This window comes from Salinibacterium sp. NG253 (assembly GCF_015864945.1).
Taxonomy (GTDB): Bacteria; Actinomycetota; Actinomycetes; order Actinomycetales; family Microbacteriaceae; genus Rhodoglobus.
Window position 1 is genome coordinate 629908 of the sequence record NZ_JADYWF010000001.1, and the last position, 54369, is coordinate 684276.

The following is a 54369-nucleotide window of genomic DNA, read 5'->3' on the forward strand; positions in this document are numbered from 1 at the left end:
GGTGATACACCCAGTGGCGGTCATCCCGGCTGGCGAGCGCCGCCGTGTAGTCGTCGCCGGTGAGCCCATCCATCGTCATCATTTGACCGGTGCGCACCCCGATCTCGAGCAGGTGCGCCCAGTCGCGCCAGAGTTCGCGCACCAGTTCTTCGGGAATGAGCTTGCCCGGCGTGTGCGGATCAAGGCGAGCGCGGAACAAAATCTCGGCCCGATAGACGTTACCGATGCCACTGACGACCGACTGATCCATCAGCAGCACGCCTATCGGTGTCTGCTTCTTGCGAACGGTCGCCACGAAACGTTCTTCGCCTTCGCCGTTGTCGTCAACGAGCGGATCGGGACCGAGCTTGTTGAGGGCGACCTGCACTTCGTCGGGGTTCAGCACTTCGCACGCGGTTGGCCCGCGCAAGTCGGCACACGTCGTGTCCGTCAGGAGGCGAACGCGCACGGCGCCGATGGGCTCGGGTGGAAACTCTGAGACGGTGTCGGTCGCTTTTTCTTGCTCCGACATTCGCAACCGGGTGCGGCGCGGGGCACCGATGCTCGCGAGCGAGTCTTCGTGCTCCCCCACCACCGAGTTGCCCGCACCAGCCGCAGCGCTGCTCATCTCGACAACGCCAGCGGCATCCGCGCCGTCAACAGCAGTGCCATCCACAACAGTGCCGTGCTGGTTGGTCTGCCCCATGCGCCCGGCAGCGGATGCCGTAGTCGCATCGGCAGTGAAGTTGCCCGCGAAATCCCAGGCTCCGTAGAGCCCGAGGTGCACGCGCAGCCAGCGGTCGTGCTCGAATTCGAGGAACATCTGCTTGCCCACGGCTTTGGCGCTGAGCATCCGCAGTCCATCGAGGCGTTCGGCTCCCGCAGCAAAGCGACCTTGCGGTGAGGACACTGCGACGGTTTTGCCGACGAAGTGCAGCGCGAACTGGCGCGCAATGCGATGTACGGAATGCCCCTCAGGCATTACTGCTCGAAGGGGTGCGCGGCGATGGCGCCTGTCGTCTCGTACTCGGCAAGCTGAGCGATGCGGCGAGCGTGGCGTTCGTCGCCCGAGAAAGGTTCCGTGATGAAGAGGTCGATGAAACGGGTGGCTTCGTCAACGGTGTGCTGGCGGGCGCCAATAGAGATGACGTTGGCGTCGTTGTGCTGGCGGGCGAGAACGGCGGTCGAGTCGTTCCATACGAGGGCGGCGCGGATGCCCTTGACCTTGTTAGCGGCGATCTGCTCACCGTTGCCCGAGCCACCAAAGACAACACCGAGTGCTTCGACACCGGCCGTCTGGTCGGCGGCAACACCGAGCGCTGCGGCAATGCAGAATCCGGGGTAATCGTCGAGAGCGTCGTACTTAACGGGGCCGTGATCAATCACGTCGTGGCCTGCATCGGTGAGGTGCTGCTGCAGAGTGGCACTGAACTCGAGGCCAGCGTGATCGGTGGCGATATGGATGCGCATTCATCCAGTCTACGGTCGCATTCGAGCGGTAGTGCTGACATTGAGGAGGTGCGGCATAAGCTAGTTGGGTGCGGTCACAAACCGCCCCAACACGAAGGAGTTGTACGTGCCCGGAGAGAACCTCACCCGAGTTGAAGCGCAAGAACGCAAAGCGATTGTCAACGTAGACAGCTATGAGATTGCGCTTGACCTCACTACGGGTCCTGAGACGTTTAAGAGCAGCACGACTGTTCGCTTTACTGCCACTGCTGGCGCATCCACTTTCATTGATTCGATCACCCGCACGGTTGACTCGGTCACGCTCAACGGCACCGCACTTGATGTTGCTGCCGTGAACGATGGTGTGCGCATCCAGCTCGACAACCTTGCTGAGAACAACGTTCTTGAGGTTGTGGCGGATGCCGAATACACCAACACCGGTGAGGGCCTGCACCGCTTCGTTGACCCGGTTGACGAAGAGGTGTACCTCTACTCGCAGTTCGAGGTGCCCGATTCGCGTCGTGTGTTCGCTGTGTTCGAGCAGCCTGACCTCAAGGCCACATTCCAGTTCACGGTGACGGCGCCGGCACGCTGGGCCATGATCAGCAACTCCCCCACGCCTGAGCCTGACGTGAACGGCGAGAACGCCACGTGGGAGTTCCCACCCACTCAGATCATGGCGAGCTACATCACCGCGATCGTGGCTGGCCCGTATGTCGAGGTTCGCGACGAGCTCACCTCGAGCGATGGCCGCGTCATCCCCCTCGGCATCTTCACGCGTGCCTCGCTGAGCGAGTACCTCGATGCTGACTACATTTTCGAGAAGACCAAGCAGGGCTTCGAGTACTTCGAGAAGCACTTCCAGTACCCGTACCCATTCGAAAAGTACGACCAGCTGTTCGTGCCCGAGTTCAACGCGGGTGCCATGGAGAACGCTGGCGCTGTCACCTTCACCGAGACCTACGTTTTCCGCTCGAAGGTGACCGACGCCATCAAGGAACGTCGCGTTGTCACGATCTTGCACGAGTTGGCTCACATGTGGTTCGGCGACCTCGTGACCATGAAGTGGTGGAACGACCTGTGGCTGAACGAATCGTTCGCTGAGTGGGCTTCCACCATCGCGACCGCTGAAGCTACCGAGTGGACCGAAGCGTGGACCACCTTCGCGGCCATGGAGAAGAGCTGGGCCTACAAGCAGGATCAGCTGCCGTCGACTCACCCCGTCTACGCGTCGATCAATGACCTCGATGACGTTCTCGTCAACTTCGACGGCATCACCTACGCGAAGGGTGGCTCGATTCTCAAGCAGCTCGTTGCTTGGGTTGGCCTCGAAGCATTTATGGCCGGCGTTGCGGCGTACTTCAAGAAGCACGCCTACGGCAACTCCGAGCTCAAGGATCTGCTGGTTGAACTGGAGAAGACCAGTGGCCGCGAGCTCATGGAGTGGAGCAAGCTGTGGCTTGAGACCGCTGGTGTGAACACGCTGCGTCCGGATGTGGTGACCGCTGAAGACGGAACCGTCGAAAGCTTCGCGATCGTTCAGACCGCGGCCGATGATTACCCCACGATTCGCCCGCACCGTCTCGCTATCGGTTACTACTCGTTGGAGGACGGCAAGCTTGTTCGCCACCACCGCATCGAGATCGATGTTGAGGGTGAGCGCACCGAGGTTCCCGAGCTCGTCGGCACGAAGCGCCCCGACCTCATCCTGATCAACGACGACGACCTCGCCTACGCGAAGATCCGTCTCGATGACGCGTCGCTTGCTGTGGCTATGAAGCACCTCTCGGACATCACTAACCCGCTGGCTCGCGCCATCGTGTGGGGTGCCGCGTGGGATGCTGCTCGTGATTCTGAGACTCCGGCCAGCGATTATGTCGCCCTGGTTCTCGGCAACATTGCGTCGGAGACCGAGTCGACCACCATCCGCACCACGCTCGCGCAGCTGGTGTTGGTTGCTAAGCAGTACGTTGCTCCTGAGCGTCGTGCGGCCACGGTTGAGAAGATCGGCGACACGCTCTGGGCTCTCGCCCAGAGTGCTGAAGCGGGTTCGGATGCTCAGTTCCAGTTCGTGAAGTACTTCGCGAATGTGGCATCCACCGAACAGCACGTCACGGTGCTTCGCGCCCTGTTGAGCGGTTCGACCACGCTTGAGGGTCTCGAGATTGACACTGACTTGAGCTGGGAGCTTCTGGAGGGCCTCGTGCTCAACAGTGCTGCCGGTGATGCTGACGTGGATGAGGCTCTCGCCAAGGACAAGACAGCAAACGGCCAGCAGGCTGCGGCTCGGGTTCGCGCAACGATTCCGACCGAGGCAGGCAAGCAGGCTGCCTTTGATTCGCTCGTGAAGAGTGACAAGGCTCCGAACGCTATCGTGCGCAACGTGACGATGGGCTACACCCACGTGAACGATCCCGCTGTGCTGGAAGCTTTTGTGGCTCCGTACTTCGAGGCGATCAACGATGTGTGGAACAACCGCAGCTATGCGATTGCCGAGACGGTTCTTCGTGGCCTCTACCCAGCACCGCTGGCAAATCAGGGACTCGTGGATGCCACGAACGCCTGGCTCGAGGCAAACCCCGATGTTCCGGCCCTGCGCCGCATCATCGTGGAGAACCTTGCCGGGGTTGAGCGTGCACTGGTAGTTCAGGCTCGCGACAATTCCTAACCCTTTTCAGCCGCCTCACGGCGGGCATGCTGGGGCCTAGCGGTGACTACACAGAAGTCACTCGCTAGGCTCCGAGCATGGAAGATTTCACTCTGGGCGGCTTGCGCAACAGCATTGTCGCCTTTTTGGCCGCATGGCCGCTCGTTGAGGCTGTCGTCATCATCGTGGTGGCGTGGTTTGTGCGCCTCGTTCTCCTCTTCATCATCAAGCGTGTCGTCGACCGCGTAGTGAACGGTGTGAAGCACAAAGAGAACATTCACGACACTCAAGTGTTGATGACCTCTCCCCTCGCCGCCGTGCGCGTCGTGCAGCGCACCCGCACTCTCGGCGGGGTGCTCTCGAGCATTGTCACGGTGGTCATCGTGATCATCGTGCTGCTGCTGTTGTTCAACATTCTTGCTCCGGATGCCACGGGCGCCTTCGCACTCATCACGGCTGCAACCGGTGCCGGGCTCGGTTTCGGCGCCCAAAACGTGGTCAAGGACGTGCTGAACGGTCTCTTTATGGTGGCCGAGGATCAGTTGGGCGTTGGCGACATTGTTGACCTCGGGCCGGCGGTGGGTGTCGTGGAGTCGGTCGACATCCGCACCACCCAGGTGCGCGATGTGAACGGAACCCTGTGGTTTGTGCGCAACGGCGAGATCACCCGCGTGGGCAACATGTCGCAGGGGTGGGCGCGCGTGATTATCGATCTTGCTGTGCCGTATGACTCTGATGTGGATGCCGTGCAGGAGCGCATCCTGAAGACCGCGGTTGATCTTTACAAGACTCCCAAGTGGACGACTCGCATCTTGGAGGTGCCCGAGATTTGGGGCATCGAATCTATTTCGTCTGAGGCGGTGGTGGTTCGTCTGGTGGTGAAGACGGCATCCGCAACAAAGGATGATGTTGCGCGCGAGTTGCGGGCGCGTCTGAAGAAGGATTTGGATGAGGCGGGTGTCAAACTTCCCGCATTGAATTCGATCGTGTTGAGTGGCTTTGATGGTGCTGCGAGTGTGCGCGGTGCACGACCGCCCCGCACTCGTCCGGTACCGGTGAATTTTCCCGAGGAGAAGCCCAAGAAATGACCGAAGCTGAGAACGTGACCGAGCCCGCTGATGGCGTCGAGCCGAAAAGTGACGCTGCGCCGGCGAAATTGCCGAAAATCCGGTTGATTGCGAAGCCAGCGGTGACCCCGGATGCTCCGGCCGATTCGATGTGGGAACTCATCGGCGGTCGCGACACCTTCGAGAAGCTCGTGCGCGAGTTTTACGTTGGCGTTGCAACGGATGAGGTGCTGCTGCCGATGTATCCAGAGCAGCCCGATCTTGAGGGTGCCATCCAGCGCCTGACGGGTTTCTTGGAACAGTACTGGGGCGGCCCGAACACCTACAGCCAGGAACGCGGACACCCCCGCCTGCGCATGCGCCACATGCCCTTCAAGGTGAACCCGGATGCTCGTGACCGCTGGTTACACCACATGCGGGCAGCTCTCGACACCCTAGAATTGCCGCCGCTCTACGACGCCGAAATCTGGGCGTACCTCGACCGTGCCGCGCACGCCATGGTCAATACGTTTGAGGAGTAGGCATTCCGTTTTACCCCACACAGCGCTTATCACCGTGCTCCTCGCCCCTAGGATATTCGGGTGAAGAAATTTTCGGTATCGGTGTTGGCCAGCGTTCTTTTGCTAGCGGGGTGTTCGTCCGTTGTATCGCCCACACCGGTCTCGGACGCGGAAAAACTTGAGGATCTCCGCACAACGATTGCGGAAGGTGCTGAGTGCTCCGAACTCACACCGCTCTTTGCGCTCATTGCCGAAAACTCAGACGAATTTCCTTCCGCGCAGGGCGAGATGATCAATATCGGGTGCACTTACGTTGGCGCTGAGCGCACAGATAGCGAACTCTCTAGTGTCGCTCCCGGCAGCCCTTGGCTTGGGGTTCCTGGCGAGAGAGTAACCCCCTCCACCACGTGCACCGACTCAGCGAAGGTTGCTGCCGCCGAGACTGACGTCACGAAAGCCGACCCTCTGATTATCGCGACTCTCGATCATTGCGAGACAGTCAGCGAGTGGATGTCGGCCCTTGAACTCCACCCTGAAGTTATGGGGATGATGCAGGGGTACATTCCGCAACTCATCGATCTTGAATCCGTCTGCTACGCCAACGTGGAGTCAGCGGTCTGCACCGACGCTCTCGAAATGGGTCTTGCTGTAGGCCCATAGCACCCTCGGGCTGCCTGCAGCGGCGCGCTGGCAGGGGTTCGCCGTTGGGGCATTTGCGGCCGGCGCCTGTTCGGGTCCGGCGGCGCAACCAGCAAAAACGAGCTCTGCTGGTCGTCGCAGGCCTCTTGTGCCGACTGCTCCTGCCCCAACGGCGGTGAGCGTGATGCTCTATTTAATGTGTCGTTTTGTGCGATGACACGCGACGACGTTCGGTAATACAAGCATAGGTGAGAGAATCTCTAACTCAAAGTCGGTGAGGCTTTACGCCCCTTTGGTTAGTTGCCCATACATAAACATGTCGCGCGGCTTTCCTTCTATCCGTTCCCAACCACGAAGGAGACCCTCACGTTCATAGCCAGCGCTCTCTGCTGCTCGCCATGACCCTTCGTTCCACGGCTCGACGTATAGCTCGAGCCGGTCGAGATCAGCGTGGTGCACCGCCCACGCCGTGAGCACACGGAGCGCCTCTGCGGCGTAGCCTTTGCGTCGCTCGGAGGGCACGACCCAGTACCCGATGCTGGCGCGCGCACCTGCTCCCGCTACGAAAAACATCCCGATGTGACCGACGGCACGATCGGTGCCATCGGCTATCGCGAAGGCATAGCCAGCACCGGTTCTCAAACGATCATGTTGCCGGGCGACGAAAGCCAACGCCTCGGCTTCGCCGTCGGTTGACGGGACGGTTGTGATGAGCGGAATCTGCGAATCGCCGGATGCTTCTTGAACCGTTGCGATATCGGAGTTGCGCCATTCGCGCAGCGCCAACCGCTCGCTCCGCAGCGTCGGGAGTTCGAGTGGGCGTCCTGTCATAGAGCGATTAGATCACGACGCTCGATATTCGATGCGGAAACTCGTCGGCGGTCGCGACACGTTCGAGAAGCTGGTGCGGAACGACGACTACGCGAAACCCGATGTCAGATCAGCTCACCGAGATCTACGAATTCTGATCGACCGAGCCCGTCGCGTTCGACTGCCCTAGGTACTTCTGCAGCGCCTTGATCGACAGGATGAGAGCCCAGATAGCCAACACAACGAGGGCGATTACGGCGGCAAAGAAAACGACGTTGAAGACGATTCCCACGATTCCGAGTTGACCAATCATTCGCCCACCCTACGGGGAAAGTAAGAGAAACTCCACTAGCGCTGGGTGGCCGGGATGATCGTGCAGATCTCAGCCTCGTTGCAGTTGGCCGGGTCGAGAGCTTGTGCCTCGTGAATGAGTTGCTTCAGCTCCGCTTCGAGCGCCGCCAGGTCTTTCAGGCGCTCCTGCACGCCTTCTAGTTTGTGTTCGAGCAAGCTCGAGACGTGGGTGCAGGGCGCTTCGCCGGCATCCCGCAGCGACAGAATGCTCATGATTTCCGACAGCGTGAGCCCCGCGGCTTGGCTGTTGCGGATGAACGTGACTCGGTCGACAACGGCGGGATCGTAGTCACGATACCCGTTGCCTTGCCGCTGAGGCTCGGGCAGAAGCCCTTGCTTTTCGTAAAAACGGATCGTGTGACGCGGAACATCCAGGCGATCGGCGACTTCTCCAATAAGCATTGGGCAAGACTAACGCTTGACCTTCAAGTGCACTTCAAGGTTTACGGTGAAGGTATGGAAATCACGCTGCAATACTTCGAGGGCTGCCCCAACTGGAAGGTTGCCGATCAACACATCAACGAACTCGTCCAAGAGTTCCCGCAGATCACCGTGTCGCGACACCTGGTCGACACGGTCGAAGAAGCTGAGCGTGTGGGGTTCCGCGGGTCACCGAGCATCCTCTTCGATGGGGTGGATCCCTTTGCCCAGCCGGATGCCCCGGTCGGGCTTGCATGCCGCCGCTACATCACCCAGGCTGGCTTTGCCGGCGCACCCACCGTTGACCAGCTGAGAGAGAAGCTGAACAGCAATGACTGACAACAACTATGACCTGCTCGTCATCGGCGCCGGAATGGCCGGCATTGCCGCCGCAAAGAAGACGGCGTCACGCGGGTGGCGCGTCGGAATCGTGGATGCACTCCCCTATGGCGGCACGTGCGCGCTTCGTGGATGCGACCCCAAGAAGATCCTTCGGCGCGCTGCAGAGATCGTCGATTCTGCCCGCCTCTTCGCTGGCAAAGGAATCAATGCGGATGACCTCAGCGTCAACTGGGCTGACCTCATGCAGCACAAGCACGGGTTCACCGATCCGGTTCCCGAGAGCATGGAGAAGGGGCTCAAGGCGGCCGGCGTTGACACCCTGCACGGGATCGCGACGTTCATCGACACCAACCACATCGAGATCGACGGCACGAAGTTTCAGGCGAACAAGTTCTTGATCGCCACCGGTGCGGTGCCCCGCGAGCTGGACTTTCCCGGCCACGAACACCTCATCGACAGCACCGGCTTTCTCAACCTCCCCGAGCTTCCGCGACGGATTGCGTTCATTGGCGGCGGCTTCGTGTCCTTCGAGTTTGCGCACATCGCTGCCCGCGCGGGAAGCACCCCGGTAGTGATCGACCGCGGCCGCATTCCGCTGAAGGGTTTCGACCCCGACCTCGTCGAACTCTTGCTCAAGCGAGGCGAAAGCGCTGGCGTTGCGGTGCAGCGCGAAACGACCATTGCGAGCGTCGAGAAGCTCGCCCAAGGATTCCGGGTCACGACCCAACAGGGCGGCACAGAATCCACGATGGATGTTGACCTCGTCGTGCACGGTGCGGGCCGCACCGCAGACCTCGGTCGCCTGAATCTCGAAGCGGCCAATGTCGCGTTCGGCCTTCGCGGCATCCAAGTTTCGGAGCACCTGCAGAGCACCACGAATCCTGACGTGTATGCGGCTGGCGATGCTGCAGACACCCCAGGGATGCCGCTGACACCGGTGGCGGTGTTCGAAGCGAAGATCGCGGCATCCAACATGCTGAAGCCGAATTCGGCGACGCCGGATTACAGCGCTATTCCCACTGCGGTGTTCACCATTCCGGAGCTCGTCAGAGTCGGCATGCTCGAGCACGAGGCCAAGGAGAGCGGACTCGACGTTGACGTGCGCTTCGCCGACACGAGCGGATGGTTCTCCAACTACCGTATTGGTGAAACGACCGGTGCGACAAAGATTCTGGTCGACAAGAGCACCGACCGCATTATCGGCGCCCACCTCCTCGGCCACGACTACGCCGAACTCGCCAACACGATCGCTCTCGCCATGAAGAACGGCCTCACCACGCGCCAAATCAAGTCGACGACTGCCGCGTACCCGTCGACTGGGTCAGACCTGGGGTCGATGGTCTGACGTGGGGAGGTTGCCTCGATGTAACCCGACCTTGAGGGTGTCATCTAGCGTCTGACGGGCTTCCTGGAGCGGCCGACCGAGCCCTGAATACCTAAATCGGGCTAACGCTGTGAAAATCAGCCCAAATGGACAGCGCGCTTATCCCTATTCGTTCACGCCCGAGAACGAGAGCTCGCCTCGTTGAATAATCGGCATCAGCAACGGTGCGCCAAATACCCGCATTGAAATGTCAGAAATTGATTGACGCGTGTAGGGCAGGATGTGCATGAGAGCTACATTATTTACGAACTCGACAAGAATTACTCGAGAGACAGAACGAATGCTCAGCGCGTCAACAGCATATTCTGCACCCACTTGGGAAACGATGGCGCCCTGAGGGGCTTCCACTCGTGTAGTCAGACGAATACGGAACCCGTCGTCCGCGTCTCGCAAATCTATGTCCAGCCCATAGGCCGGATCTACCGGATCGGCGTCGGACGAGGCCTTCGCATCAAGTGAACGTGTGCCGCTCAGTTCCAGTTGTGAGATCGATGTCAGCGAGCAGCGTCCGACGAAATCTTCAAGTGACAGCTCAGCCATTGCCGTGGACAGAAACGCGACGAACGGTTCCCTCGGTAACCCAAGAAGTACGCGGCGCCGACACATCATCACGCTGCAGAGGCCAAGGACCCGATAGCGAGGTTACGATCGCTTCAAATGACTCGTCGATTGAACAACACGCATCTACAACAGAGTGTTCGATGTTCGCGCCAACTGCGAGAGCGTAGCGTCGCACGGTAGCCAAAGTTGGATTCGCGTCATAGTGCTCGAAGGCCGCGATGGTTGGTTGACTAACCCCCATACGTTCGGCGATTTCCGCTTGGGTGAGGTTGTGCTTTTTACGCTGTTCGATAAGCGACGAAAGAAGGTTGTCATGCTCATCGATCAGCTGGCCAGCGAGCGTTTCGAGGCGTGCCGCATCCGTTGTCATAGATCAAACTCTATATTGCTTTCGACCTAAGTAGCAATCCCCCACGAACTGGGGGCTCCAGCATCAAAGTATCGCTTAGACATTCTGATTTCTTCGTCCTGTGCGCGATAAATGTGATCCACCGCTAAGTCTTTTTCATGAATATGGTGCCCTATGAAGTGGGCAGGGTGCGAAATGGGCTCTGAATGATAGAGACGTACGATAGTGCTGCGATGGCTTAGAAGACCGCCCGTACGAGTGGTCACCGGGATGCTCTGCCATCGAATCTCGTACAGTGGAGGCGGATTTTCCACGTCGACAGGTTTTACGTCAGCTACTGGCCTGAGTTTGCCAAGCTCCGCCTTCTGTATACGGCGCTGGAACTCCATCTTTGCCATCGCCTTGCTGTGAGGACTCCAAACTCGATCCGGCGCGTCGAGCGCGGTAAAAAAAGCCTCTGTAGCAGCTTCTAGGTCGCCGCCAACCGTGCACGTTGGATATCCGTACCAGCGAAAACTGACGTGACTGCCAGCGCTGCATCGGGAGGATTCGTCAAATCTGGGCACACTAGGACTCTATCGTCTACGACTGACACCACGAGGGCTCTATATTGAACGAAAATGCAACGCCACACGCGGAATGTTGCGCTGCGAAATCTCGGCGTCACTCAATGGTTCGGATTCAGGCCACGGCGAGAACGGCACCTAACCCTCGCGCAACCCCGCCCGCGCTACCACGCACTCCGCGTGCCGCAGGATGGGCCCATCCACCATGCGGCCCTCGAAGCTGAAGACGCCGGGCTGCGATTCCGCTGCGGCGAGAAGTGCCCGTGCTGACGCGATTTGCTCGACCGTGGGCGCATAACTTTCGCGCACGATGGCCACTTGAGAGGGATGAATGCAGGCCGTAGCCGTGAACCCGAGCGCAGCGGCATCCCGAGCCTCAGCACCGAGACCATCCAGGTCTGCGATGTCGAGATGCACCGCATCAATCACAGCCTTCGAATAGGCACCGGCCGCGAGCAACACCGACGACCGCGCATGCAACGCGACACCACGGTACGGGCCGGAATCTTCGCGCGACGACGAACCACCGAGCGACGCCACCAAGTCTTCGGCACCCCACATGAGGGCAACCACGCAATCCAGCGCCGCCAAACTGGTGGCCGCCAGCACACCCCGCGCCGTCTCGCACAGCGCGATCACGTCGAGGTCAGTGAGCGCATCGAAATCAGCAACCGACTCCGACTTCGAGAGCATTACCGTGCGGTATTCCGTCTGTTCCAACGCCTCGAGGTCACTGTCGTGATCCTCGGTGCCGGCCGGATTCAGGCGCACAATCGTGCGGGCCGGATCCATCGGGTTTGCGATCAGTGCAGCGCGCGCCGCAGCCTTATCGACGCTGGCTACGGCATCCTCAAGGTCAATGATGATGGCATCCGCGCGCTCCAGCGCCTTCGCATAACGGTCGGGGCGATCCCCCGGAACGAACAAAATTGACGGCCCGAGAGTGAAAATCACGGTGCGCCCTCCTCAGTCCAGACCATCACCGAACGGGTCGCGACAGCCACCACAACACCATCCTGATTCTTGGCCGTGTGACGCAACGAAATGATTCCCTGGCCGGGGCGCGACTTCGACAGCCGCTTCTCCAGCACCTCAGACTCGGAATACATCGTGTCGCCGTGATACAGCGGATGTGGAAAGTTGACCTCCGTGAAGCCCAGATTCGCCACAATCGTGCCCTGAGTCAGTTGAGCTACGGATGCCCCCACCATCGTCGAGAGTGTGAACATCGAGTTCACCAAGCGCTGCCCGAACGGCTGCTGCTCAGACCACGCGGCATCCAAATGCAGCGACTGCGTGTTCATCGTCATCGTCGTGAAGAGCACATTGTCAGCCTCGGTGACGGTGCGGCCGGGCGCGTGCAAATAGACCGCGCCCTCCTCGAACTCGTCGAACCAGAGACCGCGCTGCTGAATACGTTTGCCGGTCATAGGGTTGCGAACCCCAGCTCACGAGCAATGACCATCATCTGCACCTCAGTGGTGCCCTCACCGAGCTCCAGCACCTTCGAGTCACGGTAGTGGCGGGCGACAGGGTTCTCGTTCATGAAGCCATAGCCACCAAAGATTTGGGTGGCATCCCGAGCGTTATCCATGGCCGCCTCGCTGCTGATCATTTTCGCCAAGCTCGCCTCCATCTTGAAAGGAACTCCGGCAACCAGTTTGCGGGCTGCGTCGTAGGTTGCCAAGCGTGCCGAGTGAACTCGGGCCTGCATCCGCGCAATCTTGAACGCAATGTGCTGGTTCGAACCAATCGAACGACCGAAGACGTGACGCTCGTTGGCGTAACGGATCGACTCCTCCAGGCAGCCCTGCGCCGCGCCGGTGCAGAGTGCCGAGAACGCGACGCGGCCCTCATCCAGAGCCTCGATGAAGTTAGCGAAGCCACGACCGCGCTCCCCCATCAGGTTCTCCTCGGGAACCCGCACGTTGTCGAACGACAGCGGGTGCGTGTCAGAGGTGTGCCAGCCGACCTTGTCGTAGGGCGGGTGCACCGTGAAGCCCGGCGTGCCGTTCGGAACGAGGATGGCGCTCAACTCTGGGCGACCATTCTCTCGACGACCCGTGACCGCCGTGACCGTCACAACCTTCGTGATCTCACTGCCCGAGTTAGTGATGAACTGCTTCGTGCCATTGATGACCCATTCGCCATCGATGAGCTCGGCAGTGGTCTTGGTTCCCGCAGCATCGGAGCCGGCATCCGCTTCAGTCAGACCGAAACCAGCGAGAGCTTCACCGCGCGCGAGCATCGGAACCCACTGCTGCTTCTGCTCTTCGCTACCGTGCTTGAAGATCGGCATCGCGCCAAGACCGATGCCGGCCTCGAGCGTCACCGCGATCGACTGGTCGACGCGAGCAAGTTGCTCAATCGCGAGACACAGCGAAACGTAGTCTTTGCCCTGCCCGCCGTACTCCTTGGGGAACGGCAAACCGAAGAGACCCATTTCACCCATTTGCGCGATGATGCCGTAGGGCAGTTCACGCTTCGTGTCGTACTCATACGCTGCCGGAGCAACAACCTTGTCGGCGAAATCGCGCACGTCAGCGCTCAACTTCAGCTGCTCATCGGTGAGGCCGAGGTGGGTGATTTCGCCGCGGGTAGCGTCGTGACTCATGAGGTTTCTCCTTCAGTGCTCGCTTGTGGCGATTCGATTCGGGCAACGATCTGATCGCGTGTGACCAGATCGCCAGGCTTCAAACTGATGTCGACAACCCCATCGAGGGTTGCGACAACGGGGTGTTCCATCTTCATGGCTTCGATCGTGAGCACCGTCTGACCGGCAGTCACGGAGTCTCCGTTCGCCATCGCAACTGCGACAACGGTGCCGGGCATGGGCGAACGCAACTCGGGATCGACCACACCGGCGACTCTCGCGAGCGTCGCGCGGTGAGCCGCGAGTGACTCGGCGCGAGACTGCGCAGTGAGAGCCCAGGAAGTGCCCTCCTGCCCAATCCACACCGTGGCGTCGACCGTTTCTAGGGCGAGACGGATGCTCTGCGCACCCCACTCGACACCGGTGCTCGTCAAGCGCGCCGGGGTGGTCGTGCCGTCGATCGTGACCTCCGCTGCGCTGGGCGGGCCGGCAACCAAAACCTCGTGCACCTGTCCCGCACCCGCGAGACGGTAGCGGGCCGGGCGATGCTGGCCCACACGCCAACCGCTGGGCTGCTGCCAGGGTGAGCCCGGCATCCAGCGTTCGGAATGGATGCTCAGAGCCGCCGCTGCGAGCACCGCCGGGGTGGGGGCGGTGAACTCGATCTCGGCAAGAGCTCGTTCGATGAGGCCGGTGTCTAGTTCGCCGGCGCGGACGTCGTCGCGGGCGAGCAGTGCTCGGAGGAATTCGATGTTGGTCGTGACGCCCAGGATTACCGTGTCGGCGAGGGCGCGGTCGAGGGCGTGGAGGGCTTCGGCGCGGGTGGCGCCGTGAGCGATGACCTTCGCGAGCATCGGGTCGTAGTTGGCCGAGACTGTGCCGCCCTGGATGAGGGAGCTGTCGACGCGCACGCTGGTGGCGGCTGTGCCGGTCGTGCTGGCGCTGCTTGTGCCGGCGCTGGCCGCACTGCCGTCGGCGGCCTCGTGCAGGTGCACGATCTGACCGGCGGAGGGCAAAAAGTCGTTGGCGGGATCTTCGGAGTAAATGCGCGCCTCGACCGAGTGACCGGTGAGCGTGGGCGTCTCCACCGTGAGCTTCTCGCCGGCAGCAATGCGCACTTGCCACTCCACGAGGTCGATGCCGGTAACCATTTCGGTGACGGGGTGCTCCACTTGCAGTCGCGTGTTCATCTCCATGAAGAAGAACTCGTCGGGCGCGTTGTCGGAGACGAGAAACTCGACTGTTCCGGCCCCGACGTAGCTCACGCTGCGCGCGACCTCGCAGGCGGCTTCACCGATACGCTGCCGTGTTGCCTCATCGAGCAACGGCGATGGCGCTTCTTCGATGATCTTCTGGTGGCGACGCTGCAGCGAACATTCGCGCTCCCCCAAGTGGATGATCGTGCCGTGGCTATCGGCCAGAACCTGCACCTCAATGTGGCGGGGCTTCTCGACGAGGCGCTCGAGGAAGAGCGTGTCATCGCCGAACGCGGCACTGGCCACACGACGAGCAGAGTCGAGCGCACCCGCGACAGCATCGGGCTCACGCACGATCGTCATGCCCTTGCCACCGCCACCAGCCGACGGCTTGATCAGCAGCGGGAACCCGACCTCGGCGGCAGCAGCCACCAGATCGTCGTTCGTCATGCCCGGCTCAGCGATTCCGGGGATCACGGCAACACCGCGTTCGGTCACGTGCTTCTTCGACGCGATCTTGTCGCCCATGATCTCGAGCGCTTCGACGCCCGGGCCGATAAAGGTGATTCCGGCAGCGGCGCAGGCCTCCGCCAAGGACGCGTTTTCGGAGAGGAAGCCGTAGCCCGGGTGCACCGCATCAGCATGCATGCCGTCTACGGCATGGGCGGCGGCAACGATCGATTCGACCGAGAGGTAGCTGTCAATCAGCACCGCGGCATCCGCGACTTGCACGTGCTTCGCGTCACGATCGTGCTCGGTGTAGACCGCGATCGAACGGATGCCCATCGAGTGCAGGGTGCGCGTGATGCGACAGGAAATTTCGCCACGATTGGCGACCAGAACGGCAGAGAACATGGCAATCACATCCGGAAGAGGCCGAAGCCCGGCTCAGGCAGCGGGGTGGCCGCGGCGATATCGAGGGCCATGCCGAGCACGTCTCTGGTGTCTTTGGGGTCAATGATTCCGTCATCCCAGAGGCGGGCTGTCGAATAGTAGGGGCTGCCCTGGCGTTCGTATTGTTCGCGGATGGGCTTCTCGAACGCGACCTTGTCGTCGTCGGTGAAGGCGTCTTCGCCGAGCTGATCGCGGCGCACCGTGGAGAGCACGGCAGCAGCCTGCGGGCCGCCCATGACTGAGATACGGGCGTTGGGCCACATCCACAAGAAGCGTGGCGAATACGAGCGACCACACATCGAGTAGTTGCCGGCACCGAACGAGCCGCCGATCACGACCGTGAACTTGGGAACGCGCGTTGTCGCGACCGCGGTCACCATCTTGGCGCCGTTTTTGGCGATGCCACCGGCTTCATATTCCTTGCCGACCATGAAGCCAGAGATGTTCTGCAGGAACAGCAGCGGGATGCCGCGCTGATCGCACAGTTCGATGAAGTGAGCGCCCTTGAGCGCCGATTCGCTGAACAGCACCCCGGCGTTAGCAACGATGCCGATCGGATGCCCGTGCAGCGTCGCGAACCCCGTGATGAGCGTCGTGCCGTATTCCTTCTTGAACTCGTGGAACTCGCTGCCGTCGACGAGCCGCGCGATCACTTCGCGCACTTCGTAGGGGCTTTGCACGTCGGTGGGCACGACCCCGTAGAGCTCGTCGGGGTTCACGGCGGGAGGCCGCGAGGCAACGACATCCCACGCAGGAGCGGCAGGCTTGGGAATGGTCTTGATGATGTTCCGCACAATTTCGAGCGCGTGGCGGTCGTCGTCGGCAAGGTGGTCGGTGACGCCAGAGGTGCGCGCGTGCACGTCTCCCCCGCCGAGCTCTTCGGCCGTGACGATCTCGCCGATGGCGGCCTTCACGAGCGGCGGACCGCCCAAGAAGATCGTTCCCTGATTACGCACGATGATCGTCTCGTCGCTCATCGCCGGAACGTAAGCGCCACCCGCGGTGCACGAGCCCATGACCGAAGCGATCTGTGGGATGCCGGCCGCCGAGAGGCGAGCCTGGTTGTAGAAGATGCGCCCAAAGTGGTCGCGGTCGGGAAAGACTTCGTCCTGCATCGGGAGAAAGGCACCGCCCGAGTCGACGAGGTAGACGCAGGGCAACTTGTTCTCGAGAGCAATCTCTTGCGCCCGCAAATGCTTCTTCACTGTGAGGGGAAAGTAGGTGCCGCCCTTCACCGTCGCGTCGTTCGAGATCACGAGCACAGGACGGGAGTGGATGAGGCCGATACCGGCAATCACGCCAGCGCCGGGAGCCTGGTCGTCGTAGATTCCATTCGCGGCGAGCGGGGCGATCTCGATGAAAGGGCTGCCCTCATCGAGCAGTTCATCGACGCGGTCGCGAGGCAGAAGCTTGCCGCGGGAGACATGGCGTTCGCGAGACTTCTCCGAGCCACCGAGAGCCGTCATCGCGAGTCGTTCGCGCAATTGCTCGACAAGGCCGCGCATTGACTCTTCGTTAGCCGCAAACGTCGGGTGAGACGGTTGAGCGGCCGAGGAAATCTTCTCCATCGAACACCTTCGTTCATCGCAGCTTGTGGCCACTTGGGTTAGTCATTACTAACTGAATTTAGGTTAGCGAGCATTAACCGAACTGTCTAGACTCAGAATATGAACGAGACGCCAACTCCGCGCAGCCAAGCGAAGGCCGACCGACGCGAGGCCCTCCTCGACGCCGCCGCCAGCCTTTTCGCCGAGCGCGGCTTCACCCGGGTCTCGCTCGAAGAACTCGGCGCGGCCGCCGGCATCAGCGGCCCCGCTGTGTACCGCCACTTCGATGGCAAACAAGACGTGCTCGCCGCGATACTGGTCGATGCCAGCTCCAACCTGTGCCGCGGAGCACAGACCGTGATCGAGCACGCGAGCACACCGCGAGCCGCGCTCGAAAGCCTCGTTCAGTTTCATGTGGAGTTTGCGCTCGGCAATGCCGACGTCATCCGCGTTCAAGATCGCGACCTCGACAGCCTGACCGCCAGCGACCAACACGAGGTGCGCGCCCTGCAGCGCAGCTACGTCGAGTTGTGGGTTGGCGTGCTCTCTCAGTTGCATCCGGATGCCGCGACCACCGAGCTACGCACCCGTGCCCACGCCACCTTCGGGCTCATCAACTCCACTCCCCACAGCGGGCGTGCCGGTGCCACCAGTGCCGTGCTCGAGCGGATGGCGTTGGCCGCGCTCGACGCGTAACCGCGCGCTCGGCGCCTAACCGCTCGCTCGCCGCCAGCCGCCGGCATCCCGCGCCCACCCTCAGCGCCGCACATAGCCGCCTCATTGGGTTACATCAGCACTTCCCCACGGGGCGTGCAGTGCCAGCACAGTGCCTTGATAGACCCGGCCCGCAGTGTTGGTTTCGTACACCGGAGATTCCGGAAATGACGAAAAGGATCAACCATGAAGAAGACACTGATTGCAGGAGCGGCCGGAGTAGTTTTGGCCTCGTGCGTCGGACTCGCAGTGGCCCTGCCCGCTCAGGCCGAGACTCTCACGACCGCCACCTCCAGCTCAAGCGCCTCTGAATCGGGCACTTCCGCCACCGGCGACCGTGCTGCTCGCGGTCACGGCCAGGGCGGTGCCCACATTGATGCTGCAACTCTCGCGACCGCACTCGGACTCACCGAAACTGAAGTCTCTGATGCCGTGACTGCTGTGCGGGACGCAACCGAACCATCCGAAACAACGCTCGATAAAGACGCGACCGCCGATGAAAAGATGGCCGCCAAGGATGCGCGCCAGGCCGCGTTCGTGACGGCTCTCGCTGCCGAACTCAACGTTGACGAAGACGCGGTAACCACCGCGCTGGCCGACATTCGAGCCGACCGCGAAGCTGCCAGGGAAGCTGCGGGCGACGAACGCGTCGGCGGCGGTGACGGCGACGGCGAAGGCACCCCGGGCGCCCGCGCAGGCCACGGCGATCGCGGCGACGTCGCAGACCGACCCAACCGTGATGAGGACACCGAGGCCGTCGAAGAAGCACCTACCGACGACTAACCACCACCCAGCACCTCCCCCGAGGACGAAGGGCCTGCGACTGATCGGTCGCAGGCCCTTCTTTGTCTTCAAAGCAGACTCTCTGGCGGCTCCTTGCAAGCTCTCAGCTATTTCATGAGGCCGGGATAGCATCTCCCCGTATTCCTTAGACCATGCATAAGAAACCTCTGCGAAAACGGCACATCGTCATCGGCTCCGTGCTGGTGCTCGTGCTCGGTCTGGGCAGCACCGCTGCGTGGGCTCTCGATCGATTTGTCATCGAACACGTCGAGATTTCTGACGTCGCGCAGTACGAAGCCGACAACAGCACCACCACGACGAGTGCCGAGCCGACGGCCGCAGCGACGACCGAGCCCGTTCTTACCGACACCAGCTATACCTCCGACGACGCCAACGTCACAATCTCCACGGTCGTCTCTGGCAGCGGTGCCGACACCGTCACCTACTACGTCGCGGATGTCGAACTGACGGATGCCACTGCCCTGCGGTCGGCATTTGCTCAGAATAGCTTCGGCGAGAACATCATCGATCTCACCTCGTCCATCGCGGCTGAGCACGATGCGATCTTCGCCATCAACGGCGACTACTACGGCTTTCGAGACACTGGCATCGTCATCCGCAACGGTGTCACCTACCGCGACGAACCGGCCCGCGATGGACTCGCGTTCTACCTCGACGGCAGCGTCGAGGTCTATGACGAAACCACAACCTCTGCCGACGAGCTGATCGCCGACGGCGTCTGGAACACGCTCTCCTTCGGGCCCGCAATCGTCGAAGACGGCGACGTCGTTGCCGGTATTGAAAACGTCGAGATCGACACCAACTTCGGCAATCACTCCATCCAAGGCGAACAGCCCCGCACTGCGGTCGGCGTGATCGACGACAACCATCTCGTCTTCGTTGTCGTCGACGGTCGCGACCCCGGCTACAGCGCCGGCGTGACCCTGCCCGACCTCGCCGTCATCATGCAAGACCTCGGCGCTACCACCGCCTACAACCTCGACGGTGGCGGCTCCTCGACCATGTACTTCAACGGCACCGTCATCAACCAACCGTCCAATGGCGGAGAACGCGAAACCTCAGACATCCTCTACGTGGGAGCCGCATCATGATCATCCTCATCCCCTCTTTCGAACCGGATGACCGCCTCGTGCAGCTCGTGTGCGATCTGCGCGCGACTGCCCCGCTGCTCCGCGTCGTCATCGTGGATGACGGCAGCGGCCCGGCCTACGCCGACCTGTTCGCTGCCGCGCAGCGCGTTGGCGCCGACGTGATCGGCTACAACGACAACCACGGCAAAGGGCACGCCCTCAAATTCGGCTTCCGCTCCATCCGCAAAAATCACCCCGGTGAGGCCGTTGTTTGCGCAGACAGCGACGGACAGCACAAAGTGGGAGACATCCTGCGCGTGGTGGCCCAACTGCAGGCGTCCGAGGGCGCCATGGTTCTCGGCGGTCGCGCCTTTGCGGGAGATGTTCCGACCCGCAGCCGCTTCGGCAACGCCGTCTCGCGCGCCGCCTTCAAATTCGCGACCGGTGTTGCCGTGCGCGATACTCAAACCGGGCTGCGCGGCTATCCCGCCACAATGCTCGACTGGTTGCTCGGAGTGAAGGGCGAACGGTTTGAGTACGAACTGAACGCGTTGCTGGCAACGCGTTCGGCCGGCATCCGCATCGAAGAAATCGAGATTGAGACGGTCTACTTGCAGCACAATGCCTCCTCGCACTTTCGCCCGATCGTTGATTCGGTGAAAGTGTTTGCGCCACTGCTGCGCTATATCTCCTCATCGCTGGCGGCCTTCCTGATCGACGCGATCGGCCTCTTCATCCTCTTTGCCCTCACGCAGTCGCTGCTCGTGTCTGTCGTCGGCGCCCGGCTCGTGAGCGCCTCCGTGAACTTCCTCATCAACCGCCACTTGGTGTTCAACTCCAGCAATCGTGACCATGTGGCCCGGGATGCCCTGCGCTACGTCATTCTCGCGCTCGCGCTCGTCGCCTCCAGCTACGTGTGGCTCTCGGTGCTCGTCGACTGGGGTGTTCCGCTCGTCATCGCCAAGGTCTTCTCCGACGTCACGCTCTACATCATCAGTTTCCAGGTGCAGCGACGCTTCGTTTTCAAGTCCGGGGCGGCACCAGAAATGCCGGTGCAGTCGGAGACTGACGCAGCGCTCGGTGCAGATCGACCAGCCCTGCGTACCGCGGCTAGGAGCCACGGTACTAGCGTGTAACTATGAGTGACGCCCCTAAGAAAACAGCACAAGTGCGCACGGTCGTGGTCGCTTTCGTTGCCAACCTACTCGTAGCAATTGCAAAATCGATCGCAGCGTTGATTACAGGCTCGGCCTCGATGCTCGCCGAATCCGCACACTCGTGGGCCGACGCCGGCAATGAGATCTTTCTCCTCATTGCCGAACGGCGAGCGGTGAAGCCAGCCGACGCGAGCCATCCGCTGGGATTCGGGCGTGAGACCTACGTCTGGTCACTCTTCGCGGCCGTTGGTTTGTTCACCGCGGGCGCTGTGGTCTCGGTGCAGCACGGAATCTCCGAGCTCATCGACCCAGAACCCGCCAGTGACTTCGCAATCGCCTACCTCGTGCTCGCGATCGCTGCCGTGCTCGAAGGCGTGTCCTTCGTGCAGTCAATGGTCCAAGCCAAAAAGGGAGCCGCGCGCTTCGGCCGCCGCACCCTCGAATATGCGCTCAACAGTTCCAACACCACCCTTCGTGCGGTGCTGGCCGAAGATGCTGCCGCCCTGATCGGCCTCACCATCGCCTTCTTCGGCATCCTGCTGCACCAGCTCACGGGCAATTCAGTGTGGGATGCCGTTGGTTCGCTAGCAATCGGCCTCCTTCTCGGTGTGGTTGCGATCGTTCTCATCAACCGCAATCGCCGGTTCCTCGTCGGTCAAACGCCGGGTGATGCTGCTCGCGCAGTAGCGGGGCGGGCTCTTGCCGAGCATCCCGAAATCAGTCGCGTCACCTACCTGCACCTCGAATTCGTAGGCCCGTCACAACTGTTCGTCGTGGCCGCCATCGACCTTGAGGGCAACCACCGCGAAGAAGAGGTCGCACGTCAGCTGCGTGAGCTCGAACGCTCAATCGAAGGTAATGATCTGATCAAGAAGGCCGTGCTGACGTTGTCTGTCAGCGACGAGCCGTCGATCAGCTTCGACTAGCAAAGAAGCGCTACGACGAGGCGCGGTCTGAAGACAGGCCGCCCAAGCGCCGCAAGACTGCGTTCAAGAGCGTGCCCGCGGCATCCGGAATCACATGGTGGTTGAGGTAAATGCCCTCAAGCCACGGCAAGACCTCTTCGGCAGCGAGCCCGATGACGTTCCAGTCAATACCAGGCACGGCTTTAGAGCGCGGCTCGCCCGTGCGCGGATCAGTCCACGCTTGAGCAATCGGTTGGTCGGGCTCTGACTCCCCTGCGCCCCAGAGCAGCGCAATCGGATGATTCTCGCCCTCGATGTGGTCGTGAGTCACGGTGCCGGCACCGAGCCACGGGAGGGTCAAGAGCTCTCCCTCGACCTCGATCTCGAGCAGATCGAGCTGCACTGGCTCTTCGACCTCGCAAATGTAGAGATCGAGCCCGGCATCGTGCCACGCCGTAGCCTGGGTGATGTCGTCGAGCAGCTTCGGCAGCAGAGCGTGAAAGGCGCTGGCCAGCTGCGTTGCCCACTGCAGGAGCACGCGGGTGTCGTTAGCCGACCACGGGCTCGAGCCGCGATGCTCACCAGCCGGAGTGTGGAAATGGTGATTGCTGCCCGCGCTCGTTGTCTCAAAATGCAGTTGCCCATCGGCATACTCGACGTAGAGATCGCTCACCTGAGCTTCGTCATCCCAATCGCCGAAGAGCTCGGGAGCTTTCAGCGCAGGCGGGAGGTCGAGCGCCGGTGAGCGCTGCGTTCCGAGGTTGAGCACTGCCCGCAGACGCGTGTTGGGCATGCGCAGGCTGAGATCGGTCATTCGGTGGTCGTTGCTTCCGCCGGAGCATCCGCGTCGCTGCTCGCGACGGGTTCGGGCTTAGCGGCGATTCCCATGAGGGAGATGATGACGATCATGATCGCGCCGCCCACAAGGGCAATGTCGGCGATGTTGCCAATGAAGTAGCCGTTGTAGTTGATGAAGTCGACGACGTGACCGCGCGCAAAACCGGGGTCACGGAACAGGCGGTCACCGAGGTGGGTGATGGCACCGCCGAGGAGCATGCCGAGCGCGATGGCCCAGGCGCGGGACTGAACTGTCCACGCATACCAAGTGATGGCAACCACGGCGAGCGCCGCAATAATCGTGAGCACCCAGGTGTATTCCTCGGCAAGCGAGAAAGCAGCGCCGGGGTTGTAGACGAGCTGGAACGACAACAGATCACCAATGATGGGGATGTTGATGCCGCCACCGAGATTGGTTTCAGCCCACCACTTGCTGAGCTGGTCTGCCGCGATCACAAAAGCGGCGAGCGCGAAAACACCAACCAACAAACGACGCGGAGCGCGTGAAGAAGTGGTGGCCGCAGCAGGGTCGAGATTCTCGGTCATAAGACCATTCTTACCTGTTGCGGCCACCGCTGCTTTCACACCATCGTCAAAACGGTGCCGGGGTCGTTCAGAATCGAACCAACATCGGTCAAGAAACGGGCGCCTTGCTCGCCGTCAACAAGGCGATGATCGAACGACAAACTCAACGTCATGACGTCGCGGAGGGCGATGTCGCCGTGGTGCTCCCACGGCATTCTGCGAACAGCACCCATCGCCAGAATCGCGGCTTCTCCCGGGTTCAGGATGGGGGTGCCCGCGTCGATGCCGAAGACGCCCACGTTGGTGATCGAAATAGTTCCACCATTGAGCGATGCCGGAGTTGCTTTGCTCGCTCGCGCATTGCGCGCCAAGTCGCCAATCGCGTCAGTGAGCTCGGCGAGGCTCATGGCATCGGCATCTTTGAGGTTCGGAACCATCAGGCCCCGGGGCGTCGCGACCGCGATACCCAAGTTGATGTACCCGAACTCAACAATCTCGTTCGCCTCGACATCCCACCGCGAATTGAGCGACGGATGACGCGCCACACCGATGCACAGCGCCTTCGCAACGACGGAGAGAACGGATGCTGCGGTGCCCTTCGCCTTCAGCTTCGCTACCAGCTCCACCGTGCGCGTCACATCGATCGTCAAGAACTCGGTTACATGGGGCGCCGTGAACGCACTCGCCACCATCGCGGCCGCGGTTGCCTTGCGCACCGACTTGATCGGGGTGCGGGTCTCGCGCGGACGTGGGCCCGCGAAGGCTCTCCCCGCCTGCGGTGCGGATGCTCCTGCCGCACTCTCCTCGCTGGTCGCCGCTGGGGCGGACGATTGCTCTGCCGCACTCAGCACGTCATCACGCGTGATGATGCCGTCAGGCCCCGTGCCGGTTAGTTGCGCCAGGTCGACGCCGCGATCGGCCGCGAGCTTGCGCACCGGTGGAGTCGTCTTGGTGCGGGCGTTTGTGGGCGTCACTGCAGGCTCAGGGGCGGTCTCTGGGGCGGCTTCGGCGACAGCTTCTGCGTCCGCCGCTGAAGTCGCTGCCAGATTCGCTGCCCGAGCAGCAGAGGGAGTCGTTGCTGCTGCTGAACGAGGCTTGCGCGTGGGGCGCTTGCCGCTCTCCACTGCAGGACCGTAGCCGACGAGCACCGCATTACGTTCCGGGGCAGCCTCAGCAGCGGGCGTAGCGCCACCGTCGCCAGCTTTCGCTCCCCCAGCATTGGCGTTTGCGTCCCCGGCGTCAGTACCAGCATCCGCTGACGCACGATCAGCTACCGGAGCACCATCGGCGCCAGGGCCACCATCCAATTCGAACGTGACAATGCGGGTGCCGACCTGCACGGTGGAGCCGGGCTCAGCGTGCAGCGCCGAGATAATCCCCGCGACGGGCGACGGCAACGACACGATGGCTTTCGCCGTTTCGACCTCTGCGATGGGCTGGTTGAGCGTCACGAGGTCGCCGACAGCAACATGCCATTCAACAATCTCAGACTCGGTCAAGCCCTCACCCAAATCGGGCAGAGCGAACTCTTTGACAGCCATTACGCGCTCCAACCGGTGAGTGAATTCACGCGACCCAGCGCACGGTCAACACCGTCAAGGATGCGGTCAAGGTCAGGCAAGAAGTGGTCCTCCAACTTTGCGGCCGGGTACGGCACATCGAAGCCTGTGATGCGCACCGGCGCTGCCTCCAAGTAGTAGAAACAGCGATCCGTGAGCGTCGCGGCGATCTCGGCACCGAGCCCGCCAGACTCCGAGGCTTCGTGGGTAATCACGAGCCGCCCGGTCTTGCGCACGCTCGCCTCAACAGTGTCAAAGTCGACCGGGGAGAGCGAGCGAAGATCAACCACCTCGATAGAAACGCCGTCATCGGCGGCGGCGACTGCGGCATCCAGAGCCGTAGCGACGAGGGGGCCGTAGGTCACGAGCGTGACGTCGGTTCCTTCGGTCACGACGCGCGCTTTGCCCATGGGCAGAGCGGTGGCGTCTTCGTCGACCTCGCCCTTGGTCCAGTAACGACGCTTCGGCTCAAAGAAGAGCACCGGGTCATCGCTCGCGATTGCTTCGCGCAACATGCTGTGGGCGTCCTGCGGCGTCGAACAGGTGACGACGCGCAGTCCAGCGGTGTGGGCGAAGTACGCCTCCGGTGACTCAGAGTGGTGCTCGACAGCGCCGATACCTCCGCCATACGGAACACGGATCGTCAGCGGCATCCGCACCTTGCCCGCTGTGCGGTAATGCAGCTTGGCCACCTGGGCAACGATCTGGTCGAAGCCCGGATAGATGAAGCCGTCGAACTGGATCTCGCAGACCGGCCGGTAGCCACGGAACGCGAGGCCCACCGCCATACCGATGATGCCGGCTTCAGCGAGCGGGGTGTCGATCACGCGGTCTTTGCCGAAGTCGCGCTGCAGCCCGTCGGTCACGCGAAAAACGCCACCGAGGGTGCCGATGTCTTCACCAAGCAAGACAACTTTGTCGTCGTCACTGAGGGCACGCCGCAACCCAGAGCCGAGAGCTTTCGCAAGAGTTAGTTCCGTCATTTTTCAAACCCCTCAAGGTAAGCCTTGTACTGGCTCTTTTGACGCGCCAGCCCCGAGTGCTCGGTCGCATAGACGTTGTCGAACACGCTGAGCGGTTCGGGGTTCTCGAGCGCCAAGCATCCGGCGCGGAATTCGGCCGCCACTGCATCTGCTCGGCCCTGAATGGATGCCGCCAATTCGTCGGTCAGCACCCCTTCGCTGCGCAAAAAGGCTTCCACGCGCGCGATCGGATCCCGTGCTTCCCATTCCTTGGCAACAACCGGGTCGACGTAGCGACTCGGATCATCGGAGGTCGTGTGCGGCCCGCGACGATACGTCACGGCTTCAATAAACGTGGGTCCGCCGCCATTGCGCGCCCGGTCAAGGGCACTGCGGGTTGCCGCCATCACGGCCAACACGTCGTTGCCATCGACGCGGATGCTCGGAATCCCGAACCCCGGAGCCCGGTCGGCAATCGGCCGCTGGGCTTGAAGCCCCACGGGCTCAGAGATAGCCCACTGGTTGTTTTGGCAGAAGAAAATCACGGGAGCATTGAAGGAGGCAGCGAACACCATCGCTTCGCTGACATCCCCCTCGCTCGTAGCGCCGTCGCCAAAGTAAGCGACCGAGACGCTGTCAACGCCGTCGAACTTACAGCCAACGGCATACCCGGTGGCATGCAGCGTCTGAGCGCCGATGATGACAGCGGGCGTAGCCATGCCGACCTCAAAGGGATCCCAGCCGGAGGATGCCGTGCCGCGCCAGACGCGAAGAAGGTCGGACAGCTTCACCCCGCGGCAGTACGCGACAGCGTTCTCGCGGTAGCTGGAGAAGACAAAGTCGTCGGGGCGCAGAGTGCGGGCAGAGCCGACTTGAGCAGCTTCTTGCCCGAGGAGTGGTGGCCAGAGGCCAAGTTCGCCCTGACGTTGCAGAGCGGTTGCTTCCGTATCGATACGGCGCACGACGATGAGGTCTTCATAGAGACTCGCGAGCTGATCACCGGTGACGTCTGACACCCAGGGGTCGTAGAGTTCGTCGCTTAACCGTTTTCCGTCTGGGTCAAGAAGTTGCACAAACTCAGGAGTTTGCTTCTTCGCTCCAGACATCGGGGCTTTCACGGGCACGGTGGTACTCATCGTTTCTCCGATCCGCCAGCGCGCCTGCTGATGTGCTGCGCCCTAGCGATCCTCACAACCGCGATTGGTAAATCACAGGTTGACCCGAGCCTCGTCGCTCGGAGTTAATCTGACGGTACCTACCCCGTGGTCGGGGCACAAGGTTCCACGCCAAAGTTGCGTCAGATTGTGAGGATGACCGGCATACTGTCAGCGCAGGGGTCGCCAATGTCGGCGGCACCGAGTGTCGAAGGAGTCACGGATGCCGCAGTCGCGCGAGTTGGATGCCATCGTTGTTGGAGCTGGCCTGTCTGGCCTCGTCGCTGCCGCCGAGCTGATTGACGCCGGCAAGCGCGTCGCGATTGTTGAGCAGGAGCCCGAAGCGAGTCTCGGTGGCCAAGCGTGGTGGTCTTTCGGCGGCCTTTTTCTCATTGACTCCCCCGAACAGCGCCGCATGGGCATCAAAGATTCGCTTGAGCTGGCCCGCCAAGATTGGTTCGGCACCGCTGGTTTCGACCGCGCCGAAGATGAATGGCCGCGTCGGTGGGCGGAGGCCTACCTCCAGTTCGCAGCCGGCGAGAAGAGGGAATGGCTGCGCGAACGAGGTGTTGGTTTCTTCCCCGTGGTCGGCTGGGCCGAACGCGGGGGCTATACGGCGCTTGGGCACGGCAACTCGGTTCCCCGTTTTCACGTGACCTGGGGCACGGGGCCTGCTGTCGTGGAGCCGTTCGTTGCCGCGGTGCGCCAGGGCGTTGCCGATGGGCTCGCGAGCTTCCATTTTCGTCGCCGCGTCGATGACCTCATCGTTGAGAACGGTGCCGTGGTCGGGGTTCGCGGGGCAACGTTGGCAGCGGATAACGCGCAGCGCGGCGCCGAAAGCAATCGAAACATCATCGGCGACTTCGAACTCCGTGCTCCCGCCACGATCGTGACCTCGGGCGGAATCGGCGGCAACCACGAGCTCGTGCGCGCCCAGTGGCCGAAGCGCATGGGCGCTGCGCCCAAGAACCTGCTCAGCGGTGTACCTGCTCACGTCGACGGCAGGATGCTCGGCATCACCGAACAAGCCGGTGCTCGCCTCATCAACGGCGACCGCATGTGGCACTACGTCGAGGGCATCCAGAACTGGGATCCGGTGTGGCCGAAGCACGGCATCCGCATCTTGCCCGGCCCGTCGAGCGTGTGGCTCGATGCCACCGGCCACCGCCTGCCGACACCCCTGTTCCCCGGCTTCGACACTCTCGGCACCCTCGAACACATTCTTTCGACCGGCTACGAGCACTCCTGGTTTGTGCTCACACAGGCCATCATCGAAAAAGAATTTGCCCTCTCCGGCAGCGAGCAAAACCCTGACCTCACCGGCAAAAGTGTGCGCGAACTGCTCAAGCAACGACTCGGCACAGGCGCTGCCGCCCCGGTCGAAGCCTTCAAGAAGCACGGTGCGGATTTCATCGTCGCCGACACCCTCGACGAACTCCTCACGGGCATGCAGAACCTGACCCCGGAGGTCGCCATCGACCTGCCTCACGTGCGCCGCGAGATCGAGGCGCGCGACCGCGAACTCACCAACCAGTTCTCCAAAGATTCCCAAATCAATGCGATTCGCCAAGCTCGCCACTACCGCGGAGACAAGTTGATTCGGGTGGCCAAGCCCCACCGCATCCTCGATCCGAAAGCGGGACCGCTCATTGCGGTCAAGCTGAATATTCTTACCCGCAAAAGTTTGGGCGGCATCCAGACTGATCTCTCGGCCCGCGCGCTTGGAGCCGATGGAACACCGATCAGCGGGCTTTGGGCGGCCGGAGAAGCTAGTGGTTTCGGAGGCGGAGGGATGCACGGCTATCGCGCGCTCGAGGGCACGTTTCTCGGCGGCTGCCTCTTCAGCGGACGCGCCGCCGGGCGAAGCGTTGCAGGACGGAGTGTCGCCAACGAGTAAGTGTCAGATTTGCCCCTCTGCGCCGTTAGAATCACAGGGTGAACGACGCATCGACTCCACTTCCTCCCGCCGGCTGGTATCGCGATCCCGCCGGCGGAGCCGCACCCCGTTGGTGGAGCGGAACCGCCTGGGCTGCCGCCAACGCGGTTCCTGCCGATGCGACCCCGTTGCCGACTCCTGCTCCCGCCGCCGCAGCGGCTACAGCCGCTGCGCAATCTGGCACTGCCCCTACCGCTGCCCCTGCCGCGACGCCATCAGCAGCAACGCCACCAGCAGCGACTAATTCAGCGCCTCCGATTACGCCCGTTTCTCCTGCCGCAACGACGCCGGCAGCGACAACGACGCCAGCAGCAACGGTTGGGGCCCCAGCAGTCATGAACCCGGCTGCCAACTACACCTATGCTGCGCCAAGCGACGTCAGCGATACCGCGACGAACACCTGGCAAATTTGGGTATTCGTGCTCTTGCCGCTGATTTCACTGCCCGGCCTTTTCGCCATAGACCTCGACGCCCTTGTCCCGCGCCCGACAGACACTCCGACCGACGCCCAGCTGCGCTTGCTCGTTGACCCCGGCTATCTCTGGATGATGATCTCCGGTTGGCTGTTGTTCTTGGTCAACATTCCCTTGGCGATTTTTGACCGACGCGAACTCGATAATCGAGGCATTGACCGCCCCTTCCACTGGGCGTTCATCTTCCTCGGTTGGCTGATCTACGTCATCGGCCGTTGTGTTGTGGTCAAGAAGCGCACCGGTCAAGGACTCGCGCCGATGTGGGCAGCGTTCGGCGTCATGGCCATCATGTTTGCGACAACGGTCGTGTTCATGGGCATGTTGTTTAGCCGAGCAGTAGAAACCCTCTAGCGCGCCACCGACCAGGCGCGGCGCTTCACAAGAATGTGACCGCGCTTGGTCGATAGTCGCGTCCACGCTCCAGATTCAAAGACGGATGCCGCCTCATCGTCGGCGAGAAAACCCAAGCTAACGGCGGCGAACCCTGCACCGGCGGGCACGTAGTCGGGTTCGTCCAGCGGACGCCCCCATACTTCGGTGCGCACTTTGTGCACGATCGCTTCGCCGGTTCCGGTGGGAATAGCGGCGGCGACTTCTTCGATCCCTGCCCGCGCTGCTTCTTCAAGCACAGCACTCGGAACAGAATCAATCGCGACCCATCCCCCGCGCGGTGGCGAAATTGCGGCCCACGTGACGGTGTTGACGCTCATGGGCAAGTTGACGGCAACCGGCTCAGAAAAGCTAGCGGCTGAAGCCTCGACGGCGCTCTCAATGCGGCCAAGCAGGGAGCGAACCGGAACGACGGCATCGAAATCATCCGTCGATGACAAAGCAAAGGTGCGCAGTCCAAGCACGGTGGGGCTCTGGTCGAGGAGCCCGGCGGGGTGAAGAACAGAAACATAGACGGCGAGAACGCCGGCGCCACCGATGAGTCGCACAGAGCCCTCATCGACTCGGGCAGCTCGGCCCAAGAAAACCTGTAGATCTCCCAGCGCGAGGGAATCCACCAAAGTAAACGATCCAGTCATAGGCCTCTAAACTACAGGCATGAGCGACCCTATGTCTGGGCTTCTAACTGCCCTCGATCTGACCGACACCGGCGCACGAACAAGCGAAGACATTTTTACTGGTCCCAGCCAGTGGATGCCGCAGGGCCGCGTCTTCGGCGGGCAAGTGTTAGCGCAGGCTCTCGTTGCCGCGCAGCGCACTCTCGCTGAGGACCGCGTCGTGCATTCCATGCACGGATACTTCCTCCGCCCGGGCGACGTGAACCTTCCGATCACGTTCTCGGTTGACCGCATTCACGATGGTCGTTCGTTCTCGACCCGGCGCACTCAGGCCTATCAAGATGGCGTACCCATCTTGTCGGCAATCGCCTCATTCCAGGATGACGATGAAGGACTCGACCACCAGATCGATATGCCCGCCGACCTTCCCGACCCGGAGTCGCTGCCGACGACGGCCGAGTCTCTGGCTAGCGTCGATCATCCGGTAGCCCGTTATTGGTCATCGCAACGCCCGTTCGATATGAGGTACGTAACCTCGCCCATCTTTATGAGCGTCGATGGCGGCAATGTGCCCCATCAAGCAGTGTGGCTCAAGTCGGTCGGCCCGATGCCCGACGATATGAACCTGCACCGGGCCGCGCTGGCCTACGCTAGCGACTACTCGATTCTGGAGTCGATCATGCGACGCCACGATCTCGCGTGGGTCACTCCCGGAATCAAGGTGGCGAGTCTTGACCACGCGATGTGGTGGCATCGCGAAGCCCGGGTCGATGAGTGGCTCCTCTATGTGCAGGAATCTCCGAATGCCATTGGTGGCCGTGGACTTTCGCTCGGTAGGATCTACGACCGCTCTGGCCGCTTGATCGCGAGCGTTGCGCAAGAGGGAATGGTGCGCCCTCCCCGCTAAAAGGTCCCGATTCGTCAAATTGGACGGCTCTTTTAGTTCCGATAGGTAACAAACAAGTAACAAAGATGACCCCACTCGATCCCTACTGTGCCGCGGATCGCGCCCGGTCGCCGTCGCTGGATGTCCCCAATCTGGTGGACCTGAAACTGCGGAAAAACCCAAAAAACGTTACCGTTGATATCGGCCTTGCTGGCGGTGTGCCCCTTTTTCGGGCCCTGTAGGCAAGGTGCTACGAAATCAGGCCGCGCGCGCCACCCCGTCACCGGGATGTCGCTCGTACGGTTGTTTCGCAGTGGAGTTGCTCCGAAAGCGCTCCCCTATCGTTTCCCAAAAAAACCACCGTGGATTCGTTAGAGCCCTGCGTTCAACCCGGACCGTAATCGAGAGAAGCGAAGCCCTTAAGGTGCCGAGTAATCAGGAGAACGTGACCGAGAAATTTGCTGTCAGCGCGAAGAACATCTACAAGGTGTTTGGACGCCGTCCACAGGAAGCCGTTGAAAGGCTCCAGCATGGCGCCACCCGCGATGAGATCAAAGAGCTCGGTACCGCTGCCGTAATCGACGCCAGCTTCGACGTTCGCCCCGGCGAAATCTTCGTAGTAATGGGCCTTTCCGGTTCGGGAAAGTCCACGCTCATCCGCATGCTCAACGGACTGTGGGACACCACGTCGGGCAGCGTCACCGTCGGTGGCGACCAGATCACGGGCATTTCAGGCCCCAAGCTTCGCGAGGTTCGCCGTCGTCACATCTCGATGGTCTTTCAGCACTTCGCTCTGTTCCCGCACCGCACGGTGCTAGAGAACGCGGCCTACGCGCTCGAAGTTCAGGGAATGCCGAAGACTGAGCGCCTCGCTCGCGCCCAGAAGACCATCGACCTCGTTGGCCTCAAGGGTTGGGGCGCCAAGATGCCCTCCGAACTTTCCGGTGGAATGCAGCAGCGCGTCGGCCTCGCCCGCGCCCTCGCCGCCGACACCGACATCCTCCTCATGGACGAAGCATTCAGTGCTCTCGATCCGCTGATTCGTCGCGAAATGCAAGAGCAGTTGCTCGAGCTTCAGACCGAACTCGGCAAGACCATCATCTTCATCACTCACGACCTCAACGAGGCGATGTTCCTCGGAGATCGCATTGCAGTGATGCGTGACGGTCGTATTGTTCAGATCGGTACGCCAGAAGACATCCTCACCGACCCGGCCAACGACTATGTTGCTCAGTTCGTTCAGGATGTTGACCGCTCGCGTGTTCTCACGGCCGCCAGCGTCATGGAGCCCGTCCGTGCGACGGTATTCGCCAGTGGTGGACCGCGCGCCGCGCTGAAGATCATGCGTGACCTCCAGACGTCGACCGCGTTCGTGATCAGCCGCGACCGCACACTCCAGGGCGTCGTTCGCGATGCCGACGCCATGAAGCTCGTCCGCAAGGGCGTCAGTGACATGACGTCAATCTTGAGCGACGACTACAACGCAGTGCCGGAAGACACCTACCTCTCCGAGCTCTTCGTTCCCTCAGTTGAAAGCCCGCTTCCGCTGGCCGTTATCGACGAGCGTGGTCGCCTCAAGGGCGTCGTTCCCCGCGTCACGCTGCTTGCTGCTCTCGGCAACGTCACGACAGACACCGGTGAGCTTCAGGTTATGGAACCACCACTTACCGTCTCGACCTCGGTGATCACCGACGCTCTTGACGCCAGCGATACGAACTCCGACGCGAAGGAGGATGCACGATGAACGACTTCCTCAGAATTCCCCTCGGCCAGTGGGTCGAAAACGGCATTGACTACATCACTGAGACTTTTGGCGCCTTCTTCGACGTCATCAAGTTCATCATTGCGTCGATCTCCGACGGAATGAACTTCCTCTTCACCTCTCCGCCCTTCTGGGTCATCCTGATCATCTTCGCCGTCATTGCCTTCGTGGCTCGCGGTTGGGTGTTCTCGGTGGGAAGCATCCTTGGTTTTCTGCTGATTCTCACGCTTGACCAGTGGGAAAACGCTATGGACACCATGGCGCTCGTGCTCGTCGCAGCCTTCCTCGCCATCATTATCAGTGTTCCGTTGGGAATTCTGGCGGCCAAGTACCGAACGGTCTCGACGATCGTGAAGCCCATCTTGGACTTCCTGCAGACGATGCCCGCCTTCGTTTACCTGATCCCTGCGCTCATCCTGTTCCGCATCGGTGACGTTCCCGGAATCGTCGCAACCGTGCTCTTCGCACTTGCGCCCGGCGTTCGCCTCACAGAACTCGGAATTCGCGGTGTGGATAGCGAAGTTGTCGAGGCCGGCCAGGCCTTCGGCGCATCGCCCGGCCGCATCCTTCGACAGATTCAGCTTCCGCTGGCTCTGCCGTCAATCATGGCCGGTGTAAACCAGGTCATCATGCTCTCGCTCTCCATGGTCGTTATTGCGTCCATGGTTGGTGCCGGCGGCCTCGGCCAGCCCGTTATCCAGAGCTTGAGCCGAGCGGATGTCGCACTCGGCTTCGAGGCTGGACTGTCCGTAGTTATCTTGGCCATCTTCTTGGACCGCCTCACGGCATCCTTCGGATCGGGCAAGGGCTACTTCCAGTTCATTATCGAGTCATTCAAGGTTCGTAGTCGTCGTGAAGAATCTGCAGAGGGTGACACCACTGCAGACAGCGCGGCCGCTACCACCGAACCAGCCGAACACACTCCCCCCGTTCGCTAATTTTCGGGCGCCAACCCGCGCTCGTTTCCCGCATGCAGAAAATCCTGTATGCATCGACGTCAACATCGTCGACGCTTTAGCGTTGACAGAAAAGGACGACACAATGAAGAAGCAGACACGTGCTGCAATTGCAATCGGAGCCGCTGCGCTCCTCGGTCTGTCGGCTTGCGCCGCAGGCGGAGACGACACCGCGTCCGGCGACGCTGTTGAGAGCAAGGATCTCAGCATTGCCGTATTCAATGGATGGCCTGAGGGCGAAGCAGTTTCGTACCTCTGGAAGGCAATCCTTGAAGAAAAGGGTTACAACGTAGAGCTCGAATACGCTGACGTTACCCCGATCTTCTCGGGCCTCAGCACCGGTGACTACGACATCGCGCTTGACGGATGGCTCCCCATCACTCACGCAAGCCTGATGGAAGAGTACGGCGACACCATTGAAGACCTCGGCGCATGGAACAGCGAAGCTGGCCTGACCGTTGCAGTCAACTCTGATGCCCCCATCGATTCGCTCGACGAGCTCGCAGCAAACGCTGACGCTTTCGGCAACCGCATCGTGGGTATCGAGCCTGGTGCAGGACTCACTGAAGCAGTCCTGAACAACACCATGCCGACCTACGGCCTCGACGACATGGAACTTCTCACCTCGTCGACCCCCGCCATGCTTGCTGAACTGCAGGCTGCACTCGACAACGGCGAGAACATTGCCGTCACTCTCTGGCGTCCGCACTGGGCCTACGATGCATTCGACATCAAGGACCTTGCTGACCCCGAGGGAACGCTCGGAGACGTTGAAGAAATTCACTCCTTCGCACGCGACACCCTGAGCGACGACATGCCTGAGGTCACTGAGTGGATCTCTAGCTTCAAGATGGACTCCGAGCTTCTTTACTCGCTCGAGAACGTCATGTACAACGAGTACGACGGAACCGACTTCGAGCCCATCGTTGCTGACTGGATTGCAGCGAACCAGGACTACGTAGACGGCCTCACCAGCTAATACTGTTGTAGCTTTCAGCACTTCGGTGCTGCAACTCACGAAAAGGGGTCGCCTTCGGGCGGCCCCTTTTTGCGTGCGCACGGCATGCATCGCGTCTCACGCTAGGGTCGAATGGTGCCAGCAATTGATAATCCTGTCGTCGTCATCGCTCCCGATTCATTCAAAGGCAGCCTGACCGCTGCGGATGCCGCGGCGGCTCTCGAACGCGGAGCCCGCGAAATGCTCCCCGAGTCAGCCACCGTGCTCACGTTCCCCATGGCTGACGGCGGAGAAGGTTCCCTCGACGCCGTACTGGCCGCCTGGCTCCAACCGGCGCTCACGATGACGACGGTCGATGCAATCGGTCGCGAACGCGAAGCCAGCTACGGACTCGACGGCGAAGGTCGCCGGGCGATCATTGAAGCAGCACAGTCCAACGGACTCCCCTACGTCAGCGATGTCCCGCTGCAGGCTTTGCGCGCCGACAGCTACGGCGTCGGCCTCATCGCCGCACGTCTCATCGAAGGCGGCGCGCGCGACGTGACGCTCTTTCTCGGCGGCTCAGCAACCACCGACGGCGGCACAGGCATCCTCCGCGCGCTCGGTGCGCGATTCCTCGACGCCGAGGGCAACGAACTGGCACCCGGAGGCGGCGCGCTACCCTCCCTCTCAACGATCGACCTCAGCGGGCTCATCGCCGGCGCACTGGAGACGCAGTGGCGCATCGCCGTCGATGTGACCAACCCGCTGGTGGGAGAACAGGGCGCAGCCCACGTCTTCGGGCCTCAGAAGGGGGCTTCGGCATCCGATGTCGTTGTCTTAGATGCCGGGCTCGCCCGCCTAGCCGAAGTGCTGGCAGAGACGCAGCTGGCTGTCGAGCGCGGCTTCTCTGCCGCCGGAATCTGCGCGTTGCCCGGTATCGGTGCCGGCGGCGGAATGGCCGCTCCCCTCGTGGCACTATTTGGTGCCGAGCTCGTTCCCGGCGCCCAGCTTGTGGCGGATGCCATTGGCCTGAGCAAGGTCGTCGCCAGCGCCGACATTATTCTTACCGGCGAGGGCCGCTTCGATTCGCAGTCGCTCGACGGCAAAGTTGTCGATTACCTACGCGGCGCTAAAGGCCCGAGCGGGTGGCTTGCGGTTATTGCAGGCAGCGTGGGAATGAGCCCGAGCGAGGCGAAGGCTGCCGGCATCGACGTAGCCCTTCCGCTGGGCTCAGGCATCGAGAGCCGCAAAGAGCTCTTTCAACTGGCGGCTCCGCTACTAGAGGCGCGGGGCGCTCACGCGATTGCCGAATGGTTCGAACCCACCGACCTTGACGCCGAATTCAGAGACGAAGAGGGCGACGACGACACGACGCTCGGCAACTAGCGTCTGGCAGCTAGCGCTTGGTACCTCGCGTCTGGCAGCTAGCGCTTGGGAATTAGCGCGTGCAACTAGCGCCGCTTGGCGAAGTGAAGCGGTTCTTCGGCGTAGTCGTTGAATACAGCGCGTTGCGCTTGGCTAATGCGCATGGGCCGTGAGGTTGCAGCATCAACAAGCACCAATGTGGTGGATGCTCGAACGAAAAGCAGCTGCGGTTCAACGCCCTCCGGGCTGTAGATCTCGTAGCAAACTTCGAGGCTTGCTCCCCCGACGCGCCCGATCCACATCTGGATGTCGATGGGTTCGCGCATGTACGGAATCGGCAGCAGGTATTCGATTTCTTGACGCGCAATGAGCGTCATTGTGTCGCCGCCGGGGCGACCGTCGAGCACGGCGGTGAGGGGCGCATCCGCTCCCGCTACTGGCCAGAATGCGTGAATGCGCGCCTCTTCGAGGAGGCGAAACACTTCGGCATTGTTGACGTGTTGGTACGCGTCAACGTCAGACCAGCGCAGCGGGAGCGGGATGTGCAATCTCATGGCTAGTCGCGGGTGAGCTTGCGGTAAGCGCTGCGGTGAGGCTTGGCCGCGTCGGGGCCGAGACGCTCGATCTTGTTCTCTTCGTAAGCGTCGAAGTTACCCTCGAACCAGTGCCAGTAGCCGGGGTTCGTTTCCGAACCTTCGTAGGCGAGGATGTGGGTCGCGATACGGTCGAGGAACCACCTATCGTGAGTGATCACCACAGCGCAGCCGGGAAACTCGAGGAGCGCGTTTTCGAGGCTTCCGAGAGTCTCGACGTCCAGGTCGTTAGTCGGTTCGTCCAGGAGGAGGAGGTTTCCACCCTGCTTGAGTGTGAGCGCGAGGTTCAAGCGGTTGCGCTCACCACCGGAGAGCACACCAGCCTTCTTTTGCTGGTCTGGCCCCTTGAAGCCGAACTGCGAGACGTACCCGCGCGACGGGATTTCAGTCTTGCCGACCTGGATGTAGTCCTGGCCGTCAGAAACAACTTCCCACAGCGTCTTGTTGGGGTCGATGCCGCCACGAGTCTGGTCGACGTAGGAGATGTCAACTGTTTCGCCGACCTTCAGGTCTCCAGAGTCGAGTGGCTCCAGACCCACGATGGTCTTGAACAGCGTGGTCTTACCGACACCGTTCGGGCCAATGACTCCCACAATTCCGTTGCGGGGAAGGGTGAAGCTGAGCCCATCGATCAGGATGCGCTCGTCGAAACCCTTCTTGAGGTTCTTGGCATCGATGACCTGCGCGCCGAGGCGTGGCCCCATCGGGATGACGATTTCTTCGAAGTCCAACTTTCTGGTCTTCTCCGCTTCGTTCGCCATCTCTTCGTAGCGTGCGAGTCGAGCCTTTGATTTGGTTTGGCGGCCCTTGGAGTTGGAGCGCACCCACTCGAGTTCGCTCGAGAGACGCTTCGCGAGCTTGGCGTCTTTCTTGCCCTGCACCTGGAGACGTTCTTGCTTCTTCTCGAGGTAGGTGGAGTAGTTGCCCTCGTAGGGGTAGAGGTGACCGCGGTCAACTTCAGCAATCCACTCGGCGACGTGGTCGAGGAAGTACCTATCGTGGGTTACGGCCAGTACGGCGCCCGGATACTTGGAGAGGTGCTGCTCGAGCCAGAGAACACTTTCGGCGTCGAGGTGGTTAGTGGGCTCATCGAGAAGTAGCAGGTCGGGCTTCTGGAGCAGGAGCTTCGTGAGCGCAACACGGCGCTTTTCTCCACCGGAGAGTTTGTTGACGGGCCAGTCTCCGGGGGGCGTACGCAGTGCATCCATGGCTTGCTCGAGCTGAGAATCGAGATCCCATGCGTCGGCGGCGTCGATCTCTTCTTGGAGCGTGCCCATCTCAGCAAGCAGCGCATCGAAGTCGGCATCTGGTTCAGCCATTTCGAGGCCGATGGCCGCGTGACGGTCGACCTTGGCCTTGATCGGTCCAACGCCTTCTTGCACGTTTTCGAGAACCGTTTTGGTTTCGTCGAGTTCGGGTTCCTGCATGAGGATTCCAACGGAGTAGCCGGGGCTCAGGCGGGCTTCACCGTTGCTGGGGGTGTCGAGGCCCGCCATGATCTTAAGGATTGTGGACTTACCGGCACCGTTGGGGCCGACCACACCAATCTTCGCGCCGGGATAGAACGACATTGTGACGTCGTCAAGGATGAGCTTGTCGCCGACCGCTTTTCGCGCGCGCACCATGGAATAAATGAATTCGGCCATGTGACCATTCTACGGAGCGCTGGGCGTGAGTCGAACCCGATTGGTGACTACCAGTCGATTGCGCGGGTCTTTCCGACAAGACAGCTACCGGTGCCCAAAAGCGGTTCGATGGATGAGGCGTAATTATCGGGAGCAAACTGGCCGAGTAGGCACTCCCCCTTGATGCGCACGGAGACCACAATGGAATCGGCAGCAAGGCCAATTGCGGTGGTGTCGGCGGTGATTTCCATGTCTTGCTTCTCGAAGCCATTGTCGATGAGGTTGTCAACGATGGTGCGGCCATCTCCGCGACCATTTACTTCGAAGTATTCGGTATTGATCTGGTCGAAGAATTGACGGTTAGCGACGGCATTCTCGCCGGGGCGCAACATGGGGGCAGTCTCGCTGGCTTCGGGAGCCGGCGTCGTTAATGCTGTGGGGGTTGCTGTCGGTTCTGGCGTTTCCGCTACGCAACCGCTGAGCGCGACTGCTGCCGCCAAGGTGAGGGCAAGAACTGCACCGAGTCGGCGAGTGGGTCGTACGCGCATTGCATTCCCTTCATTGGCCACGAGACTTCAGGGCCGCATCAAGTCTAGATTGCTTGCGCGCACGATCCGCTCAGAAGGGCTTGACTGCACTGCTTCCTGCCGCAACGAGCTCGCCGTCTTCAGACGCGTCAGTTTCAGTTTCAGTTTCAGCTTCAGCTTCAGCTTCAGCTGCGGGGAACGAATCGGCACTCTCTGTCTGGTTGCTCGCGGAGCTCACGCTGGCGATGGTGCGGGAGAACTGCGCCGTTCCCCACATGAGATCGTGACCGAGCGAGTCAGCTTCAATCTCGATATTGGTGCCGCTGCGGTCAGCGTTCTCCCATTCGCGAATCTTCAGCCGCCCACTGAGCACGACGCGGTCGCCCTTGCCGATCGACGTAGCACTGTTGATCGCGAGCTGGCGGAACGAGGTGATCGTGTACCAGTTGGTTTCACCGTCGATCCACCGCTGATTGCTGCGGTCAAACCGACGCTGCGTAGACGCTAGCCGGAATGACGTAATCGGCAAGCCCTCGCTCGTGACGATGTGCCGTGGGGTCGTCGCGACGAGCCCCGAGACGGTAATGGTGTCAGACATATCTGCTCCTTGGTCTGGGCCACGAAGCGAACAACGCGGCCGATGTGGGAGACAGATGCGGGCCGACACTCGTGCCGGGAAGCCGACCCGGCATCCGTCTGACACCAGTGTTCGTCAGCACGCCACAGTGAGCGAGGTGCGCCTCAGCATCTGTGGATGCCGGACACACCGCGCCCGCTATCAGGAGAAGTGGGCGGTTAGCCTAGTGCTCGCGGAACTCAGGCCACGCCGTGCCGGGAAGCAGGTTTGCGTGCAGGGCAGCCTTCGCGGCATCCAGAGTCGGATAGACCGCTCGATAGTCTTCGTCTTTCAATAACTTGAAGGTGAACCCGTCTGTTACCCGGTGCACCGAGCCAACTGCTCCTGCCTGCGTGAATGCCACCCAGGTTTGTCCGGTCAGAGTGTGGTTTGTCATTTCCGAACCTCCTTCGAATTAGTAAGAAAGCGACGCCACTGTCGCTTGTTAACGACCGTACGCCGCCTCGCGACGAAGATAAAGACCTTCGTGCGAGACGGCGCACAGATTGTGTCGCTGCCGAGGACTACTTGATGTAGCTCGAGAACGATGAACGAATTTTGTTGACCTTGGGCAATGCAACCGCCATGCAATACCCCTGGCCGGGGTTCTTCGCGAAGAAGTCCTGGTGGTAGTCCTCAGCCTTGTAGTACGTGTCGAGTGGCTCGATCGTGGTCACGATGCCACCATCCCAGTATTCGGATGCGCGGTCACGGGCAGCCTCGAAGAGAGCCTTCTGCTCGTCGTCTTCGTAGAACATCGCCGAACGGTACGACGATCCCACGTCGTTGCCCTGCCGGTTGAGCTGGCGCGGGTCGTGGAGGGTGAAGTACACGTCAAGAATGACTTCGTCGGGGATGACCTCAGGGTCGAAGGTGACGGCAACCGCTTCTGCGTGGCCGGTCGTCTCAGTGCATACCAGCTCGTAGCTGGGGTTGGGAACTGTGCCGCCGGTGTATCCAGAGACTACGTCGGTGACGCCGTTGAGGGTGCGGTAGACCGCATCGAGGCACCAGAAACAGCCGCCTGCGAGATGAAATGTGTGCATAAGTTGAGCCTACTTTCTTGGGCTGGATGTCTCATACAACGCCCACCTCGCGTTCCGTGTTCCCTCAGTCGCTGGGCATATGCTGAGCGAATGCCTTACGAAGCCTCCCCCACCAGATATGACATCGCCGAATATCACCGCGTAGGCCGCAGTGGCCTCAGACTTCCCGCGATCTCGTTGGGATTGTGGAACAACTTCGGTGACGACCGCCCCCGGGCGACACAGCGAGCGATTCTGCGCCGCGCGTTCGACCTCGGCATCACTCACTTCGACTTGGCCAACAACTACGGCCCCGAAATCGGGGCCGCCGAACGCAACTTCGGCGAAATCTTTGCCGACGACTTCGAGCCCTATCGCGATGAACTAATCATCTCAACCAAGGCCGGCTACACGATGGGAGTCGGCCCCTACCAAGACGGGGGTTCACGCAAATATTTGCTCTCGTCTCTCGACGCAAGCCTCGACCGCATGGGTCTCGATTATGTCGATATCTACTACCACCACCGCCCTGACCCCGAGACCCCCATCGAAGAAACGATGGGCGCATTGGCAACCGCAGTGAACTCGGGTAAAGCGCTTTATGTTGGTGTCTCGAACTACAGCCCCGAACAGACCGCTGCCGCCGCGGCCGCACTCGCGGAGTACGGCATCCCGCTGACCATTCACCAGCCGCGCTACAACATGTTTGATCGCCACATCGAAGGCGGACTCTTCCCCGTGCTCGACGAGGTCGGTGCCGGCAGCATCGTGTTCTCCCCGCTCGCACAGGGCTTGCTCACCGACCGCTACTTGGATGGCACGATCCCCGACGGATCTCGTGCGTCAGAGGGGCGCTGGCTCCAGCCCGGCCCCATCGGTGACACCTACCTGCAACGCGTTCGGGCTCTGAACGAGATTGCTCAGAACCGCGGGCAAAGTCTTGCTCAGCTCGCGCTCACCTGGGTGCTGCGTCATCCGCAGGTCACCTCGGCACTCGTCGGGGCAAGCAGTGTCGCGCAGTTGGAGAACAACTTTGCCGCCCTCGAAGGCCCAGCATTGACGGATGCCGAACTTGCCGCCATCGAGCCGCTCGCGGTCGACGGTACAGCTTTGCGCTAACCCAACCTCGTCATTGAGGTGCTCCTGACGCACGAATGTCAGTGTTCGAACATATATTCGAACAACACACATTCGCGTTCGATATTTGTCAGGAGCCCCCATGACCACCACTCTCGATTTCGCTGGCACTACGCGCTCGATTCGCTCAAGCGTTGTGACTGTTCAACTCAACGACGATCTCTGGCGCATTACGCGCCAGGATGGCGAGGTGTTGGGCTACGTGCACCGCTGGCAATCCGCTGCAGGTTTTCGCTTTCAAGCCAAGCGCATGCTGCAACGCCAACGTCGTTTCTTGCCTCTCGGAGATTTCTGGACCATTGACGATGCTCTCGATATCTTCCGGTTTTGATGTGACGCGCCTGTCGCTATCGAGTCACGCGCGCTAGCCGGGTTACAGTGCCAACATGATTCTTGAGTGGTGGAACGACATCGTCGACTGGTTCAACTCCGATGCGGGCTGGACGTTTATTACGAACGCTCTAGTGCCCTTCCTCGCGATTGTTGTCGGAGGAATCATTGTCGGCCTCATCGCGCGCTCATCACTGCGTCGCCTCATCGGCCACCAAGACCGCCAAGCCAAGGCTGCCGCTGTCGCTGCCCTCATTTCATCTGGCCGTCGCGCTGCCGCCTGGAGCACTCTCTCCGCCGGCGAAAAAGAGCACGTCGACTACCAGGCAAGCGAAGCCGAAGTTCGAGTGCGTCTCCTCCCCCTCAAGGGTGCAAACATCGCCGCCGACTGGGCTTCTCACAAGCTCGCGGCCATGAAGAAGAACTCCGTCAATTACAGCTTCCAGGCCGAACAAGACCTCGCAGAGCTTCAAGACGGCCTCATCGATTGGCAAGCCCGTCCCGGCCGCGCCAAGAAGCTCTTCGCCCAAGACCTCGCCAGCTGGAAATATGAAACCGGCGAAGCTGAAGACGAGCTCGTCGTCAAGCAGCAAGAATGGGCGTCGCGTCAAGCCGCCGAAGGCAGCTCGACACCGTCTACGGCTTCCTCCACTCCGCCGTCTTCCGCTACCGCGTCAGGCTCGGAACCGACTCCGACTGTCGTCATCACTCCCGACCGCGACTAACGACGCGGACCGCCACACGGCCTAGGCGTCAGGTTCCTCAACCGCAACAACACGGGCAGACCACGGACAAAAAGTGTCTGAGGTCAGAATCTCATCTTCGACATACTGCGGAATACCATCGCACGCCTCGGTAGTGATGTTGGTGAACTCAAGCGTGGCAGGGTCGATGTGCCACGACCACGGCGTGTTTACCGACGACGCTTCCCGCACAACGACTCCCTGAGGCACCGCGGCCAGGTTCTCCCCTGCCAGCAGCGCTTGAGCATGCTCAACGAGCTCCGGGGTTGCCAACTCGATCGTGAACTGACCACCGCTGGGAACCTCGAAAACAGCGACCGTCGGCTCCGGTCCTGAAATGCAGCCCGAAAGCGCCATCGAGGTCGCCCCAACCACCACAATCGCCGCTAGAAGAGGCCGATATCTCACGCCGCAGCCTCAGTCATCCTCGGCGAGGGCGTCGTAATCGAAACGGGCGACTTCATAGCTGCGCGTCAGCAGCTCCTCAAGAACCGCAAGATCGACATCCGCCAACTTCTTGATGTAAAGACAGCCCACCGCCAGTTCATGGGTGCCCAACCGCTCCAGCAACTCGGGAAAGTCCCTAAAATTGCGAGCCGTGTAGAGCGAGATTTTGGCCTTGCGCGGAGAGAAACCAATCGTGGCCGTATCTCCCTCACGGCCGGTGGCGTACCGGTAGTGACTGGAGCCGAATCCAACGATGGATGCACCCCACATCACTGCAGGCTGGCCAGAGGCACGGCCGAAGATGTCCAGAAGAGTCTGTGCCTCATCCCGCCGCCGTTCGGTCGGCACGGAGTCGATGAACTCGGCAACAGTGACCGCGGTGGGGGCTGTCTTATTCGGTGTGTTCACGTCAGGACCATCCCCTTCGATGCGGTGCCCTCGGCAGGATTCGAACCTGCGGCCAAGAGATTAGAAGGCTCCTGCTCTATCCCCTGAGCTACGAGGGCGGGGTATACGCGTTAAACGATAGCGCGTTAGTCGCACGATGACGTATCAGCCGCACGCTGGCCTATCAGCGCGACCATCGTCTTAGCAGTCGCTAAACGGCTTTCGCGAGCGCTATCAGCATCTGGTTCAGTGTTGGCGCACCCTGGGCGCGAAAAACTTCTTCACCCTGCGCAGACACAATCACGATGGTCGGAGTCGAGGTGATGCCAGCCTGCTCGGCTCGCTCTGCCTCACGCGCGACATCCAATTCTGCATAGGTCACGGCCGGTACGAGGCGCGCCACCTCGTCGAGGGTTCGGCGCGCCGTCGCACACGGGTCACAAAATGCAGACGAAAAGAACAGCACCGTTGGCTGTTCGGAGGTGCTGCTGTTAGAGGTCGTTTCGTTCGTCAAGGTCTTCCAGAGGGTCGCTATCGGCCTGATCCCACGTGTACGTCACGTGGACTTTGTCGCCGACCTGCTTCGCTACCGGAGATTCGTACCGCAATTGCGTCTCGGAACCTACAGCGTCTGCAGCGATCAGGGTCACATAATCATCCCATCCCTCCTCGGTTGCAATACGCGTATCGTTTTGGCCGTTGTACGGGCCGCCGACAAAAAACACGATGTACTCGTCGCCGTGCGCGAGAGTGGGGGTTGATTCGCTCATGACCACAGGTTTACCAGACAAGAGTGGGCGAACGCTGGTGACATTTCGGGAGCGGTAGAATCAGCACATGGCATCACACGCTGATTATCTGGTTTGGATCGACTGCGAGATGACGGGATTGGATGTCGAAATCGACGAACTCGTCGAAGTTGCGGTGGTGATCACCGACTACGACCTCGTTCCCGTCGATGAGGGGATGACGATTGTCATCAAGCCCAGTGAGGCTGCTCTCGAAAATATGGGCGAGTTCGTCACCGCCATGCACACCTCGAGCGGACTCATCGAGGAGATGCCCAACGGTGTTTCTCTTGCGGACGCCGAGTTCGCCGTGAACGAGTACATCGTGCGCTACGTGCCGAACGCCCGCACCGCCCCCATGGCCGGCAACACCATTGGCACCGACCGCACCTTCTTGGCCAAGTACATGCCACGCGTCGACACTCACCTGCATTACCGCAGCGTCGATGTGTCGTCGATCAAAGAGCTTTCGAAGCGTTGGTTCCCGCGCGTGTACTTCAATGCGCCGGATAAAAACGGCGGGCACCGGGCTCTTGCCGACATTCTCGAATCGATTCGTGAACTCGATTACTACCGCAAAGCGGTCTTTGTGGGCGAGCCAGGACCGACGACAGAACAGGTTCAGTCAATTTCTGCGGACGTAGTGGCTGGATTCGCTCCGCGGTTGTAATACACTTATACAGTTGCTTATCGCCGCAGGGCGAAAATCAACCTTGGTGGGCGTAGCTCAGTTGGTAGAGCGCTGGCTTGTGGAGCCGGAAGTCGCGGGTTCGAGCCCCGTCGTTCACCCCAAGATAATGAGGCCCAACCCCTCGAGACAAGCATGATGTCTCGCGAGGGGTTGGGCCTCATTTTTGTTTTTACCAGCGCCCTGCAGCGAGCGACCTACGAATCATCGACCGCCCGGTCGCGTGCCTTCTTGAGCACCGCCTTGCCCTGCCGTGGTTTCTTGCACTTCACCGGATGAGTAGGCAAGTATCGCTTCCGTTTCGGATTTCAGCACTGCGCTGTCGACGAGATCAGCTGCCTCGTCAGCAAGCGTTTCGGAGCGCGACTCCACGATGCTGGCAAATTGCCCGCTCTCGAAAATCTCCTCCTGCAACTCTTCGAGCGCATCCTCGTACATCGCAGCAAACTCCGGAATTTCTGTGAACCGTGTTGTCAGAATGTTGTTGCCTTGCTGAGACTGTCCACCGCCTGCGGCATCTCCGCCGCCTTCGGCAGGCAAGCCTCCGGGAGCAGCACCCTCAACGGCACCGCTCGGACGCTCGCCCTCGGGGAGCTCGCCTTCGGGAAGCTCGCCTTCAGGGAGCTCGCCTTCAGGAAGCTCGCCGCCGGGAAGCGCACCTTCTGGCGCGGCGTCGCCCGCCGCGCCTCCGCCGGCTTCGTTTACCGTGCCGAACGCCAAGTTATGGTCCCAGGCGAGCACTGACATGAGCCCAGAATCTGGGTCGTAATAGAGGTACGAGTTGTTGCCGGGCCCATCGATGTCGTCAAAGTTGTCAATGAGATCTTCAACCGCGAGGTATCGCGCGAAGGATTCCACGTCGAGAACGTCGGGAAGTTGAGCGACAAACTCTTCGTCTGTCGTGTTGTTTACGACATCGAGAAAGTCGACGAGGGGCTCATAGTCATCATCTCCGGCCTCGCGATCAAACACGTCCGTGTAGAGCTCCGGGTCGTCACCTAACCAGGAGTAATCGCCTTCGCTCTCTGCCTTCCAGAGGATGCCATCATCCGAGGGCAGCAAGCCCGCCTCGTAGTTTCGCTCAATCCATGATTGGTTCGGCACCGCGACAGTGAGAAGCAACGTCTCGTCGCTGCCGTTCACGGAGAACCGAGTCGCAACTGATTCTTCGCTCGCTAACCCAGCCGCGCTCAACGTCTCAAGAGCAACAGCCTCGTTCAGTGAGGTCTCAGTGTTGTTCGAGCGCACCACAACATCAGTGACCCCCTCGATGCTTTGTCCGTCAACATACTTATCGAGACGAATTCTCCAGGGCAGTTCTTCAATGGGAGTGTCCGCGGTTACTCCGCGCAAACTCGAGTTTCCTTTGAGCTTGATTCCCACCTGCTCGTACGTCGTGCCGTCGATAACCACGGTCGCTTCTAGCCACTCCTTATCGCCGGAATCGACATACGTCTCGACCATCGCTAGGACCTCGTCGCTATCGACATCAATTTCGATCGAGTGGACAACAGCAGAGTCGAAAAACGAGTCCGCTTCCGTCGTGAGACTCACGTTCACAAAGTCGGTGGTCGCTGTACTTCCCGTAGAGTCCGTCGAACCCACGGAGCAGCTCGCGAGTGTGAGAGTGAGAACGACGGTAGTGCTGACTACGCCCCATAACTTTTTTCTTTGCATGAGTGCGACGCTAAAGAAAGTTCCTATCGGTTTGCTAAGACCACAACGGGAGTTCCTCGGGAACCCGCACTCTCATTCTTCCCAGCAGACACTGACAAGCTGGCTCTATGGAAAATCTCGACCAGAAACAGTTTGAAGCGCTTGTGGTCGAAGGGCTCGATGCGCTGGACGACGAAATTGTTGATGGTCTTGAGAATGTGGTGTTCGTCACCGAAGATCGTCCCGAAGACGGCTCCCTCAACGTTCTCGGTCTCTACAACGGGGTCGCGATCACCAGTCGCGGCCAGTATGGCTATGGCGAGCTGCCCGATCGCATTGTTCTCTATCGCGAGCCACTACTGGCGATGTGCCCGACGCTCGACGATTTGAAGAGGCAGATCAACATCACGCTGATTCATGAAATCGGGCACTACTACGGCATCGATGACAAACATTTGCACGAACTCGGCTGGGCCTAACTGTCGTTGAGCCTCCAATGGTCGATGACCGCGTAGGATTTCGTGAGTGTCACGAACCTCAGGAGGATTGATGATTTCGAGCAAGCGCGCGAGTGCGTTGTTGATGGCCCCCGCAGTGCTGCTGGTGCTTTCTGGTTGCGCACTGATCGAACCCGCCGATACCAGCGAGCCGCCGACGGCCATGGAATTGTGCGCGATGGGTCACACGTGGACGCTCGACACTGCTGATCTCGCTGAAAAGCTTCTGGCAGAGCTCCCCTCCGAAGACGTTCCGGCGAAAGCCGTCGAGCCGAGCGGTGGACAAACTCTCACGTGGGAAAGCACCGGCGCTCTCACGATCGATTCTGACCTCGTGTTCACGATTAGCGCCGAGCCCAAGTCAGATCAGGTCATGACGATCACGCGTTCCTACACGGGCACCGTCGTCGGCAAGGCCCTCATCAACGTGGATGTCGCTATCCCCCGCGACTGGGACGTCACTGACTACACGATCGATACCACCGCAGTGCTTGCCGATGAGCCTGTCGAAGAGTTGAAGTACACAATTCCTCGCAGCGACTTCGATGACAAGCTCGGGCTGATCATCACCTGCGAGGCTGACGTGATGACGGTCAACCCGCGTGGCACCAGCCTTATTCAGGTGTGGAACAAGGTCAGCTAGCGACGAGAAAACCAGTGTGAGATATCGGCACCGTCGAGCGTCTCATCCGCCAGTTCGCGAGGATTTTCGCGCACCATAAAGCGGAGCTCTTGGCGCGCCCAGCGCTCCCAGTGCGGAGCATAGGTGTCACCATCGCGGTCGAGCGCTCGCTTCTTGCGTGACACGTCATCCAGTTCAACCCAAATGCTGTGGTCGACGAGCGGGGCGGATGCGCGGCTCAGAGCTCCGATTCCCTCGAACACGATGGGGCGATCGCCGTCGAGCTTGTGCCAGGCCCCTGGCGAATCGGTGAGCCAGTTCCATTCCTGCCAGCGCAATTCGGTGAGAATGCGGGGCACTAGGGCGCTAGCGGCATCCAACCCATCCCATCCGGGATAAAAGTCATCGAGCTTCACCAACTGCACCTCGGGCCACGCTGCGGCCATGGCACGGCCCAGCTCGGTCTTGCCCGACCCTGAGCGGCCGTCGATGAGGCACCGCCAGCGCGGAGCAGGCAGAGGCGGAGGCTGCTGCGAGTTAGCCAACAATCAGATTCCAACTTCCGGTGAGCACAGCAACGACTGTAGCGGTGACGCCGACGAGAAGGCCCACAAGCAGCGTGAGCCACTCGGCCTGCCCCCACGGAGACTCACGGGCCCACGTGCGGGGAGTGTCGCCGCCAAACCCGCGGGCTTCCATCGCGATAGACAGCTTGCTGCCTCTACGGATCGAGAGCACGAGAAGCGCGAAACCTTGACCGGCGATGCGGCGCACACGGCCGCGGTCTGCCACGCCGCGAGCGCGGCGCGCCAGTTCGAGCGAGCGCCAATCCTCGAGAAAGAGGCCAACCATCCGCACGGCGGCGAGTGCGCCAATAACGAAGCGGTCGGGCAACCGGAGCCGCTGGGCAAGACCGTCTGCAAAGTCAGTGGGATCGATCGAGATGAACAGCACAACGGCGGGAAGGCCGATCGCGAGTACGCGCAAGAAGGTTGCGAGAGCGAGCTCGATCGAACCATCGCTGATTCTTATCAATAGGAACTCGAAGTACACGGTGCCGTCGTAGCGGCCGTAGAGCAGGATCGTGAGGGCGGTCAGCGGCGCGGCCAGCCACACCGGCAAGGTGCGCAGCCAGAAGCGTTTCGGCTCAATTCCGAAGAACGCGATGATGGCAAGCTCGAGCACCAGCGCGGTCGTCGCCGATACCCAATCGATCGTGGCGAGCAAGAACAGGCTCACGATGAGCCCCGCTCCAAGTTTGGCCACGGGATTCACCGACGCGATAGGGATCATTCGAGCACCACTGTTGAGTCGGCGAGTGCAGCGACGAAATCCAGATCGTGGCTCACAGCGATCACGCTGCTGCCGTCATCCACGAGTCGTGCCAGCAGAGCCAGCAGTTCGCTCCAGGTGCGCGAATCTTGCCCGAACGTGGGTTCGTCGAGCACGAGCACCTGCGGCCGCGTAGCGAGGGCTGTGGCGACGCTCAGACGACGCTTTTCGCCCCCCGAGAGTGTGAACGGGTTGGCTTCGGCTAACCGGTCTAGGCGGAGTCTCGTGAGCAACTCGTCAACTCGAGCATCCACTTCAGAGTCCGGAAGTTTCAACGCCCGCGGTCCGACTTCAAGCTCAGCACGCACCGTGCTGGTGAGCAATTGATGTTCCGGGTCCTGAAAGACAGTTCCGATGCGGGTCAGCAGCTCACGCGATTTCCAGCGGATCGGATGCTCGCCCGCTCCGCCCGCCAGCGCCGGGCTCGCCACAACGGCACCACCGACGGGCGGCAAGAGCCCACCCAGGGTGAGGGCGAGTGTCGACTTTCCCACCCCGTTAGGACCGGTGATGGCGAGAGCATGGCTGCTCAGAATCTCCAGCTCGAGAGGAGCGCCGAGCGCGTGGTTGCTCCGGCCAACGGTCAGCTGGCGAGCACTGAGCAGAGTGTGTTGCGGGCCCCGCTCTGCCCTCACCGGGCGCGGCGGCGGATACTGCGGGATCCAGACGCCCCGAGCGGCGAGCTCTTTGCCCTGCCGTGCGAGCACGTCGGCGGGCGCGCCATCGGCGATGACTCCCCCGCCGGCGGCGAGCACCACTATGCGGTCAACGACGTCGCTCCACACCGAGACGCGGTGTTCAACAACCACAATCGTGGCGCCGGTCGATTCTGCGACCCGGATCACGGCATCCCGAACCTCGGTCACACCCTCAGGGTCAAGGTTCGCCGTCGGTTCGTCGAGCACAATCAGGCCTGGCCGCATGGCCAGCACTCCGGCGAGAGCGAGCCGTTGTTTCTGACCGCCTGACAGTGCGCTGGTGTTGCGATCGAGGGACACGTCGAGACCGACCGCAGCGAGACTATCGCGCACGCGCAACCAGATCTCGTCGCGCGGTACACCCAAGTTCTCGCAACCGAAAGCAACGTCATCTCCGACGCGCTCCAAGATCACTTGGCTGTCGGGGTCTTGAATCACCAACCCAGTGCGGCCACGATGAGCGGCCGGATGTTCGCCATCGACGAGAAGCGAACCTTCTGTTTCGCCTTCGTCGTCGCCGACTACCCCGGCGAGGGCATGCAGAAACGTTGACTTTCCCGCCCCGGATTCGCCGAGGAGCAATACACGTTCGCCGGGTTCAATGCGCAGATCGAGGCCGCGCACCGCCCACGCGAGCCTGCTGGAATGGCGCCACCCCCATCCGTCGACGGTGACGCCAGCAGGCGTTGTGGGGGTCAGACCCGCTTCGCAATCTCGCGACCGGCGCCGAAGCGATTGAGCGCTCCGGTGGCAGCGAGACCGCGAGTGGCGAACCACGAGAGCAGCCCGGCGATGAGCATTCCGCCGACGACGGCAGCGATCGTGTAGATGATGATGAACGGCAAGGCAGATCCGGGGTACCAGAGCAGCAGGTCGGTAATGGCCATCGCAAGGCCGGCGCCGGCTCCCGCAAGAATTGCACCGCTGACGCGCCAGTTGGCGTAGAGGAAGGCAGCGAAGACGATCTCGGCACCAATGCCCTGTGTGAAGCCGCTCACGAGCGTGAGTACACCCCACTGGTTACCGATAAGGGCCGACACGGAGGCGGCGACCATCTCTCCGTAAATCGCGGCACCCGGCTTGCGGATGACGAGTGCGGTGAGCACACCGGCGAAGAGCCAGAAACCGCCACCAATCGCTTGCAGGCCGGGCAGGAGCGCAGCGAACGGGGCCAGAGCGGGAACGGATGCAATGTTCCAGACGACAAAGATCAAACCGCTTGCGACGCCGATAACGCTCGCCACGACGATGTCGATCACCCGCCACTGAAAACGCGATCCGGGCTTCGTCGGGGTAGACGTGGAAGATGATGCTGTTGTGGTCACTTTCGTGCCTTTCACTAGTGAATGGCACGGGTTTCAAGAGTGTCTGCTCCCTGCGCTGGCATGATCCAGATCAGGTTCGACGGTCGAAGCTTGGAGAAGCTCCCTCTCAGCCCGGCTCACCGGACTCCCGTGTTCGCCACCCAGTCTAATCATCAATAGGCTCGGGGTATGGACTTCCGCATCTTCACCGAACCTCAGAACGGCGCCAGCTACACCGATCAGCTTCTTCTTGCGCAAGCAGCAGAGAAGCTCGGCTTCAACGGGTATTTCCGCTCCGACCACTATGTGACGATGGATGACCGCAACGGCGGACTACCCGGCCCCACTGATTCGTGGACGACGCTGGCGGGGCTTGCGCGCGAGACTTCGACCATTCGACTCGGGACCCTCGTCTCGTCGGCGACCTTCCGGCATCCGGGAGTTTTGGCCATTCAGGTAGCTCAAGTCGACGACATGTCGGGCGGCCGTGTGGAGCTCGGGCTCGGCACCGGCTGGTTCGAACGTGAACATGCTGCGTACGGCATCCCTTTTCCTGCGAAGCGGTTCGGGATGCTCGAGGAGCAGCTCGACGTGATCACCGGCATCTGGGCAACGGAGCCCGGAAAGACCTTCTCGTATGAGGGCAAGCACTACCAGCTGAGCCAGTCGCCCGCGCTGCCGAAGCCCGTGCAGAATCCGTTGCCGATCATCATCGGCGGCAGTGGTCCAAGCCGTACACCGGCGCTCACCGCTCAGTTTGCCGCCGAATACAACGCGGGCTTCGCAACCATCGCACCGCTGAAGGAGCGCATCAACCGCGTGCGTGCCGCGTGCGAGCACTTCGAGCGCGACCCCGCCACGCTCGTGCTTTCCATTGCCGGCACGACCGCTGTCGGAGCCACCGAATCTCAAATCGAAGCGCGTGCTACCGCAGCCAATGGAACTCCCGCCGACCTGCGTCTTGGCGGCTTCGCGGGAACTGCCAGCGAAGTCGTCGACAAGATTTCAGAGCTGCAGGCACTCGGATTCACTCGCGTGTACTTCCAGATCATGGACTTCCACGACCTCGACCAGCTCGACTTCCTCGCTCGCGAGGTCGTGCCGCAACTCGACTAGGCGCGCTCGGCGCTAGGAATCCTGATCGACCGTGACAAAGTCGATGAGGTGCTCGACGCGCCCCAAAAGCGCTGGTTCAAGGTCACCGAAGTTTTTCACCTTCGACAGAATGAACTGCCACGCGCGGGCGATATCGGCTTGGTCTTCGTGCGGCCAGCCGAATGCTTCACAGATGCCGTGCTTCCACTCGATCGTGCGCGGCACCGTAGGCCAGGCAGCAATTCCGAGACTTTGTGGCTTCACGGCCTGCCAGACATCGACGAATGGATGACCAACCACAAGCGCATGCTTGCCGTACTTGCCGCGCCCCACGGCATCCGCAATTCGGCTCTCCTTCGAGCCGGGAACAAGGTGATCGACCAAGATTCCCAACTTGCGGTCAGAGGTGGGGGCAAAGTCTGCAACGATCTTCTCGAGATCGTCAATTCCGCCTAAAAACTCGACGACGACACCTTCGGCGCGTAGGTCATCACCCCACACTTTTTCGACGAGTTCCGCATCATGGCGACCTTCAACATAGATGCGACTCGCGAGCGCTGTGCGGGCACGCTGCTCGGGGGCAGCAAACGACCCGGAGGCGGTTTTGCGGGCGGCAGCAGCCTTCGGCGCGGGCTTGACGAGCTCTACCGGCACACCGTCGATGAGATAGCCGCTGCCAAGAGGGAACGCGCGAGCGGACCCCCGACGGTCTTCGAGTTCCATGAGCCCGTTGGCGAAACCTACCAGGGCACCAACGTAGCCATCCGCGATGACTTCGACGACCATCCCGGATTCGATGGGCACTTTCGGGAGCACTGCTGGCCCGCGCTTGATAGAGAAATCAGCGAGAACGTCGTGGGAATAGCGGTCGTCAGTCACCGATCGAGGTTAAGCGGTGCCGCCGAGTTGCTGGCGGAGGCGCGACGAGAGCTCGCAAGGTTCGTCGACGGTTGAGCGAATGCGACTGCCGGACGTTGAGCATGCTCCCGCCAGAGCGCGACGCCCACGGCGGCCGAAACACCAATTCCGGAACCGATAGCCGAGAGCAGAATGTCAACGACATCGGCGTAGCCGACGGGCATCCACACCGTCTGGGCGGCTTCGAGCCATGCTGCGGCAACGATGCTGAAGGCGAGCGCTGCCCACCAGCGGCGGCGACCGAACATGCCAACCAAGAAAATGCCAACCGGGATAAACGCAACGGTGGTCCAGATCCAGAAGCGACCGTTGCTGCCCGGAGCGATCACGAAAGAGAGACTCGCCAAGGCGGCGAAGTAGAGCGCTGCGGCTAACGCAACGGCAAATCTCGATCGGAACATACCAGCCATTGTCACAAGCGCATCTTTGCGCAAGTTGTGAGAAGGGTGGAAGCGGGATGTGAACAGCGCCTTTTAAGGCAACGATTCGATAACTGCGCTCCCCTAATTGGCTGCCAACCGCTCCACTTCACGCGCGATCGGCGGCAACACACGACGCATGTAGCGCCCCCACCACAGTCGAATAATCAACCACACGATCCAGCCGCGGGCCGGCTTAGCGAAGAAGGTATAACTCCAGCGGATGCGCGAACCGGTGGTGCGGTCGTCGAACCGCCACTCGGCTCGGGCACCAGAAACGAGCAGCCCAAAAAGTTTCTGAAATTCACTGAGCTCGTAGGCAAACAATTCGGGTGCAGCGGCGTCGGTGATCGTCTCAATCACGTGGCCGCCATCGGAGAGCACGAGGCGTCGGGTGTGACCGACGGCATCCCACGTTCCGGACTGCTCAAGCACCGTGACGACGGCGGGCAAGGGTCCGAAGCGAGGATAGAACTGTGCCGGATCAAGCGGCCCCGAGAAATCGTAAGCCTGCTGAGCACTCGCTCGCGTGCGAGCGTGCGCGGTTGCCGTGACTCCCCGCTGGCCGGCGCGAGTCATTCGGATTCCCACGATTCGGGGCCGGGCGAGCCTGCCG

At 61.2% G+C, this 54369-nt stretch carries 62 protein-coding genes, 2 tRNA genes and 1 riboswitch (2 of these 65 cut by a window edge); of the genes, 26 read left to right on the top strand and 38 right to left on the bottom strand.

Annotated features, from left to right (window positions below; genetic code table 11):
* Both I6E52_RS03005 and I6E52_RS03010 read right to left on the bottom strand, forming a co-directional pair.
* A protein-coding gene (locus tag I6E52_RS03005; protein WP_231601746.1) for an Fpg/Nei family DNA glycosylase crosses the window boundary here: on the bottom strand, positions 1-961 show its 5' portion. It extends 191 nt beyond the left edge of the window; 961 of the gene's 1152 nt are visible here — the first part of the coding sequence; it begins with the start codon at positions 959-961; the stop codon falls past the left edge of the window.
* Positions 961-1449, bottom strand: coding sequence for a ribose-5-phosphate isomerase (locus I6E52_RS03010; protein WP_197154787.1), 489 nt, complete (start codon positions 1447-1449; stop codon positions 961-963). Before I6E52_RS03010 ends, I6E52_RS03005 begins: the two co-directional genes overlap by 1 nt.
* Positions 1450-1555: 106 nt before the next feature.
* Between I6E52_RS03010 and pepN the strand changes: the two genes are divergently transcribed.
* From pepN to I6E52_RS03030, 4 genes are all read left to right on the top strand, one after another.
* Positions 1556-4096, top strand: a complete 2541-nt coding sequence (gene pepN / locus I6E52_RS03015) for an aminopeptidase N (RefSeq protein ID WP_197154789.1) — start codon at positions 1556-1558, stop codon at positions 4094-4096.
* Between the two features lie 77 nt (positions 4097-4173).
* Complete coding sequence (locus tag I6E52_RS03020) at positions 4174-5163, top strand: mechanosensitive ion channel family protein (RefSeq protein ID WP_197154791.1); 990 nt, start codon at positions 4174-4176, stop codon at positions 5161-5163.
* A 128-nt stretch (positions 5164-5291) separates the two neighbouring features.
* Positions 5292-5663, top strand: coding sequence for a globin (locus I6E52_RS03025; RefSeq protein ID WP_197156910.1), 372 nt, complete (start codon positions 5292-5294; stop codon positions 5661-5663).
* Positions 5664-5723: 60 nt separating this feature from the next.
* On the top strand, positions 5724-6302 hold the full coding sequence (locus I6E52_RS03030) for a hypothetical protein (RefSeq protein ID WP_197154793.1): 579 nt from the start codon (positions 5724-5726) through the stop codon (positions 6300-6302).
* Between the two features lie 261 nt (positions 6303-6563).
* Here I6E52_RS03030 and I6E52_RS03035 read toward each other — a convergent pair whose 3' ends face one another.
* The 3 genes from I6E52_RS03035 to I6E52_RS03045 all read right to left on the bottom strand — a co-directional run bounded on the left by I6E52_RS03035 (position 6564) and on the right by I6E52_RS03045 (position 7844).
* The gene (locus I6E52_RS03035; RefSeq protein ID WP_197154794.1) at positions 6564-7112 is read right to left on the bottom strand and encodes a GNAT family N-acetyltransferase; all 549 of its coding nucleotides are present in this window, start codon (positions 7110-7112) and stop codon (positions 6564-6566) included.
* Between the two features lie 124 nt (positions 7113-7236).
* Positions 7237-7404 (bottom strand): hypothetical protein, encoded by a 168-nt coding sequence (locus I6E52_RS03040; RefSeq protein ID WP_197154795.1) that lies wholly within the window; start codon positions 7402-7404, stop codon positions 7237-7239.
* A 35-nt stretch (positions 7405-7439) separates the two neighbouring features.
* Complete coding sequence (locus tag I6E52_RS03045; RefSeq protein ID WP_197154796.1) at positions 7440-7844, bottom strand: heavy metal-responsive transcriptional regulator; 405 nt, start codon at positions 7842-7844, stop codon at positions 7440-7442.
* Positions 7845-7898: 54 nt separating this feature from the next.
* Here I6E52_RS03045 and I6E52_RS03050 point away from each other — a divergent pair, with 54 nt between their 5' ends.
* Together I6E52_RS03050 and I6E52_RS03055 are read left to right on the top strand one after the other, a co-directional pair.
* Positions 7899-8201, top strand: a complete 303-nt coding sequence (locus I6E52_RS03050) for a thioredoxin family protein (protein WP_197154797.1) — start codon at positions 7899-7901, stop codon at positions 8199-8201.
* Positions 8194-9549, top strand: coding sequence for an NAD(P)/FAD-dependent oxidoreductase (locus I6E52_RS03055; RefSeq protein WP_197154798.1), 1356 nt, complete (start codon positions 8194-8196; stop codon positions 9547-9549). The genes I6E52_RS03050 and I6E52_RS03055 overlap by 8 nt, the downstream gene beginning before the upstream one ends.
* Before the next feature lie 144 nt (positions 9550-9693).
* Here the strand turns inward: I6E52_RS03055 and I6E52_RS03060 are convergent, their stop codons facing one another.
* The 7 genes from I6E52_RS03060 to I6E52_RS03090 all read right to left on the bottom strand — a co-directional run bounded on the left by I6E52_RS03060 (position 9694) and on the right by I6E52_RS03090 (position 17315).
* Positions 9694-10128 (bottom strand): hypothetical protein, encoded by a 435-nt coding sequence (locus tag I6E52_RS03060; protein ID WP_197154800.1) that lies wholly within the window; start codon positions 10126-10128, stop codon positions 9694-9696.
* Positions 10121-10519, bottom strand: a complete 399-nt coding sequence (locus I6E52_RS03065) for a helix-turn-helix domain-containing protein (protein ID WP_197154801.1) — start codon at positions 10517-10519, stop codon at positions 10121-10123. The genes I6E52_RS03060 and I6E52_RS03065 overlap by 8 nt, the downstream gene beginning before the upstream one ends.
* Before the next feature lie 683 nt (positions 10520-11202).
* On the bottom strand, positions 11203-12018 hold the full coding sequence (locus I6E52_RS03070; RefSeq protein WP_197154802.1) for a CoA ester lyase: 816 nt from the start codon (positions 12016-12018) through the stop codon (positions 11203-11205).
* The gene (locus tag I6E52_RS03075; RefSeq protein WP_100388689.1) at positions 12015-12494 is read right to left on the bottom strand and encodes a MaoC family dehydratase; all 480 of its coding nucleotides are present in this window, start codon (positions 12492-12494) and stop codon (positions 12015-12017) included. The genes I6E52_RS03070 and I6E52_RS03075 overlap by 4 nt, the downstream gene beginning before the upstream one ends.
* Positions 12491-13678, bottom strand: a complete 1188-nt coding sequence (locus I6E52_RS03080; protein WP_197154803.1) for an acyl-CoA dehydrogenase family protein — start codon at positions 13676-13678, stop codon at positions 12491-12493. The genes I6E52_RS03075 and I6E52_RS03080 overlap by 4 nt, the downstream gene beginning before the upstream one ends.
* Positions 13675-15708: a biotin carboxylase N-terminal domain-containing protein gene (locus tag I6E52_RS03085; protein ID WP_231601748.1), complete on the bottom strand. Its 2034-nt coding sequence runs from the start codon at positions 15706-15708 to the stop codon at positions 13675-13677. The genes I6E52_RS03080 and I6E52_RS03085 overlap by 4 nt, the downstream gene beginning before the upstream one ends.
* A gap of 5 nt (positions 15709-15713) precedes the next feature.
* Positions 15714-17315 carry a carboxyl transferase domain-containing protein gene (locus tag I6E52_RS03090; RefSeq protein ID WP_197154804.1) on the bottom strand — a complete coding sequence of 534 codons (1602 nt, stop codon included), beginning with the start codon at positions 17313-17315 and terminating at the stop codon, positions 15714-15716.
* A gap of 99 nt (positions 17316-17414) precedes the next feature.
* Here I6E52_RS03090 and I6E52_RS03095 point away from each other — a divergent pair, with 99 nt between their 5' ends.
* From I6E52_RS03095 to I6E52_RS03115, 5 genes are all read left to right on the top strand, one after another.
* Positions 17415-17990, top strand: coding sequence for a TetR/AcrR family transcriptional regulator (locus I6E52_RS03095; RefSeq protein WP_197154805.1), 576 nt, complete (start codon positions 17415-17417; stop codon positions 17988-17990).
* A gap of 204 nt (positions 17991-18194) precedes the next feature.
* Positions 18195-18791 carry a hypothetical protein gene (locus I6E52_RS03100; RefSeq protein WP_197154806.1) on the top strand — a complete coding sequence of 199 codons (597 nt, stop codon included), beginning with the start codon at positions 18195-18197 and terminating at the stop codon, positions 18789-18791.
* A 152-nt stretch (positions 18792-18943) separates the two neighbouring features.
* A complete protein-coding gene (locus I6E52_RS03105) occupies positions 18944-19903 on the top strand; it encodes a phosphodiester glycosidase family protein (RefSeq protein WP_197154807.1) in 960 nt (319 codons plus the stop codon).
* On the top strand, positions 19900-21018 hold the full coding sequence (locus I6E52_RS03110) for a bifunctional glycosyltransferase family 2/GtrA family protein (RefSeq protein WP_197154808.1): 1119 nt from the start codon (positions 19900-19902) through the stop codon (positions 21016-21018). The genes I6E52_RS03105 and I6E52_RS03110 overlap by 4 nt, the downstream gene beginning before the upstream one ends.
* Positions 21019-21020: 2 nt before the next feature.
* Complete coding sequence (locus I6E52_RS03115) at positions 21021-21965, top strand: cation diffusion facilitator family transporter (RefSeq protein WP_197154809.1); 945 nt, start codon at positions 21021-21023, stop codon at positions 21963-21965.
* 10 nt (positions 21966-21975) lie between these two features.
* Here I6E52_RS03115 and I6E52_RS03120 read toward each other — a convergent pair whose 3' ends face one another.
* From I6E52_RS03120 to pdhA, 5 genes are read right to left on the bottom strand one after another with little or no spacing between them, the layout of a single operon-like run.
* Entirely contained in the window at positions 21976-22758 is a 783-nt protein-coding gene (locus tag I6E52_RS03120; RefSeq protein ID WP_197154810.1) for a hypothetical protein, read from the bottom strand.
* Positions 22755-23327: a signal peptidase II gene (locus I6E52_RS03125; protein ID WP_231601749.1), complete on the bottom strand. Its 573-nt coding sequence runs from the start codon at positions 23325-23327 to the stop codon at positions 22755-22757. Before I6E52_RS03125 ends, I6E52_RS03120 begins: the two co-directional genes overlap by 4 nt.
* Positions 23328-23362: 35 nt before the next feature.
* Positions 23363-24847: a dihydrolipoamide acetyltransferase family protein gene (locus I6E52_RS03130; protein WP_197154811.1), complete on the bottom strand. Its 1485-nt coding sequence runs from the start codon at positions 24845-24847 to the stop codon at positions 23363-23365.
* Complete coding sequence (locus tag I6E52_RS03135; RefSeq protein ID WP_197105974.1) at positions 24847-25848, bottom strand: alpha-ketoacid dehydrogenase subunit beta; 1002 nt, start codon at positions 25846-25848, stop codon at positions 24847-24849. The genes I6E52_RS03130 and I6E52_RS03135 overlap by 1 nt, the downstream gene beginning before the upstream one ends.
* Positions 25845-26963, bottom strand: a complete 1119-nt coding sequence (pdhA, locus tag I6E52_RS03140; protein ID WP_197154813.1) for a pyruvate dehydrogenase (acetyl-transferring) E1 component subunit alpha — start codon at positions 26961-26963, stop codon at positions 25845-25847. The genes I6E52_RS03135 and pdhA overlap by 4 nt, the downstream gene beginning before the upstream one ends.
* A gap of 241 nt (positions 26964-27204) precedes the next feature.
* Between pdhA and I6E52_RS03145 the strand changes: the two genes are divergently transcribed.
* Positions 27205-28878 (top strand): FAD-binding dehydrogenase, encoded by a 1674-nt coding sequence (locus I6E52_RS03145; protein ID WP_197154814.1) that lies wholly within the window; start codon positions 27205-27207, stop codon positions 28876-28878.
* A 38-nt stretch (positions 28879-28916) separates the two neighbouring features.
* Positions 28917-29741, top strand: a complete 825-nt coding sequence (locus tag I6E52_RS03150; protein WP_197154815.1) for a DUF2510 domain-containing protein — start codon at positions 28917-28919, stop codon at positions 29739-29741.
* Here the strand turns inward: I6E52_RS03150 and I6E52_RS03155 are convergent.
* Positions 29738-30418, bottom strand: coding sequence for a hypothetical protein (locus tag I6E52_RS03155; RefSeq protein ID WP_197124170.1), 681 nt, complete (start codon positions 30416-30418; stop codon positions 29738-29740). The two genes, I6E52_RS03150 and I6E52_RS03155, sit on opposite strands and share 4 nt — an antisense overlap.
* 31 nt (positions 30419-30449) lie before the next feature.
* Here I6E52_RS03155 and I6E52_RS03160 point away from each other — a divergent pair, with 31 nt between their 5' ends.
* From I6E52_RS03160 to I6E52_RS03180, 5 genes are all read left to right on the top strand, one after another.
* Entirely contained in the window at positions 30450-31304 is an 855-nt protein-coding gene (locus I6E52_RS03160) for an acyl-CoA thioesterase II (protein ID WP_197156915.1), read from the top strand.
* Between the two features lie 424 nt (positions 31305-31728).
* The gene (locus I6E52_RS03165) at positions 31729-33027 is read left to right on the top strand and encodes a glycine betaine/L-proline ABC transporter ATP-binding protein (protein WP_197154816.1); all 1299 of its coding nucleotides are present in this window, start codon (positions 31729-31731) and stop codon (positions 33025-33027) included.
* A complete protein-coding gene (locus I6E52_RS03170; RefSeq protein ID WP_197154817.1) occupies positions 33024-33983 on the top strand; it encodes a proline/glycine betaine ABC transporter permease in 960 nt (319 codons plus the stop codon). Before I6E52_RS03165 ends, I6E52_RS03170 begins: the two co-directional genes overlap by 4 nt.
* Before the next feature lie 103 nt (positions 33984-34086).
* Positions 34087-34980: a glycine betaine ABC transporter substrate-binding protein gene (locus I6E52_RS03175; protein WP_197154818.1), complete on the top strand. Its 894-nt coding sequence runs from the start codon at positions 34087-34089 to the stop codon at positions 34978-34980.
* A gap of 111 nt (positions 34981-35091) precedes the next feature.
* The gene (locus I6E52_RS03180) at positions 35092-36327 is read left to right on the top strand and encodes a glycerate kinase (protein ID WP_197154819.1); all 1236 of its coding nucleotides are present in this window, start codon (positions 35092-35094) and stop codon (positions 36325-36327) included.
* 65 nt (positions 36328-36392) lie between these two features.
* On the opposite strand, the gene I6E52_RS03185 is transcribed toward I6E52_RS03180, so the two are convergent.
* The 6 genes from I6E52_RS03185 to msrA all read right to left on the bottom strand — a co-directional run bounded on the left by I6E52_RS03185 (position 36393) and on the right by msrA (position 40713).
* Positions 36393-36860, bottom strand: coding sequence for a thioesterase family protein (locus I6E52_RS03185; RefSeq protein ID WP_197154820.1), 468 nt, complete (start codon positions 36858-36860; stop codon positions 36393-36395).
* 2 nt (positions 36861-36862) lie between these two features.
* Entirely contained in the window at positions 36863-38545 is a 1683-nt protein-coding gene (gene ettA, locus I6E52_RS03190; RefSeq protein ID WP_197154823.1) for an energy-dependent translational throttle protein EttA, read from the bottom strand.
* 47 nt (positions 38546-38592) lie between these two features.
* Positions 38593-39072, bottom strand: a complete 480-nt coding sequence (locus I6E52_RS03195; protein ID WP_197154825.1) for a hypothetical protein — start codon at positions 39070-39072, stop codon at positions 38593-38595.
* A 70-nt stretch (positions 39073-39142) separates the two neighbouring features.
* Positions 39143-39649, bottom strand: a complete 507-nt coding sequence (locus I6E52_RS03200; protein ID WP_231601751.1) for a single-stranded DNA-binding protein — start codon at positions 39647-39649, stop codon at positions 39143-39145.
* A gap of 202 nt (positions 39650-39851) precedes the next feature.
* The gene (locus I6E52_RS03205) at positions 39852-40064 is read right to left on the bottom strand and encodes a methyltransferase (protein WP_197105985.1); all 213 of its coding nucleotides are present in this window, start codon (positions 40062-40064) and stop codon (positions 39852-39854) included.
* Between the two features lie 127 nt (positions 40065-40191).
* Positions 40192-40713, bottom strand: coding sequence for a peptide-methionine (S)-S-oxide reductase MsrA (gene msrA / locus I6E52_RS03210; protein WP_197105986.1), 522 nt, complete (start codon positions 40711-40713; stop codon positions 40192-40194).
* A gap of 90 nt (positions 40714-40803) precedes the next feature.
* Between msrA and I6E52_RS03215 the strand changes: the two genes are divergently transcribed.
* The 3 genes from I6E52_RS03215 (at position 40804) to I6E52_RS03225 (ending at position 42884) form a co-directional block, all read left to right on the top strand.
* Positions 40804-41811, top strand: a complete 1008-nt coding sequence (locus tag I6E52_RS03215; RefSeq protein ID WP_197154827.1) for an aldo/keto reductase — start codon at positions 40804-40806, stop codon at positions 41809-41811.
* Positions 41812-41911: 100 nt separating this feature from the next.
* Entirely contained in the window at positions 41912-42160 is a 249-nt protein-coding gene (locus I6E52_RS03220) for a hypothetical protein (RefSeq protein WP_197124150.1), read from the top strand.
* A gap of 55 nt (positions 42161-42215) precedes the next feature.
* Positions 42216-42884, top strand: coding sequence for a hypothetical protein (locus I6E52_RS03225; protein WP_197154829.1), 669 nt, complete (start codon positions 42216-42218; stop codon positions 42882-42884).
* Between the two features lie 21 nt (positions 42885-42905).
* Here I6E52_RS03225 and I6E52_RS03230 read toward each other — a convergent pair whose 3' ends face one another.
* The 5 genes from I6E52_RS03230 to I6E52_RS03250 all read right to left on the bottom strand — a co-directional run bounded on the left by I6E52_RS03230 (position 42906) and on the right by I6E52_RS03250 (position 44506).
* Complete coding sequence (locus tag I6E52_RS03230; protein ID WP_307842349.1) at positions 42906-43310, bottom strand: hypothetical protein; 405 nt, start codon at positions 43308-43310, stop codon at positions 42906-42908.
* Between the two features lie 9 nt (positions 43311-43319).
* A complete protein-coding gene (locus tag I6E52_RS03235; protein ID WP_197154831.1) occupies positions 43320-43757 on the bottom strand; it encodes a DUF1801 domain-containing protein in 438 nt (145 codons plus the stop codon).
* A gap of 25 nt (positions 43758-43782) precedes the next feature.
* Positions 43783-43855, bottom strand: a tRNA-Arg gene (locus tag I6E52_RS03240).
* Between the two features lie 92 nt (positions 43856-43947).
* A complete protein-coding gene (locus I6E52_RS03245) occupies positions 43948-44250 on the bottom strand; it encodes a co-chaperone YbbN (protein WP_197154834.1) in 303 nt (100 codons plus the stop codon).
* On the bottom strand, positions 44228-44506 hold the full coding sequence (locus I6E52_RS03250) for an oligoribonuclease (protein ID WP_197105993.1): 279 nt from the start codon (positions 44504-44506) through the stop codon (positions 44228-44230). The genes I6E52_RS03245 and I6E52_RS03250 overlap by 23 nt, the downstream gene beginning before the upstream one ends.
* Positions 44507-44573: 67 nt before the next feature.
* Here I6E52_RS03250 and orn point away from each other — a divergent pair, with 67 nt between their 5' ends.
* Both orn and I6E52_RS03260 read left to right on the top strand, forming a co-directional pair.
* A complete protein-coding gene (orn, locus tag I6E52_RS03255; RefSeq protein WP_197124146.1) occupies positions 44574-45194 on the top strand; it encodes an oligoribonuclease in 621 nt (206 codons plus the stop codon).
* Between the two features lie 46 nt (positions 45195-45240).
* Positions 45241-45316: transfer RNA gene (locus I6E52_RS03260), tRNA-His, on the top strand.
* Between the two features lie 100 nt (positions 45317-45416).
* Here I6E52_RS03260 and I6E52_RS03265 read toward each other — a convergent pair.
* On the bottom strand, positions 45417-46766 hold the full coding sequence (locus tag I6E52_RS03265; protein WP_307842351.1) for a CotH kinase family protein: 1350 nt from the start codon (positions 46764-46766) through the stop codon (positions 45417-45419).
* Between the two features lie 230 nt (positions 46767-46996).
* Here I6E52_RS03265 and I6E52_RS03270 point away from each other — a divergent pair, with 230 nt between their 5' ends.
* Together I6E52_RS03270 and I6E52_RS03275 are read left to right on the top strand one after the other, a co-directional pair.
* On the top strand, positions 46997-47347 hold the full coding sequence (locus I6E52_RS03270) for a metallopeptidase family protein (RefSeq protein ID WP_197154843.1): 351 nt from the start codon (positions 46997-46999) through the stop codon (positions 47345-47347).
* A gap of 70 nt (positions 47348-47417) precedes the next feature.
* Complete coding sequence (locus I6E52_RS03275; protein WP_197154845.1) at positions 47418-48008, top strand: hypothetical protein; 591 nt, start codon at positions 47418-47420, stop codon at positions 48006-48008.
* Here the strand turns inward: I6E52_RS03275 and I6E52_RS03280 are convergent.
* The 4 genes from I6E52_RS03280 to I6E52_RS03295 form a co-directional block, all read right to left on the bottom strand.
* Positions 48005-48532 carry an ATP-binding protein gene (locus I6E52_RS03280; RefSeq protein WP_231601752.1) on the bottom strand — a complete coding sequence of 176 codons (528 nt, stop codon included), beginning with the start codon at positions 48530-48532 and terminating at the stop codon, positions 48005-48007. The genes I6E52_RS03275 and I6E52_RS03280 overlap by 4 nt on opposite strands.
* A complete protein-coding gene (locus I6E52_RS03285) occupies positions 48525-49280 on the bottom strand; it encodes an energy-coupling factor transporter transmembrane protein EcfT (RefSeq protein ID WP_197154847.1) in 756 nt (251 codons plus the stop codon). The genes I6E52_RS03280 and I6E52_RS03285 overlap by 8 nt, the downstream gene beginning before the upstream one ends.
* Positions 49277-50641, bottom strand: a complete 1365-nt coding sequence (locus I6E52_RS03290) for an ABC transporter ATP-binding protein (protein ID WP_197154857.1) — start codon at positions 50639-50641, stop codon at positions 49277-49279. Before I6E52_RS03290 ends, I6E52_RS03285 begins: the two co-directional genes overlap by 4 nt.
* 71 nt (positions 50642-50712) lie before the next feature.
* On the bottom strand, positions 50713-51342 hold the full coding sequence (locus tag I6E52_RS03295; RefSeq protein ID WP_197154858.1) for an ECF transporter S component: 630 nt from the start codon (positions 51340-51342) through the stop codon (positions 50713-50715).
* 33 nt (positions 51343-51375) lie between these two features.
* A riboswitch (TPP riboswitch) is annotated at positions 51376-51484 on the bottom strand.
* Between the two features lie 26 nt (positions 51485-51510).
* On the opposite strand from I6E52_RS03295, the gene I6E52_RS03300 reads away from it, so the two are divergent.
* Complete coding sequence (locus I6E52_RS03300) at positions 51511-52437, top strand: LLM class F420-dependent oxidoreductase (RefSeq protein WP_197154859.1); 927 nt, start codon at positions 51511-51513, stop codon at positions 52435-52437.
* Positions 52438-52449: 12 nt separating this feature from the next.
* Here I6E52_RS03300 and I6E52_RS03305 read toward each other — a convergent pair whose 3' ends face one another.
* From I6E52_RS03305 to I6E52_RS03320, 4 genes are all read right to left on the bottom strand, one after another.
* Positions 52450-53295, bottom strand: coding sequence for a DUF3097 domain-containing protein (locus I6E52_RS03305; RefSeq protein WP_197154860.1), 846 nt, complete (start codon positions 53293-53295; stop codon positions 52450-52452).
* Positions 53292-53735: a VanZ family protein gene (locus I6E52_RS03310; protein WP_197154861.1), complete on the bottom strand. Its 444-nt coding sequence runs from the start codon at positions 53733-53735 to the stop codon at positions 53292-53294. The genes I6E52_RS03305 and I6E52_RS03310 overlap by 4 nt, the downstream gene beginning before the upstream one ends.
* Before the next feature lie 102 nt (positions 53736-53837).
* Positions 53838-54332: an SRPBCC family protein gene (locus tag I6E52_RS03315; RefSeq protein ID WP_197124135.1), complete on the bottom strand. Its 495-nt coding sequence runs from the start codon at positions 54330-54332 to the stop codon at positions 53838-53840.
* On the bottom strand, positions 54329-54369 hold the end of the coding sequence (locus I6E52_RS03320) for a glucose-6-phosphate dehydrogenase (protein ID WP_197156921.1). The gene runs 1324 nt beyond the window's last position; only the last 41 of its 1365 coding nucleotides appear in the window; its start codon lies off the right edge, out of view — the gene reads right to left on this strand; the stop codon is at positions 54329-54331. The genes I6E52_RS03315 and I6E52_RS03320 overlap by 4 nt, the downstream gene beginning before the upstream one ends.

Excerpts from the sequence above, each read along its gene's own strand:
- I6E52_RS03160 (WP_197156915.1), top strand. The coding sequence starts at position 30,450 with ATGTCTGGGCTTCTAACTGCCCTCGATCTGACCGACACCGGCGCACGA.
- I6E52_RS03080 (WP_197154803.1), bottom strand. The coding sequence starts at position 13,678 with ATGAGTCACGACGCTACCCGCGGCGAAATCACCCACCTCGGCCTCACC.
- I6E52_RS03060 (WP_197154800.1), bottom strand. The coding sequence starts at position 10,128 with ATGGCTGAGCTGTCACTTGAAGATTTCGTCGGACGCTGCTCGCTGACA.
- I6E52_RS03045 (WP_197154796.1), bottom strand. The coding sequence starts at position 7,844 with ATGCTTATTGGAGAAGTCGCCGATCGCCTGGATGTTCCGCGTCACACG.
- msrA (WP_197105986.1), bottom strand. The coding sequence starts at position 40,713 with ATGCACACATTTCATCTCGCAGGCGGCTGTTTCTGGTGCCTCGATGCG.
- I6E52_RS03120 (WP_197154810.1), bottom strand. The coding sequence starts at position 22,758 with ATGACCGATCTCAGCCTGCGCATGCCCAACACGCGTCTGCGGGCAGTG.
- I6E52_RS03055 (WP_197154798.1), top strand. The coding sequence starts at position 8,194 with ATGACTGACAACAACTATGACCTGCTCGTCATCGGCGCCGGAATGGCC.
- I6E52_RS03285 (WP_197154847.1), bottom strand. The coding sequence starts at position 49,280 with ATGATCCCTATCGCGTCGGTGAATCCCGTGGCCAAACTTGGAGCGGGG.
- I6E52_RS03115 (WP_197154809.1), top strand. The coding sequence starts at position 21,021 with ATGAGTGACGCCCCTAAGAAAACAGCACAAGTGCGCACGGTCGTGGTC.
- I6E52_RS03110 (WP_197154808.1), top strand. The coding sequence starts at position 19,900 with ATGATCATCCTCATCCCCTCTTTCGAACCGGATGACCGCCTCGTGCAG.
- I6E52_RS03170 (WP_197154817.1), top strand. The coding sequence starts at position 33,024 with ATGAACGACTTCCTCAGAATTCCCCTCGGCCAGTGGGTCGAAAACGGC.
- I6E52_RS03315 (WP_197124135.1), bottom strand. The coding sequence starts at position 54,332 with ATGACTCGCGCCGGCCAGCGGGGAGTCACGGCAACCGCGCACGCTCGC.
- I6E52_RS03105 (WP_197154807.1), top strand. The coding sequence starts at position 18,944 with ATGCATAAGAAACCTCTGCGAAAACGGCACATCGTCATCGGCTCCGTG.
- orn (WP_197124146.1), top strand. The coding sequence starts at position 44,574 with ATGGCATCACACGCTGATTATCTGGTTTGGATCGACTGCGAGATGACG.
- I6E52_RS03215 (WP_197154827.1), top strand. The coding sequence starts at position 40,804 with ATGCCTTACGAAGCCTCCCCCACCAGATATGACATCGCCGAATATCAC.
- ettA (WP_197154823.1), bottom strand. The coding sequence starts at position 38,545 with ATGGCCGAATTCATTTATTCCATGGTGCGCGCGCGAAAAGCGGTCGGC.
- I6E52_RS03185 (WP_197154820.1), bottom strand. The coding sequence starts at position 36,860 with ATGAGATTGCACATCCCGCTCCCGCTGCGCTGGTCTGACGTTGACGCG.
- I6E52_RS03250 (WP_197105993.1), bottom strand. The coding sequence starts at position 44,506 with ATGAGCGAATCAACCCCCACTCTCGCGCACGGCGACGAGTACATCGTG.
- I6E52_RS03090 (WP_197154804.1), bottom strand. The coding sequence starts at position 17,315 with ATGGAGAAGATTTCCTCGGCCGCTCAACCGTCTCACCCGACGTTTGCG.
- I6E52_RS03145 (WP_197154814.1), top strand. The coding sequence starts at position 27,205 with ATGCCGCAGTCGCGCGAGTTGGATGCCATCGTTGTTGGAGCTGGCCTG.
- I6E52_RS03125 (WP_231601749.1), bottom strand. The coding sequence starts at position 23,327 with ATGACCGAGAATCTCGACCCTGCTGCGGCCACCACTTCTTCACGCGCT.
- I6E52_RS03100 (WP_197154806.1), top strand. The coding sequence starts at position 18,195 with ATGAAGAAGACACTGATTGCAGGAGCGGCCGGAGTAGTTTTGGCCTCG.
- I6E52_RS03135 (WP_197105974.1), bottom strand. The coding sequence starts at position 25,848 with ATGACGGAACTAACTCTTGCGAAAGCTCTCGGCTCTGGGTTGCGGCGT.
- I6E52_RS03300 (WP_197154859.1), top strand. The coding sequence starts at position 51,511 with ATGGACTTCCGCATCTTCACCGAACCTCAGAACGGCGCCAGCTACACC.
- I6E52_RS03050 (WP_197154797.1), top strand. The coding sequence starts at position 7,899 with ATGGAAATCACGCTGCAATACTTCGAGGGCTGCCCCAACTGGAAGGTT.
- I6E52_RS03175 (WP_197154818.1), top strand. The coding sequence starts at position 34,087 with ATGAAGAAGCAGACACGTGCTGCAATTGCAATCGGAGCCGCTGCGCTC.
- I6E52_RS03095 (WP_197154805.1), top strand. The coding sequence starts at position 17,415 with ATGAACGAGACGCCAACTCCGCGCAGCCAAGCGAAGGCCGACCGACGC.
- I6E52_RS03010 (WP_197154787.1), bottom strand. The coding sequence starts at position 1,449 with ATGCGCATCCATATCGCCACCGATCACGCTGGCCTCGAGTTCAGTGCC.
- I6E52_RS03130 (WP_197154811.1), bottom strand. The coding sequence starts at position 24,847 with ATGGCTGTCAAAGAGTTCGCTCTGCCCGATTTGGGTGAGGGCTTGACC.
- I6E52_RS03065 (WP_197154801.1), bottom strand. The coding sequence starts at position 10,519 with ATGACAACGGATGCGGCACGCCTCGAAACGCTCGCTGGCCAGCTGATC.
- I6E52_RS03020 (WP_197154791.1), top strand. The coding sequence starts at position 4,174 with ATGGAAGATTTCACTCTGGGCGGCTTGCGCAACAGCATTGTCGCCTTT.
- I6E52_RS03200 (WP_231601751.1), bottom strand. The coding sequence starts at position 39,649 with ATGTCTGACACCATTACCGTCTCGGGGCTCGTCGCGACGACCCCACGG.
- I6E52_RS03275 (WP_197154845.1), top strand. The coding sequence starts at position 47,418 with ATGATTTCGAGCAAGCGCGCGAGTGCGTTGTTGATGGCCCCCGCAGTG.
- I6E52_RS03195 (WP_197154825.1), bottom strand. The coding sequence starts at position 39,072 with ATGCGCGTACGACCCACTCGCCGACTCGGTGCAGTTCTTGCCCTCACC.
- I6E52_RS03025 (WP_197156910.1), top strand. The coding sequence starts at position 5,292 with ATGTGGGAACTCATCGGCGGTCGCGACACCTTCGAGAAGCTCGTGCGC.
- I6E52_RS03310 (WP_197154861.1), bottom strand. The coding sequence starts at position 53,735 with ATGTTCCGATCGAGATTTGCCGTTGCGTTAGCCGCAGCGCTCTACTTC.
- I6E52_RS03220 (WP_197124150.1), top strand. The coding sequence starts at position 41,912 with ATGACCACCACTCTCGATTTCGCTGGCACTACGCGCTCGATTCGCTCA.
- I6E52_RS03155 (WP_197124170.1), bottom strand. The coding sequence starts at position 30,418 with ATGACTGGATCGTTTACTTTGGTGGATTCCCTCGCGCTGGGAGATCTA.
- I6E52_RS03205 (WP_197105985.1), bottom strand. The coding sequence starts at position 40,064 with ATGACAAACCACACTCTGACCGGACAAACCTGGGTGGCATTCACGCAG.
- I6E52_RS03270 (WP_197154843.1), top strand. The coding sequence starts at position 46,997 with ATGGAAAATCTCGACCAGAAACAGTTTGAAGCGCTTGTGGTCGAAGGG.
- I6E52_RS03225 (WP_197154829.1), top strand. The coding sequence starts at position 42,216 with ATGATTCTTGAGTGGTGGAACGACATCGTCGACTGGTTCAACTCCGAT.
- I6E52_RS03180 (WP_197154819.1), top strand. The coding sequence starts at position 35,092 with ATGGTGCCAGCAATTGATAATCCTGTCGTCGTCATCGCTCCCGATTCA.
- I6E52_RS03075 (WP_100388689.1), bottom strand. The coding sequence starts at position 12,494 with ATGACCGGCAAACGTATTCAGCAGCGCGGTCTCTGGTTCGACGAGTTC.
- I6E52_RS03085 (WP_231601748.1), bottom strand. The coding sequence starts at position 15,708 with ATGTTCTCTGCCGTTCTGGTCGCCAATCGTGGCGAAATTTCCTGTCGC.
- I6E52_RS03040 (WP_197154795.1), bottom strand. The coding sequence starts at position 7,404 with ATGATTGGTCAACTCGGAATCGTGGGAATCGTCTTCAACGTCGTTTTC.
- pdhA (WP_197154813.1), bottom strand. The coding sequence starts at position 26,963 with ATGAGTACCACCGTGCCCGTGAAAGCCCCGATGTCTGGAGCGAAGAAG.
- I6E52_RS03035 (WP_197154794.1), bottom strand. The coding sequence starts at position 7,112 with ATGACAGGACGCCCACTCGAACTCCCGACGCTGCGGAGCGAGCGGTTG.